Source organism: Flavobacterium sp. CAU 1735 (assembly GCF_039888695.1).
Classification (GTDB): Bacteria; Bacteroidota; Bacteroidia; order Flavobacteriales; family Flavobacteriaceae; genus Flavobacterium.
The window spans coordinates 57,672-115,342 of sequence record NZ_JBDQQQ010000009.1; the positions used below are offsets into that span (position 1 = coordinate 57,672).

The window sequence follows — 57,671 nt, forward strand, 5'->3', positions numbered from 1 at the left end:
AATGACCGGAGTAGTAAATTATTCTGCTTTCGCCGGAGCCGATGGAATTGCACCGGTGGCTATTGCGATTGATCATATGGGAGTAGCCGATGCATCGGGTATGATTACGCCGGCTTATCCGTGGTTGAATAAAGCGATTATTCTTGCGATTTTAGCAGGATATGCTTCGGTAATTTTAGTAATGTTAATGGGACAAAGTCGTGTATTCTTCTCGATGAGTAAAGATGGTTTGATGCCAAAAGTATTCTCGGAAGTACACCCAAAATATAGAACACCGGCTAAAAACAACTTGTTATTCATGTTAATCGTGAGCTTGTTTGCTGCATTTGTTCCGGCTCGAGTAGTTGGAGAAATGACCAGTATCGGAACCTTGTTTGCCTTTATTCTGGTATGTCTTGGTGTAATTGTAATGCGAAAAACAATGCCGGATGCACCAAGAGCGTTTAAAACACCATTGGTGCCGTTGGTACCGATGTTAGGTGTTGGAGTATGTTTGTTTATGATGGTGTTCCTGCCGTTGGATACATGGATCCGTTTGATCGTTTGGATGATGATCGGTTTCGACTTGTATATTTTCTACGGAATGAAACACAGTATCCTAAACGGAGGTACGTTCGATGGGAAAAGCTACCGAATTGTGAGCTTATCCGGATTAGCAATGGTAGTAGCTCTGGTTGTAGTAGCTTTTGTACACCATTCGAACCCTGAAATCGACGATACGTTCCTGTATTATTTCTCACTGATTTTTGCAGCAATTCACGCTGTAGTCTATGCATTGAGTTATAAAAAGAACAAATAAGAAAAAAATAGTTTTAAATTCCCAAAAAAATGACGATATCGCTTTTTTTGGGAATTTTTATTTTAAAGAAATGTGATAAAATCCCGATATTTGTATGATCATGAGTTTACATTGGGAAGGCTTATTAGGACTGCTAAAATACCTCATTAAGAGAAATCCGGAATGAGCGGATTGTTTATGTTAAAATATTTCAACAGCACTGCGAGTAATCCGGGTTGTACATTTTAAATTTTTAAAATTAAAAAATATGCCATTTTATCATAAATTAGGACAGATTCCACCAAAAAGACATACCATCTTTCGTAAGCCAAACGGTGATTTGTATTACGAACAGCTTTTTGGTACCGTTGGATTCGACGGAATGTCGACCAATATGTATCACGAACACCGACCAACGCAGGTTAAGGAAATCCGCAAGCAATATAGCGTAGCGCCTAAAATCGCGAAGGGAAACAATATCCAGTCGTATCGGTTAAGAGGTTTTCAGGTAACACCGGAAAACGATTATCTGGAAAGCCGAAAAGCCGTATTAACAAATAGCGACTGTACGATTATTCTGGCAGCACCAAAAGAATCCACACGTGATTATTTTTACAAAAACACCGATGCGGATGAAATGATCTTTATCCACAGAGGAACCGGTAAATTAAGAACCATGTTGGGTAATCTGGATTTTAAATACGGTGACTACCTGATCGTACCGAGAGGGATGATCTATAAAATCGATTTTGATACCGATGACAATCGTTTGTTTATTGTAGAATCCAGACGACCAATTTATACGCCAAAACGGTACCGAAACTGGTTCGGTCAACTTTTGGAGCATTCGCCTTTCTGCGAACGCGATATCCGTCGTCCGGAAGAACTGGAAACTAATAATGAAAAAGGAGATTTCGTAATTAAAGTAAAGAAAAAAGACGAAATTTTCGAAATGGTATATGCAACACACCCGTTCGACGTAGTGGGTTACGACGGATTCAATTATCCGTATGCCTTGTCGATTCACGACTTTGAACCGATAACCGGACGTATTCACCAACCGCCACCGGTACACCAGACGTTCGAAACGGATGCCTTTGTAGTGTGTTCGTTTGTTCCGAGACTTTATGACTATCATCCGCAGGCTATTCCGGCACCGTATAACCATAGTAACATCGACAGTGATGAGGTGTTGTACTATGTAGACGGTGACTTTATGAGTCGAAATGATATCGAAGCCGGACACATTTCGTTACACCCGGCCGGAATCCCACACGGACCGCATCCCGGAGCTGTTGAGAGAAGTATCGGCAAAACGGAAACACAGGAATTGGCTGTAATGGTCGATACCTTTAAACCGTTAATGCTTACCGAAGAGGCTATGAAAATTGCCGATGAGAAATACTACCAATCCTGGTTGGAGCATTAATATCATTAGAAAAAAACAAACAATAACAAACATTGAAGCAGGACATCAGAGTATGTTTCCGGCTGACTAAAATAATACTACAATGAGTAAAGAAGTAAAATCAGTTGAATACGGATTAGAAAAAATATTTGAAGGCGCGCAGGATTTCCTTCCGCTTATGGGAACGGATTATGTGGAATTTTATGTAGGAAATGCAAAACAAGCGGCACATTATTATAAAACCGCTTTCGGTTACCAGTCGTTGGCGTATGCCGGATTGGAAACGGGAGTACGCGACAGAGCATCTTATGTGTTAAAACAAGATAAAATCCGTTTGGTATTGACAACACCTTTAAATGCCGATTCACCAATCAACGAGCATATCGTAAAACACGGTGATGGTGTTAAAGTAGTGGCTTTATGGGTGGAAGATGCGACAAAATCGTTCGAAGAAACGACAAAAAGAGGAGCGCGTCCGTTTATGGAACCAACTGTCGAAAAAGATGAGTTTGGTGAAGTAGTGCGTTCCGGTATTTATACCTATGGCGAAACGGTACACATTTTTGTGGAGCGTAAAAACTACAATGGGGTATTCTTACCAGGTTATAAAGAGTGGAAATCCGATTATAACCCGGAATCGGTTGGATTAAAATATATCGACCATATGGTTGGAAACGTAGGATGGAACGAAATGAATACCTGGGTAAAATGGTATGAAGATGTGATGGGATTTGTGAATTTCCTTTCTTTCGACGACAAACAGATCCATACAGAATACTCGGCTTTGATGAGTAAAGTAATGTCTAACGGTAACGGACGTATCAAATTCCCGATCAACGAACCGGCCGAAGGAGCAAAACGTTCGCAGATCGAAGAGTATTTGGATTTCTATAACGGACCAGGTGTACAGCACATCGCTATTGCTACCGATGATATCATTTCTACGGTTTCCCAGTTAAAGGCTCGTGGAGTGGAGTTTTTATCAGCGCCACCAAAAGCGTATTACGAAGCTATTCCGGAAAGATTAGGAGATCACATGGCGATGATGAAAGAAGATATTTCCGAATTGGAAAAACTGGCGATCATGATTGATGCCGATGAAGAAGGGTATTTATTACAGATCTTTACCAAGCCGGTTGAAGACCGACCAACGTTGTTTTACGAAATTATCCAACGTATGGGAGCTCGTGGATTCGGTGCTGGTAACTTTAAAGCCCTTTTCGAATCGATCGAAAGAGAGCAAGAATTGAGAGGAACTTTGTAAAAATCGATTTTTACTGACAATAGTTTAAAAACAAGGTCAAAAACAGCTTTGTTTTTGCTAATATTGTGTTAAAGTTGAAATTTCATTTGTAAATCAACAAAAAAACTAGCTACATTTGCACTCGCAAAAATGAGGTACTCATAAGCCTCATATTTGTAAAGTAAATTTTCATAATTTATAGTTTTTTGGTTGGTTAATAGCATAAAAACTCAGTCATTCTTTTGGCTGAGTTTTTTTGTTTCTTATTTTTGGAACAGAAATTGTAACTTCTTATAACAAATGTTTAAAAATTGAGACCCAATGAAAAAAACGGCCCTATTATTTTTGCTCCTGATTATAACAGTTACATCCTTTGCTCAAAAGGATTCTGCGTTTACAGCCGGTGAATGGTTTAAGTTCCGTATTCATTATGGGATTGTAAATGCGGGTTATGCTACCCTGGAAGTTCAGGAAGCAGTCAAAAACAATAAAAAAGTATTCCACATACTGGGTAACGGTTATACAACCGGTATGACCAAATTTTTCTTCAAAGTGGAAGACGATTACCAAAGCTATATCGACAAGCAAACCGGGCGTCCGTATCAGTTTGTAAGAAAAATAAACGAAGGAGGGTATAAGAAAAACCAGGAAGGGTTCTTTAATCAAACAAAAAAAACAGTTTTTGTGAAAGATTATGAAAAGAACACCGAAAACACGTTTTCCGTACCCGAAAATGTACAAGATATCGTATCTTCATTCTATTATTTGCGAAACCATCCCCACATCGACAAGTTAAAAGAAGGTGAGTCGATCGTCATCGATATGTTTTTTGATGATGAAACCTTTAAATTTAAGCTAAAGTTTCTCGGTAGAGAAGATTTAAAAACTAAATTTGGGACCATTTCCACGATGATATTCCGTCCGTATGTGCAGGCTGGTCGTGTTTTTAAAGAACAGGAGAGTCTAACGGTTTGGATATCAGATGATGAGAATAGATTGCCGATACGTATAAAGGCAAGTTTGGCGGTAGGTTCGTTGAAAGCCGATTTGGATGAATTCAAGGGACTGAAGAACTCTTTCAAAATTAAAGTGAAACCATAATGAAAATTACCTCAGAGATTCAGAGTAAGATTGATGAAATAGATGCAAAATATAAAGCGATAAATCAAAAGACGGAAACCCATTTGGAAGGGTTGCTTTGGGCAAAGCCCATAACGTATTGGGATTATATACAGACGGATCCGCTTTTGAGTCTCCAGGTACAACGAACAACACTTCCGGATGAGATGGTGTTTATTATGTACCATCAGGTAAACGAATTGCTTTTTAAAATGATATTGTGGGAAATCAATCAGCTAGCCCACTGTAACGAATTGTCGACATCGTTTTTTACGGAAAAACTGATGCGTATCAGTCGTTATTTCGATATGCTAACCACTTCTTTTGATATTATGAAAGAAGGAATGGCGGTCGATCAGTATCTGAAATTCCGAAATACATTAACACCAGCCAGTGGCTTTCAAAGTGCGCAATACCGTTTGATCGAGTTTGCATCTACCGATTTGATCAATCTGATAGATCACCGTTTCCGGGCAACTATCGACAGAAATACACCGTACGAACACGCTTTCGAACACCTGTATTGGCAGGCGGCCGGAAAAGATTACAGAACCGGCGAAAAGTCGTATCTTATCAAAGAATTTGAAAAGAAATATAAAAAATCCTTCCTGGCGCATATGGAAGAATTTAATACCATAAACCTTTGGCGTAAGTTCAAGCAACTGCCGGAAGACGATCAGAAAAACGAAGCCCTGATTCAAGCCATGCGCCATTACGACAAAACCGTAAACATTACCTGGGTTATGGGGCATTATAATGCGGCGGTTAAATATATCGAAAGTGTACCGGGAACACAGGAAGCAACCGGAGGAAGTGATTGGAAAAAATATATGTTACCCAAATACCAGCGAAGAATTTTCTTCCCGGAACTATGGTCGGATGAAGAATTGGAAAAATGGGGAGAATAAAAGAATAACCACTAAACCTACTTGAATTGAAATATATTGCCATCATATTAGTATTAACAACATTATTTGCCTGTAATAAAAAAGAAGAAAAGGAAGTTAAAGCACCCGCGGTAAAAAAAGAAAAAATCCTGGTGGAATACGGATTTACTCTTAACGATTTTAAAGTGGTTAACGATACCGTGAAATCAGGCGATAGCTTCGGGAAGATTCTTGGGTCGCAAAACTTTGACGCTGCCCGGATTCATGAAATTAACGAAAAAATAAAAGACAGCTTTAATGTTCGCGATATCAGGATTGGCAAACCCTATACCTTGTTGCAAAATAAAACCGCACCACATGATCTGAAGGTTTTTATCTACCAGCCGGATCGGATGACGTATTATGTAGTCGATCTTAGAGATTCGATCGTAGTACATAAAAAACAACGTCCCGTTACGATTAAACGACGTACGATTGCTGCGGCTATCGACGGATCGGTGTCGGAAACCTTAAAAAATGCAGGAGTATCTGCTGCATTGGCTCCGGAATTATCCCGTATTTATGCCTGGTCGATTGACTTCTTTAAAATCCAGAAAGGCGATAAATTTGCGGTAACGATCAACGAAAAATACATTAGTGATACGATTTACGCCGGAATTGAAAGTATTGATGCTTCCTATTTCGAATACAAAGGCAAAAAAGTGTATGCCTTTCCGTTTAAACAGGATCCGAACTCCAAAAGAGTCGATTATTTTGACGAAGAAGGAAAAGTGCTGAAAAACATGTTTTTAAAAGCGCCGCTTAAATTCGTAAACATCACCTCCCGATTTACCAAAAGCCGTTTTCATCCGGTTCAGTTAAAATGGAAAGCCCATAACGGAACGGATTATGCTGCACCAACCGGAACTCCAATCATGACAACTGCGTCCGGAGTGGTAGAGCGCACCGGATATACCGCAGGAAATGGTAACTTTGTAAAAGTAAAACATAGCGGTGCCTATGCTACGCAATACCTGCATATGTCCAAAATACTTGTTCGTCAGGGACAACGTGTACAACAGGGCGATGTTATCGGAAGAGTAGGAAGTACCGGACTGGCAACAGGACCTCACGTATGTTACCGTTTCTGGAAAAATGGTATTCAGGTGGATCCGTTACGTCAAAAGCTTCCGAATTCGGAGCCTATGAATGCAAAATACAAAGCGCGTTATATGGAATATATCAAACCGCTTAAAAAAGAATTAGACAGTGTTTCAATTGCAAAGTTTGGAGAATAGATGTTAGAGAATACAAATCCTACAGGAACCGTAGCCTGGCAAAAGTTACGTGCGCATTTTAACGAAATGCAGTATGTAAAAATGCAGGATCTTTTTGCAGCCGATACACAACGGACAGAAAAGCTACACCTGCTTTGGAACGACTTTTTGCTGGATTATTCCAAAAATCGCATTGAAAAAAAAACGCTGGACCTTTTTGTCGAATTGGCCAAAGAGGTTGATCTTACAGCAGCAATCGAAAACTATTTCTCAGGAGATAAAATCAATCATACCGAAGACCGAAGTGTCCTTCATACGGCCTTGCGGTCAGAAGAAGCTGCAATATGGGTTGATGGTACTAATATAATTCAGGAAATCCAATCCGTTAAAGCGCATATCCGATCGTTTTCGGAGGCAGTGATTAGCGGAGCTAAAAAAGGCTATACCGGAAAAGATTTTACCGATATCGTAAATATCGGTATTGGTGGCTCGGATCTTGGGCCAAATATGGTCGTGGAAGCTTTGCAATTTTACAGTAACCATCTGAATGCACATTTTATTTCAAATATCGATGGCGATCATGTGACTGAAAAATTAAAGCACCTCAATCCGGAAACCACACTGTTTATTATTGTTTCCAAAACCTTTACGACTCAGGAAACCCTTACCAATGCCGAAACGATTAAAAAATGGTTTCTAAAAACAGCGCCTCAGGAAGCGGTTGCGGATCATTTTGTTGCCGTTTCGACAAATTTGGAAAAGGTAGCCGAATTTGGAATTTCCGAAGACAATGTTTTCCCGATGTGGGATTGGGTTGGCGGACGATTTTCGCTGTGGAGTGCTGTCGGACTTTCGATTAGTCTGGCCATTGGGAATGCAAATTTCGAATCCCTTTTAAAAGGAGCCAATGAAATGGATACGCATTTCAGAACCGCGGCTTTCGATCGTAATATGCCGGCTATTCTGGCGTTTATCAGCATCTGGTACAATAACTTTTTTGAAGCCGAAACCGAAGCCATTATCCCGTATTCCCATTACCTTAAAAAACTCGTTCCGTATTTGCAACAGGCTTTTATGGAAAGTAACGGTAAACAAGTGAACCGTGACGGTTATCCGGTCAATTATCAGACCGGAACAATTGTTTGGGGCGAACCGGGAAGTAATTCACAACATGCTTTTTTTCAATTGATTCATCAGGGAACCAAATTGATTCCAGCCGATTTTATCGGATTTAAGGAATCTTTGCACGGGAATACGGAGCATCACGATAAGTTGATGTCGAATTTCTTTGCGCAAACCGAAGCTTTGCTTAAAGGTAAAACCGAAGCGGAAGTCATTAGGGAAACAAATGAAAATAGCGATCTGGTTCCTTTTAAATTGTTCGACGGTAACCGACCTACAAATACGTTGCTTATTACGAAACTAACCCCGGAAACATTAGGAAGTCTGATTGCGATGTACGAACACAAAATTTTTGTACAAGGTATCATCTGGAATATCTTTAGTTATGATCAGTTTGGTGTGGAGTACGGTAAATCACTTGCCAATACGATTTTAAAAGAAATTAATGATCATCAAGTCGGATCGCATGACAGTTCCACGGCATTCCTTTTGCGGAATTATTTAAAATAAGACACTTTAAAAAATAAAAATAAGATTCTGCTACGGCAGAATTTTTTTTGCTTAAATTTAAGTGTTAGACTACTGGTGTTTTATATTTTGTGTGATCACTAAAACAATATTACTCCTCTTTGTTGTTTTCTTTTCCTCCTGTTGATGTTATTTTGTTTGTAAATCAAAAGATAGTATGGGGGCTTTTTTTAATTTTAAAATCCTAAAAAGAATATACCACTTTCACAACACATTGAGTAAAACAGGGTTGTTTGTAACAGCTTTTTTTGTTCTGTATTCACTAACGATGGTGCTTTCCATTATAGGGAATTGTTTACAGGAGGATGCTTTGACTGTAAAATTTTTGGAAGGGAAAGACCCTCTTTGGGTTTTTGTGCTGACCGTTATTCTGGCGCCTGTCGTTGAAACCCTTATTTTTCAGTATGGTATTATAGCGCTTAGTCTGCGTATTCGATCTAAGTATAACAAAGAAATTGCGATCATTTTGTCGGCATTAATATTTGGGATGGAGCATGGGTACAATACGATTTATATGGTTCTTGCTACCATTATGGGTGCAGCTCTGGCCTTTTATTACCTGCTTTTTAAAAAATACACTACAGGATTTGCGGTAGCTGCGATTATGGTACTACACGCATTATTAAACTTTATTAGTTTTTTACTAAATCATTTTTTCGATGCCGAAATATAAAAAATAATAGTCTTATAGTTTGTCTTTTAGTGTTTTATGATTGTTCAGTCAGTAAAAAAATACAAGAAAAGATCATTTTGCTTCTTTTTTCGTTATTCTAAAAATAACAATTGTTGTTTTTACAAGGTTAAATTTTTGAATTATTTATTCTTTAAGTTAAATAATGGTTAAAAAATAAATATTTCTCTTTCAGGAGATAAAAATGTGATAATTATTCAAATTATTAACGTTTGTTAACTTTAAATTAACGCGGTGTGAAAATAAATGACCAAACTTTGCGGTAAAATTTTAAAACACAACTGCAAGATGAAAAATTTGAAAAATTGGTTGTTGTTAATGCTATTTTCCTTAGTGTCAACAGTAGCTTTTTCACAAACTAAGATTACAGGAACCGTTACCGATGGCGAACTGAAAGGATCGCTTCCGGGTGCCAGTGTTATTGTTAAAGGAACCAGCGAAGGTACTACAACCGATTTCGATGGGAAATTTACACTAACAACCAATGCTAAATCGGGCGAATTAGTTATCTCTTTTGTCGGATATATTTCAAAGACTGTTTCTTTTAAAGGAGAAGCCGGTAAAACGATTACCATTGGAAATGTCATCCTTCAATCCGATTCGAATACATTAGAAGATGTAGTCGTAAAAGTAGGGGTGGCCGATATCGCGAAAGATAGAAAAACACCAGTAGCGGTTTCGACTATTAAAGCCGCTGAAATTCAGGAAAAACTTGGAAACAGAGAATTCCCGGAAATGCTAAATAACACACCATCCGTTTATGCAACAAAATCTGGAGGTGGATTTGGTGACTCTAGAATTACGATCCGTGGATTTGATCAAAAAAATATCGCGGTAATGGTTAACGGTACGCCGATTAACGATATGGAGAATAGTGCTGTTTATTGGTCAAACTGGGCCGGTATTGCCGATGTAACCTCAACGATGCAGGTGCAAAGAGGTTTGGGTTCTTCCAAACTGGCGATCTCTTCCGTAGGAGGTACGATTAATATTCTTACCAGACCATCGGATATGAAAGAAGGTGGTTCCGTTTCAACAATGGTTGGAAACAACAATAACCTGAAATTAATGGCATCGTATTCGACTGGGAAAATGAAAAACGGATTTTCATCTTCCGTATTATTCAGTAGAAATACAGGAAATGGTTATGTAGATGGAACGAAATACGAAGGGTATAACTATTTTATCGGTTTCGGATACGAACTAAACGATAAACACGATTTCCAGTTTACGTTTACAGGTGCGCCACAATGGCACGACCAACGTAGTACGGCTCCAACAGTTGCCGAATATATTCAGTATGGCGCTGACGGTGAACCAAACGTGAAATACAATTCCGATTGGGGGTATTTAAACGGAAAACAATATTCATTTAGAACAAACTACTACCACAAACCGGTAGCGATGTTAAACTGGGATTGGAAAATTTCAGATAAAATGAAATTATCATCTGTATTCTACGGTTCTTGGGGACGTGGAGGTGGATCAACAACAGTTGGATCTATTCAGGGTGTTAACTATAACGATGCCCGATTACGTAATGCCGATGGATCGATCGACGTAAATAGAATTTATGCTTACAACTCCGGTCAGACGATTTATATGAACGGTTCTACAACACCATATACAAGAGCGATGGCTAATGGTCGATACGAAAATACTTCGGCTACAGGTAACGTGGCGAGTAATGGTATTTCGAAAATTTCTTCGATTAACTCTCACAACTGGTACGGAAGTATCATTAAATTGAATACAAAGTTTACCGAGACTTTATCTGTAGATTTTGGAGTGGATTTAAGAACATACAAAGGAATTCACTATCAGGTGTTAAACGATCTACTTGGAGGTACTGTTTTTAACAACAGAACAAGTGATGTAAACAACCCGAATGCCATCGTAACCAGCTTGTACAATACAAAACCAAACGGAAATCCATTCCTGGATACAAGCTACCAGAATACAATTAACTATAACAATGACGGTGACGTAAACTGGTATGGTGCTTTTGCTCAGGTAGAATATAACGTAGATAATTTCTCTGCTTTCGTTCAGGGAGCAATCTCAAACCAGGGATTCAAAAGAGTGGATTACTTTAAATATTTAAGTTCTGATCCACTTTCTGCAACACCATATGAAAACATTTTAGGAGGTAACGTTAAAGCTGGAGCAAATTATAACATCAACGAAAACCACAATGTATTCGTAAACGCAGGATATTACTCAAAACAGCCGTTCTTTAACGCTGTATATCCAAACAATGCCAGCATTGTAAATCCACTTTTGACGAATGAAAAAATCACTGGTTTCGAAGCCGGTTACGGTTTCCGTTCGTCAATTGTAAATGCTAACGTAAACGTATACCATACAACATGGAAAGATCGTTTCCAAAGAGCAAATGATGCTAATCCAAGCAATCCGGGTGGTTACCTTGATTATTCCGGTATGACAGAAGTACACATGGGAGCTGAATTGGATGTGGTAGTAAAAGCAACCGACAGACTACGTTTTAACGGTATGTTCTCTTACGGTGACTGGTTCTACAAAGGAAATGTTACCAGCAACAACTATGATTCCAGTAACAATCCGGTAGGAACGAGCAATCAGACACTTTATCTGGATAAAGTAAAAGTGGGTGATGCGGCACAATTAACCGCTAGTGCAGGTGCTACTTTCGAAGTAGTAGAACGATTAAAATTAGATGGAAACTTCCGTTATGTTGACAAATTATATGCGGCTATCGATCCGGTAGTTTTCAAAGACGAAAACAACAAAGGTTCCTTACAATTGCCATCTTATAACTTAGTTGATGTTGGTATGTCTTACAAAATGTTAGTAGGTAAAAATAAATCCAATGCGGTTAATTTCCGTGTTAACGTAGACAACTTATTGGATAGAACCTATATCGCTGAATCCAGAACCAATATCCATGCTACCGATAAAACCGGTACAGCGGCAACTGCGCCAACGTATTTAGATGCTGGAAGAACATACAAAGGTATTGCTGATGCAAACCGTGTATACTTCGGATTTGGAAGAACCTGGAACGTATCCATTCGTTACGACTTTTAATTAATTATCCGTTATAATAAGAAAACCTCCCAATCGATTTGAAAGGGAGGTTTTTTTATGCGGTTTTGTTTGTGTTTGCAATTACGATTCGGACGATTGATTCATTTCCTGAAAAACGCCGTTTAAGGTCGCTAAAAAATGATCAACAGGTTGAGCGCCCTTAACAGCATATTTGTTGTTTAAAACGAAGAAAGGAACCGAATTAATGCCATATTGATACGCCAGTTGCTGATCGGCTTTTACTTCTTCGGCAAATAAATCGTTTTCGTATACCTCGCGGATGTCGGCTGCCAATAATCCACAGCTTTCTCCAATTGCAATTAGTGTTGAAATGTCATCAATATTTTTGCCTTCGGTAAAGTAGGCGCGGAATAAAGCATCTTCAATTTCATTCTGTACGCCTTTGGTTTTGGCAAGTGCCGATAACTGATGTGCTTTCATGCTATTTGCCGGAACGGCTTTTTCAAAGTGGAAATCCAAACCGACCTCGCTGGCGATTTCGGTTGCATTTGCATGCATTTCTTCCGATTCTTCCAGACTAATGCCTTTGCGGTTGGCCATGCTTTGTGCGGCCGATATCGTAGTGTCGGTCACCGCTTCCGGATCCAACTGAAACGCACGCCAGCTTATTTCCACCTGATCGCGGTGTTCAAATTGTGCTAAAGCTTTTTCGAATTTGGTTTTTCCGATATAACAAAACGGACAACGAATGTCACTCCATATTTCTATTTTCATATCTCTTTTAATTTTGATTCATCATTTCCATTAACTCCAAAGCCCGTTTAATCGATTTTACATTCTCGAAAGTCAGTAACAGACGAAGGCCATTTTTGGTTTCTTTTTCTTTTATCTTACATAAATTACCCTGTTGTTGTACAAAACGGAGTACTTTATGGAAGCGGTTCGATTGGTAAAAATCCGATTGCTGATCGGCTACAAAATAACCCACCATCTTACCTTGTTTTAAAACCAGTTTTTCAATACCCATACTGGTTGCGATCCACTTAATACGGATGCTGTTCAATAACGCGACGGCTTGTCTCGGTAAAGGTCCGAAACGGTCAATCAGTTTTTGTTCGTAGGTTTGTAAATCGGCATCGGTTTTAATAATACTCAGCTCGTTATACAAATTCAGACGTTCCGAAATATTGTTGATGTACTCGTCCGGGAATAAAAGCTCAAAATCGGTATCGATCTGAATGTCTTTTACGTATTCTTTGGTTTCGATATCGTTGTCTTCCGGATATAAATCCTTGAATTCGTTTTCTTTTAATTCCTCGATGGCCTCGTTCATGATCTTCTGATAGGTGTCAAAACCAATTTCGTTGATAAAACCACTTTGTTCACCACCTAATAAATCGCCGGCACCACGGATTTCAAGGTCTTTCATCGCAATGTTAAAACCACTTCCCAATTCACTAAACTGTTCCAGTGCCTGAATACGTTTGCGGGCTTCTTCCGTCATAGCCGAATACGGCGGACAGATAAAGTAGCAAAACGCTTTTTTGTTGCTTCGTCCTACGCGGCCACGCATCTGGTGTAAATCCGATAGTCCGAAATTATTGGCATTATTGATAAAAATCGTATTCGCATTCGGAACGTCCAATCCGCTTTCGATAATGGTGGTAGCGACCAATACGTCAAATTCACCATCCATAAAAGCAAGCATCAGTTCTTCGAGTTTTTTTCCGTCCATCTGACCGTGGCCTACGCCAACTTTGGCACCGGGCACGAGTCGCTGAATCATTCCGGCTACTTCCTTGATATTTTCGATTCGGTTGTTGATAAAATAAACCTGACCGCCACGTTCGATTTCATAGGAAACCGCATCGCGGATCACTTCTTCGTTAAAGCCAACCACATGGGTTTCGATCGGATAACGATTGGGAGGTGGCGTGGTAATAACCGATAAGTCTCGTGCGGCCATTAACGAAAACTGTAAGGTTCGCGGAATGGGTGTTGCGGTTAACGTAAGCGTATCGACATTCTGCGCGATCGTCTTTAGTTTGTCTTTTACCGCTACTCCGAATTTTTGTTCTTCGTCGATAATCAATAAACCAAGGTTTTTAAACACCACATTTTTATTCACCAACTGATGGGTTCCGATAATAATGTCCAGTTTACCGCCTTCGAGTTCTTTCAGGATCTCGGTTTTTTGCTTGGCGGTACGGAATCGGTTGATATAGTTCACATTCACCGGCATGTCTTTTAACCGGTCGCGGAAGGTTTTATAATGTTGAAAGGCCAAAATGGTAGTCGGTACCAGAATCGCAACCTGTTTACCGTTGTCTACGGCTTTAAAGGCCGCGCGGATGGCAACTTCCGTTTTTCCAAAACCTACGTCACCACAAACCAGACGATCCATCGGACGGTCGTTTTCCATATCGGCCTTTACATCCTGAGTGGCTTTTAACTGATCCGGGGTGTCTTCATAAATAAAAGAACTCTCCAGTTCGGCCTGTAAGTAGCTGTCGGGCGCAAAGGCAAAACCTTTATCCAGTCGGCGTTTGGCATATAACTGAATCAGGTTAAACGCAATGTGCTTAACCCGGGCTTTGGTTTTTTGTTTTAAGGTTTTCCAGGCACTCGATCCTAATTTGTATATTTTGGGTGGCGCACCGTCTTTTCCGTTGTATTTGGATATTTTATGTAAGGAATGAATGCTCACATAAACGATGTCGTTGTCGGCATAGACCAGTTTGATGGCTTCCTGAGTTTTGCCTTCAACCTGAATTTTTTGTAAACCGCCAAATTTACCAATACCGTGGTCAATATGGGTAACATAATCGCCAACGGATAGGGTAGTCAGTTCTTTTAAGGTGATGGTCTGTTTTTTCGAATAACCGTTTTTCAGGTTAAACTTATGATACCGTTCAAATATCTGGTGATCAGTATAACAGGCAATCCGGTTTTCGTCGTCGATAAATCCCTGATATAAAGGAGAGACGATCGTTTTATATTGTTTGCGGATGTCTTCGTGGTTCGTTTCGTCCAACGATTCGAAAATGTCGTGAAAACGTTTCGCCTGACCTTCGTTGGAACAGAACAGGTAATTTTTAAAACCATTGAAATGGTTGTCGTTCAGGTTGTTTAATAATAAGTCAAACTGTTTGTTAAACGACGGTTGCGGTTGTGTATGAAATTCGACTGTTTTCTGGGTTCGGTAGATCGGCTTGGAAGCCAGTTCCACCACAGTAAAATCCAACGATCTTTTTACAAAGGATTGTTGGTTTAGGAACATGTTTTCGGGCGATACATGCTGAATTTCGGATGATAATTTCTGAAAGGCTTCGTTGGCTTTTTCGAATAATTTGTCCAGTCGGCTTAACAATAAATCGGTGTTCTGGATAAAAATTACCGTTTGCGGACTTATATAATCCAGAAAACTTTCGCGGTTTTCTTTTAGAAATTTATTCTCGACATTCGGAATAATCGTAATCTTTTTTTGTTTTTCGACCGATAACTGGGTTTCCACATCAAACGTACGGATACTGTCTACTTCATTTCCAAAAAACTCGATCCGGTATGGATTGTCATTGGAAAAGGAGAAAACGTCAACAATACCACCACGAACCGAAAATTCGCCCGGTTCCGATACGAAATCCACCCGCTTGAAATTGTATTCAAAAAGCACCTCGTTGATAAAATCGATCGAGATATTATCACCGGTAGCGACTTTTAGCGTGTTTTTGTCCAGCTCCTTACGGGTAACCACTTTTTCGAAAATCGCATCGGCATACGAAACAATAATCGATGGCTTTTTACGCGAGTTGATACGGTTTAGTACTTCGGCGCGAAGCAAAACATTGGCGTTGTCGGTTTCTTCAATTTGATACGGACGACGGTAAGAACCCGGATAAAATAAAACATCCTGATCGTTGATTAGATTTTCAAGATCATTCAGATAATAGGCCGCTTCTTCCTTGTCCTGAAAAAGCAGTAAAAACGGTAAATCGCTCTTCTGAAAAAGCGATTGAACGACAAACGAAAGGGACGAACCGATCAATCCTTTTAAATGGATCTTTTCTTCCCTTTTTTGAAACTGTTCCGCCAAAAGGGTTACTTTAGGCGATTTCTCGTATATGGATAAAATATCGTTTTTCAATGAATGTTACTTTTGATTAATGGAAACTACGGTTTCGGTTCTGTAAAACCGGCTCGCGCACGACGAACCGTATCCAAAGCCTGAAGCATTTCGGTTTCGCCAACCTCTTTTGGAATCTCCATTTTATAAATGATTTCGGTCATTTGATCCTGTATGGAAATTGTCTCTTCCGAAACTTCATGTATCAGTGTGATCACTTTTTGTGTCTGAATGTAATCCAGCGAGATAAAAGTTTCCAGCGATTTTATTTTCGTGTTTAGGGTCGAAAGACGGCTTCTAACGGCAGGTGTGTCAAAAATAAACGGAATATTATTGGTTAGGGAATCGGATTTTTTAACCAGATTCATCGTTTTTAATTTGAATGCGTTAAGGGTGCTTTTGGGTTTTTGTCCCAATTCCTGTTTAAACAGACGCCATTCCTGCCAATTCTGAATTTTGCTTTGTACTTTCGGATTTACAGCCGGAATATCGAACTTCCAGTTGGCGTTGATTACGGCAAAAACGGAATCCCGTCGTTGTAAGGATTTTATATATTCTGTTTCGCGTTCATCTTTGTTGTTACATGAAAAAAGAAAAAGGGATAAAACCGCTAAAACAGGTACGATATATTTCATTTTTAATAAAGTCGTTAGTATGAATCAACAAATTTACAAATGTTATTGAAAACTTCTTTTTTTATGGGAATTAGTTAACTAAAATTAATCGTACGTCCTATAATAATCACAAGTTAAAGTAAGTTGTAAATAGCTTCGAATCGCTATCTTTGTCAAAAATATAGCTACTACTAAAAATATGAATACAACAATTTTAATTATTGGTGCTTGTGGTCAGATTGGCTCTGAACTGACCGTGAAGTTGCGCCAGATCTACGGAAATGACAACGTGATTGCTTCCGATATCAGAAAAGGAACTCAGGAATTTGTATCAACAGGTCCTTTCGAAGTGGTCAATGCAATGGATTTTAACCAGATTGAAGAAGTTGTTGAAAAATATAAGGTAGACGAAGTGTATCTTATGGCGGCATTGCTTTCGGCTACCGCTGAAAAAAATCCGGCTTTTGCCTGGGATCTGAATATGAATTCGTTATTCCACGTGTTAAATCTGGCAAAAGCTGAAAAAATTAAAAAAGTATTCTGGCCTTCCAGTATCGCTGTTTTCGGACCAACAACACCACGAATCGATACGCCACAATATACCGTAATGGAACCGTCTACTGTTTATGGAATTTCCAAACAAACCGGCGAAAGATGGTGTGAATATTACCACCAGAAATATGGTGTGGATGTGAGAAGTATCCGTTATCCGGGGCTTATTTCATGGACAACACCTCCTGGCGGCGGAACAACCGATTATGCTGTGGATATTTATTATAAAGCATTGGAGAATAAAGAATATACCTGTTTCCTTTCGGAAGAAACGGCTTTGCCAATGATGTATATGGATGATGCGATTAAAGCGACGATTAGTATCATGAAGGCGCCAGCCGAGGACGTAAAAATTCGTTCCTCCTATAATCTTTCGGCGATGAGTTTTACGCCAAAAGAAATAGCAGCATCTATTAAAAAACAGATTCCGGAATTTACTATTGGTTACGAACCGGATTTCCGTCAGGCCATTGCAGATAGCTGGCCGGCAAGTATCGACGACAGTTATGCGAGAAACGATTGGGGTTGGAAACACGATTTCGATCTGGAAAAGATGACCGCAGTAATGCTGGAAAATCTTTCTAAAAAATAATAACAAAAGGGACTGTTTTTAAGCAGTCCCTTTTTGTTGCATGCAGGTTAAATAAAGTGGAGTTATTGCTGTACAACCTGCGGTCGCAGGGATTCCAATATTGTGCCGACTTCTCCGATCAGCTCGTTTGGTACATTGTTCTTTTGTGCGCCAATTACCACATCGCCGATAAACTTGTCCATGTCGGCATTGTTGGCTTTCATCGCCATTCGGGGATTCGTTGCCGGATTATGAGCATCCACCATATTTAAACCGGAATAGGTGAAGTTTTTCGCTCCGGTACCCACACAAAAGAAGTCGGTTAAATTTTTACTTAGTATGGCCAGATTGGTTGTGTTTCCGGAACCTACTTCCGAAAGCAAGGTCGAAAAATAAGGTTGTAACTGCGGATCGGCTGCAATTACAAAAATAGTACTGTCTACAACGGAGCGTAATCCCAAACGTCCTTTTTCGATCATTTGCGACGGATTGTTCGGATCGGCAACCATAGTTGTGCCACCTAACTTCTGATAAAGCGTAGGTGGTGTTACGACCACCGGAGTATCGTCGTTGTCATTGCTACAGGAATAAAAAAGGGCTGCTCCGACCAGTAAAAGTCCTGCGAAAGTAATTTTTAAACTGCTTTTCATAATAATTTGGTTTTATAGTTAATTAAATAGTTTGTGTATTCCGTTTGAAAAACGATAGGAAAACGAATTCCGATCCATGATCGGGCATCCGGTGTTTTTCATCGCATCGGTTACCACAAAGCGTTCGGCTTTATAGTTTCCTTTTTGCAGAAGCGTTTCAAATGCCTGTTCGGCATCAACTTTATTTAAGTCGTGTGAATAGACTAAAGTGCCGTCTTTGATGTTGAAAAAAGTGTTTTTTACGCCATCTATACTTCGCAGTTGCGCGTTGATGCGTTTTGCTTTGGCAGAATCGATAGGTTCTTTAAAATCGATACGGCTGAGTTGTAGGCTGTTGTTGTCATAGTTTTTAGGTGTTACTAGGAGGATGTGAACAACGAGAACTACAAAAAGAAGCACCGTTATGCCTAAAATAGAACCTGCAATCCATTTGATTTTTTTGTTGATTTTCATGGCATAGTTTGGTTTTAAATGTTTGTTAGGTTTATTTACGGTGAAAAAGCAGGTTTGGTTTTGAAATAATGAAATAAAAAAAACCGGATACAATGATCCGGTTTTTAAAAATGAGCAAAATGCTGTAAAAGCTATGGTGTCTGTTTTTTTAACTCGCTTGTCAGTTTGTTTTCAATATCGTTTTTTGTTTTTACCACATCGTTTATTTTATCGTTTGGAATGGTCATCGAAAGGACATAATGTTTGATTTTCCATTCGCCATCTTTTTTGATCACAACACCCGAACCACGACAGATTTTCATTTGCGTGTCCAAAAGCTCGTCAAACCAAGCCATCGAAAGGTCTTCGTTAAAATAAATGTTTCGCTGTAAGGGTTTGAAACTCCAGGCTTGTCCTTTGTCGAAATACGGTTTGGCAAATTCGCCAAAAGCTTTTTTATTCCAGTTTTCGGTGGCATCGGTACCAATATAAGTAGCGTCGTCGGTTAGATCATTAAAATAATCCTCATAATCGGCTTCTGCGGCAGCCTGATGCCATTCGTCCAGCATCATGTTGATTTCCTGTTTTTCTTCTTTAATGGCTTCTTCGCTGGGTTTCATGCAGGAAGCAAAAAGCGAGGCTGTTGCCAAAAGTAATACTGTTTTTTGCATATTAGTGTTGTATTAGTACCGTTTTTATGTTTACAAATTCGTGAATGCCTTCTTCGGATAATTCCCGTCCGTATCCTGATTTTTTAATACCGCCAAAAGGTAATCGCGGATCGGATTTAACCATTTCGTTGATAAAAACGGCGCCTTCTTCAAAGTCGGAGATTCGTGTTTTGATTCCTTCAATGTTTTGTGTGAAAACCGAAACGCCCAGTCCGAAACGGGAGTTGTTGCTAATAGCGATGGCTTCGTCCAGGTTTTTAAAAGCGACTAACGCGGCTACCGGGCCAAAGACTTCTTCGTTAAAAACAGGCATCTCTTTTGTGACGTTGGTAATGATGGTCGGATCGAAGTAGGCCTCGTTGCGCTTTCCGCCAAAAGCGATAGTGGCGCCCATGGCAACGGATTGTTGTACCTGATTTTCCACTTCCTGAGCCAGATCCACCCGAGCCATCGGGCCGATTTGTGTCGTAGGATCCATTGGATCACCCATTTTTAACTGACCTAAAGCGGTTTTGTATTTTTCCAGAAACGAATCGAAAATACTTTCCTGGATCAGGAATCGTTTTCCGGCAATACAACTCTGACCGGCATTTTGCATCCGGGCATTTACGGCAGTACTCACGGCTTTTTCCAGATTGGCATCTTCACAAACGATAAAGGCATTGCTGCCGCCGAGTTCCAAAACGGATTTTTTCAGGTGTTTTGCGGCTTCGGTGGCTACGGCAATACCGGCATTTTCACTTCCGGTTAGCGATACGGCTTTTATGTGCGGATTGGCAATAACATCGGCTACTGCTTTGCTTGAAATAGGAAGGTTTTGGTAGATTCCTTCCGGTAAACCACTGTCGCGGCAAAGTGTTTCGATGATCTGTGCCGTTTCCGGAACATTGCTGGCGTGTTTTACCACAACGGTATTTCCGGCTACAATCGATGGAATTGCAAAACGGAATACCTGCCAAAACGGAAAATTCCAAGGCATAACACCCAAAAGAACACCAATCGGTTCGTAGGTAACGTAGCTTTCTGTGGCTTCGGTTGTAATGGTTCGACCTTGTAAAAAAGCCGGTGCATTATGGATATAATAGTCACATAAAAGTCCGCATTTTTCTACTTCGGCTATGGATTGTGTAATTGGCTTACCCATTTCCTTGCTGATCAATTCGGCATATTCCTGTTTATTTTCTAAAAGTTTTACTTTCAGATTTTCAATATGCCGAATTCTTTCCGTTAGAGCTGTTTTTTCCCAGATTTGAAAAGCAACTGCAGCCGTGTTTATTTTTTCGGGAATGTTGTTTGTAGCCATCATCAACTTTTTTCTATGCTAGTAAAGATACTTATTTTCAGAAAAACAGTTTGTTAAAATAAGATGTCATTGCGGATAACGGCGACGAAGGTGTTTATTTTAGTCGCCTTATCCTCGTGTTGTATTTAAAAAAGGAATATACCGGGCAGAAATTAAAAAGACCGGTAAGTAATAATAAGGCACCGATGATCAATAGGACATAACCCATTGTTCCGGTGATAATTTCCGTAGATACCAATAGTGACAAGATGATGGCAATGGTAATTCGGATGATTTTGTCGATACTACCCATATTTTTTCTCATAGTACAACTGATAAAGATTAATTTTTATGCGCACGAATGATAGTGATTAATTCCTCTTTGGAGATCAACCCGGAATGCCTCCAGAGTTGTTGGCCGTCTTTAAACAGCATCATGGTAGGAACGCTTCGGATTTGGTAGGTTGCGGCAAGAGATTGGTTTTTGTCTACGTCGATTTTAATGATGTGAACCGCTTCGCCCAACGTGTCTTTTACATCTTTTAAAACGGGAGCTAATACGGTACAAGGCTAACACCAGGTAGCGAAAAAATCGACCAGAACGGGTTCTTTTTTTTGAATGATTTCGGAAAAAGTACTCATAATTGTTATTGTGTAATTTTGGGATTTATTTATCGTCTGGTTTTATTAGGAATGGAACATTGGTTATTGTTGCATCCGAAATTAAAAATGGCCTGAAGCAGGAAAAATAATCCGAATACGCCAAATAGCCATTCCCGGTTTTCATAGGCGGTATAAAACATAAATAAGGCGATGGCCAAACGGAAATACCGCATAAAATGCCAGTTTGAAAATAGGGTTTTCATTATTGGAAGAATTCTGTTTCTTATAAATTTACGAAAAATAATGGAGTTTGGATGTAACTAATGTTACTTAATGTAGGAGAGGTAATGTTTGAAAGTGTATAAAAACAAAAAAGCCATTCGATAGAATGCCCCCTCTTGGACTCGAACCAATCCCGATGGCTATCGGGACTCTGATTGAAAGTCAGCTGCGTCTTTGTATTTTTCGAGTAATTTGAATTTCATTTCCGGATATTGAAGTAAATTCCGGAGATATATTTTACTCTTCATTGATTTAATATGTTTTTTAATGGACAAAGCTTGATTTTTTGATTCACACTCAATTGTAAAAATCAACTCCTCATTGGTCTTATAAGTGAATTTTCTTGATTGAGTATCGTTTAAATGAAATTCTACTCTTTGGGTAAGATTTTCTGTAAAGCCAATATAATGTCTGTCTAGCTTTTTTGAGTAGAGAGTGTAAACGGAATTGTCCATTTTGCAAAAATAAAAAAATCCTAACCATTTCTGATTAGGATTTTTTTTGCTCCCCCTCTTGGGCTCGAACCAAGGACCCTCTGATTAACAGTCAGATGCTCTAACCAACTGAGCTAAGGAGGAAACTGTAATTTTTTGTCAAAAAAAGAACTTATTGTTAGATATAAAAAGCCAGCGTTGAACTGGCTTTTATTTTGCTCCCCCTCTTGGGCTCGAACCAAGGACCCTCTGATTAACAGTCAGATGCTCTAACCAACTGAGCTAAGGAGGAAGGTGTGTTACCTTTATTGCGGTGCAAATATAAGTCGAAATTTTAATCTCGCAAATAAAATGCTTAAAAAAATTAGAAAAATTTGTCGGCAATCAGCTGGTAGATGTCCTTCCCGAAGGTTAAGGCCATTAGTGTCAGTAAGATAATCATTCCGAAAGTCTGTACATGACCCATCGCTTTTTCGCTTAATTTTCTCCCGGTTATCATTTCAGCGATCGTAAATAGTGCGTGACCACCGTCTAATCCTGGGATTGGCAGTAAATTCATAAACGCCAAACCGATCGAAAATAAAGCCGTAAAGTTCCAGATAAACTCCCAGTTCCACTGATTCGGTAAAGCACGTGCAATTCCAACCGGGCTTTTTACATGCTTATAGGCTTCCGTTTTTGGACGTAAAATCAGTTTAAATTGTTTTACGTTGTAAACCAATAAGGCATAGGATTCTTTAACCGCTTCCGGGACTGCCTGGAAAAGAGATAATTTGTTTACTACCTCGAAGTCCATTTTGTCTTTAAACGTTGGTAAAAAGCCAATTTTTCCGTCTTTGTCTACTAAAGTTTTTAAGTTGACTCTTTCGTTGTTACGGATTACGGTAATGTTTACCGAATCGTTTTTATGGGCGTTAAGGTTATCGCGCAATTCGTCAAAGAATTTAAACTCTTTGTTGTCGATTGCTACCAAATGATCTCCTTTTTTAAATCCGGCTTTAAAAGCTTCCGATTTCGGCGTAACCGAATCGACTACCACGCTCGAAAGACGCGGCTGAATAAAATCACGACCTTCTTTTCCGATGATTTCCGCTTTTTGTGGATCGGTTAAGATAATCGTTTTCTTTTCGCCGTTACGCTCGATGTCTATTTTGTCTCCTAAAAGGATGTCTAACGTCATACGGTTAAAACGATCCTGATATTTACCGTCTACCGCTAAAATCTTATCGCCGTTTTTAAAACCTACATTTAAACCGGTTTCACCAAAAGCCAGTCCATTTTTCTGAATGGCTTCCGTAGCAATATATTTCTGGCCGTAGGTTACATATACCATCGTATAGATAAACCAGGCCAAAAGAATGTTTACAATAATACCACCCAACATAATGATAAGACGTTGCCAGGCCGGTTTCGAACGGAATTCCCACGGCTGTGGTTCCTGTTTCATCTGTTCCATGTCCATGCTTTCGTCAACCATCCCGGCTAGTTTTACATAACCGCCAATTGGCAACCATCCGATTCCCCATTCTGTTTCCCCGATCTTCTTTTTTAATAATGAGAATCCCGCATCCATAAAAAGGTAGAATTTTTCTACGCGGACTTTAAACATTCTGGCCGTGATATAATGCCCGAATTCGTGGAGGATAACTAATACAGAAAGTATGAAAAGGATTTGCCCTAATTGTATCATTTTTAAAACACTTTTTTTATTGTAAACGACAAAAGTAAGGTTTTCACCTTACTTTTTATCATGGAATTACAGATTGCCTATTTTTTTATAAAATTTTTATGAAAGACGCCTTCGGAAGTATTGATTTTTATGAAATGGATTCCGTTGGATAAAGCACTTACCGAAAATTCTGACTTGGTTTGTGTACTGACTAACTGTCCCAAAGCATTGTAAATTTCGATATTTTCCAATTCGATATGGGTCGGTAACTGGATGGTAACACGGTCGCTGGACGGGTTTGGATACAATAGAATGGTGTCGGAAATATCAAACGAACGGGAGTCTAAAGATGTAGTATTGTTTTTGGAAATAATATCTTTTTCCGGATCAAACTCGAAACTGGTAACAGTAAAAGGAACCGAAACAATAAATTCCTGTCCGTTTACGGTATTGTCTACAACAACATCCTGGGTTTGGGTACCGTTTTTCAAACGAATCGGAAGTGGCATTTCAAAATAACTTACCGATGCATGCGATTGGGTCTGAGTTACTTTTATTTTGGCTTGTCCGGCACCAAGATTCTGAACCGTGATGTTGTAGGATGGGTAGCCCTGATTGTAGATCCAGTCATTAAAAAACTCGGTAAGATTCATTCCGGATACGGTTTCAAGATGCGCTTGTAGTTGTGGCGTAATGGCATAACCGTAGGCCAGTGCCGGGTCGTTCAGGTAATTGCGAAGCGCCTGAAAAAAGTTGGTGTCGCCCATTTTAAACCGTAGCATATTGGTTACCATAGAGCCTTTATCATAGGTGATACGACTACTGAAAATTCGGCCAACATTGGATAGTTGTGCATCGGTTAAATACAAATTGCCATCCGGTTGGGAGGTAATGTTGTTTATTTTTGAGTCTTTCCAGCTGATAAAAGAGGCATTGCTGGTTAGGTTTTTAACAACCATTCCCGACATAAATTCGGTGATACCTTCGTTAAGCCAGATGTCTTTCCAACTACCACAGGTTACTTTGTCGCCAAACCATTGATGTGCCATTTCGTGGGCAATAAGACTTCTGCTAAATCCACCCATAAAGGAAACAGTTGTGTGCTCCATTCCGCCACCGAATCCGCATTGTGCATGACCGTATTTTTCATTGCGGAACGGATACGGGCCAATGAGTGTTTCGTATAGGTTGATGATAGATGGTGTAGGCGCTAAACTGGTTTGACTTGTAAAAGCGCTTTCCGGATACAAATAATTAACTATCGGAAAAGTGTTGGGAGCCACACCGCCAACCTGATTGTAAATCTGGTAATTGGTTACAGCTATAGCGATTAGATAGGCTGGGATTGGGTAGCTGTGGTGAAAATGTGTCGTTTTCGTTCCGTTGCTATTGGTAGTACTGCTAACTTGTAGTCCGTTGGCAACACTCACATATTGTGACGGTGCCGTAATGTAAACGTCAATACTGTTGACTTTGTCATTAAGGTCTTGTTTACACGGCCACCAATCTTTGGCGCCATAAGGCTCGGAAAGTGTCCAGATAATCGGATTCCCGGAATGATAGCTTGCTGTAAAAGCGTTATTCGCGGTAGCAGGTGCGCCCGAATAGGTTATAACAACCGAACTCGAAGCACCGGATGTTAGGGTTGTGGGAAGGGTAATCACCAATTCGTCGTTTGCATTTTGAGTAAACATAAGACTGGTGGTTCCCTGTTTAACACTGCTCACCGTTAGCGCATTTGTTAGATCAAAGGTGATGGTGTTCGTGTTTTGTTTGGCCGTAAAATTGGTTGTTACGACACCTGAAATAAAATAACTGGCCGGATCTACCGTGAATTCGAGTTTGTGGTAGGTGATGTCGTAATTCTGGGTATTGGCATTGGCAGTAAATTGCATCATGCCGGAAGCGGCCTTCATTTCGGCCTCGACCATTCTGGAAAAATCAGCTTCTTCGGTTTGGGCGAACGAAAAAGCGGTTGCCAGTAATGCAAAAATTAAGAAATAGTTTTTCATAAATTTTAGTAAAGTTTGCCAAATTTAGGGAATAATACAAAATATGGGCTTAAAATATTGGAATAATATGGTTTTGATCCTAAGTGGCCATATTCTGTCCTAGCTTTGTAAAATTGCCCGCCCTATTATATAAAACAATTCCTTAAATTTGCTGACCATAAAATCATTATACTATGTTACAGATAGCATTTATTAGAGAAAACCAGGAAAAAGTAATCCAAGCTTTGGCAAAACGAAATTTTGACGCTAAAGCAATGGTTGAAGAAGTGGTGGCTTTAGATGAAAAGCGCCGCGCAACGCAAGTGGAATTGGACAATATTTTGGCGGAATCGAACAAGCTATCGAAAGACATCGGTGAGTTGATGAAAAGTGGTGAAAAAGCCAAAGCAGAAATCCTAAAGGAAAAAACAACCTCTTTAAAAGAGAAAAGTAAAGAACTGACGGAAGTTTTAAATACCGTTTCGGATCAGATGATTCACGAGTTGTATAAATTACCGAACATGCCGGCCGATGTGGTTCCGGAAGGTAAATCAGCCGATGATAACGAAACCGTTTTTGAAGAAGGGACTATCCCGGTATTACACGAAGGTGCGATACCACATTGGGAACTGGCTAAAAAATACGACATTATCGATTTCGAACTGGGAACCAAAATTTCCGGTGCCGGTTTTCCGGTTTATAAAGGAAAAGGAGCGCGTTTGCAACGAGCGTTGATCTCGTATTTCCTGGATAAAAATACCGATGCCGGTTATAAAGAATTTCAGGTGCCACACTTAATCAACGAAGCGTCTGGTTACGGAACCGGACAGTTGCCGGATAAAGAAGGACAAATGTACCATGTGGGTATCGACGATTTGTACTTGATCCCAACTGCCGAAGTGCCGGTAACGAATATGTACCGTGATGTTATTTTACAGGAAAGCGAATTGCCGGTAATGTGTACCGGATATACGCCGTGTTTCCGTCGTGAAGCGGGTTCTTACGGAGCACACGTTCGCGGATTAAACCGTTTGCACCAGTTTGATAAAGTGGAAATCGTACGAATTGAACATCCGGAAAAATCATACGAAGCGTTGGAAGGAATGGTCGAGCATGTAAAAACCTTATTGCAAGAGTTGAAATTGCCTTACCGTATCCTGCGTTTGTGCGGTGGCGATATGGGATTCACATCGGCGTTAACCTACGATTTTGAAGTGTTTTCAACGGCACAGGATCGTTGGTTGGAAATCAGTTCTGTGTCGAATTTCGAAACCTATCAGGCCAACCGTCTGAAGTTGCGTTTTAGAGATAAAGACGGGAAAAACCATTTGGCACACACGCTTAACGGAAGCTCATTGGCATTGCCAAGAGTACTGGCCGGAATTCTGGAAAACTATCAGACTCCGGAAGGAATCGTGATTCCGGAAGTGTTGCGTCCATACACCGGATTTGATATCATTAATTAATAAAATCTTATACTACAACAATGTACTAATTAGCTGAAAAATGGCTACATTAGTACATTGTTTTTTTAGGATAACCATATCATGAAAAACTTTTTTTCCTATATCGCTTTGTTATGCTCGGTGTTTGTTTTTGCACAAAACGAACAGCTGGCGCAAAACTATTTCGATAGGGGAGAGTTTGAAAAAGCGATGGTGATCTACGAAGATTTGCTGAAATCGCAACCGAATAATTACCAGTATTTTCAAAAACAGGTTGCCTGCTACCAACAGCTAAAGCAATATGCCAAAGCGGAAGAAATGATCCGAACCCGGATCGACCGTTTTAAACAAAATAACCTTTATGTGGAACTGGGCTACAATTACCAGTTGCAAAAGGACATGGATAAAGCCAATAAAGCCTATCAGAAAGCATTGGATGTTATCAAAGAAAATCCGAATAATGTCTACGGTGTTGCAAGCCTTTTCGAACAGAAAGTATTATTGGAGCAAGCCTTAAAAGCCTACGATCTGGGCGTTGCCGGAAATCCAAGCTTTAATTTCGATTATCAGATTGCCTTGTTACAGGGGCAACTGGGAAATCTGGAATTAATGGTGGATAAATTGCTCGATTATGCCTATCGCAATCCGCAAAACGCTCCATTGGTACAAAGTCAGTTGGCGCGTTTTATGATGGAAGATACACAGGAATCGTTCAATACCAATCTTCGAAAAGCATTATTGATTCGTACCCAAAAAACACAGGATATTTTCTGGAACCAGTTTCTAAGCTGGTTTTTTGTACAACAAAAAGAATACGGAAAAGCCTTTGTTCAGGAAAAAGCCATTTTTAAACGAAATCCGGATAATTTTTTTACGATTATTAACCTGGCAAAACTAGCCGTTCAGGAACAGGAAAACGATACGGCAAAAGAAATTCTGGATTTTATACTGCTCAATACACAGGATCTGGATTTACAAATGGAAGCGCATTATCAGTTGTTGACGATGGATATCGAAAAAGCAACGCCAAAAGAATATCCTTTAATCCGGGAAAAAGTAAACCTGTTGCTAAAACAATACGGTATTTCGCCCTACTCACTGCGACTTCAGGTTTTAAAAGCGCATTTTGAAGCCTTCTATTTAAAACAGTTTGAAACGGCGCGCCAGATACTTACGAATGCATTGGAATTGCCGCTCAATAATTATCAGAAAGCAGAAGTAAAAATGGAACTTGCTGATGTGTTGTTGCTGGATGAAAAATTCAATCAGGCGATTATCTATTATGCGCAGATTGAAGACGATTTAAAAAACGATGAAGTCGGACACGAAGCCAGTCTGAAAATGGCAAAAGCCAGCTACTTTAAAGGCGATTTCGATTGGGCACAACAACAATTCAAAGTGCTAAAAGCCTCTTCGTCTCAGTTGATTGCCAACGACGCCTTGGAATTATTCCTTTTGATCAATGATCATACAACACAGGACAGTACGCGGGTGGCGTTAAAGAAATTTGCCAAAGCCGATTTCCTGTTGTATCAAAATAAAACAGACGAAGCTTTAAATGGATTTCGTACGCTTTTAAAAGAGCACAAAGGACAAAGTGTAGAAGATGAAACGCTATTGAAAATCGGACGTATTCTGGAAGAGAAAAAAGAATATGCCGAAGCGTTAAAAGTCTATCAGGAGATTATCGAGAAACATGCCGAAGGGATTTATGTAGACGAAGCCCTGTTTTTTTCGGCCGAAATTTATCGAAAGGATTTACCTGATATCGAAAAAGCCAAAGCCCTTTATGAAAAGGTTATTTTTAACCATCAGGATAGTATTTACTACGTAGACGCCCGGAATAATTACAGAAAATTACGAGGGGATAACAATTTATAAAACCCAGACCGACAGTTGTTCGGAGGGTAATAACTTAAGTTTTAAAAGATGATTATTTACAATGTGACGATCAATATACACGAGAGTGTACATGACCAGTGGATGAAATGGATGCAGGAGAAGCATATAGCAGATGTAATGGCTACCGGAAAGTTTACAACTGCGCGAATGGTAAAAGTGCTGGTGGAGGAAGAAATGGGCGGTGTAACCTATTCCATTCAGTATACAACCGACAGTAAGGAAACGTTGCAACGGTATTACGACGAAGATGCGCCACGCCTGAGAGCAGAAGGGTTTGCGCTTTTCGGAGATAAAATGTTGGCGTTCCGTACGGAATTAGAATTGATCAGCGATCATTAATAGCTTTAAAAACGAAGTATGGATAAGGTAAGAGCTAAAAAACATTTGGGACAACACTTCCTGAATGATGAAAATATTGCCCAAAAAATTGCCGATACACTAACCTTAAGCGGGTATCAGAAAGTGTTGGAAATCGGTCCGGGTATGGGAGTGCTAACCAAGTATCTTTTGGAAAAACCAATCGAAACCTATGTGATTGAAATCGATACCGAATCGGTGGAATATCTGCAGACGCATTATCTGAAGTTGTCCAATCGTATCATCTCGAAAGATTTTTTACGTTACAACCTTTCGGAAACGTTTGGTGACGATCCGTTGGCGATTATCGGGAATTTCCCGTATAATATTTCGACGCAAATCGTTTTCCGCGTACTGGAAATGCGGGATCGTATTCCGGAGTTTTCGGGAATGTTCCAAAAAGAAGTAGCCGAACGGATTTGTGAGAAAAAGGGAAGTAAAGCCTATGGTATATTATCGGTTCTGGCACAGGCTTTTTACGATACGGAATACCTGTTTACCGTGTCGGAACACGTATTTACACCACCGCCAAAAGTGAAGTCGGGTGTGATGCGGATGCGTCGAAAAGAAAACTACAAATTGCCATGCGAAGAAAAAATGTTTTTCAATGTGGTAAAAACCGCATTTAACCAGCGTAGAAAAACATTAAGAAATAGTTTAAAAACATTCCAGTTGTCGGATAATTTAAGAGAAGATAGTATCTTTGACCTCCGTCCGGAACAATTATCCGTAGAACAATTTATCGAACTCACTCAAAAAATAGCCGCCGATGGAGTTTAAAATCAGCAGAGACTTTATTGCTCAGATTGAGCAACTAATCAGTGAAAACAAAGGGAACGAACTTGAAAATTTGCTCCAGGAGATTCACTATGCTGATATTGCCGAAATCATGGAAGAACTCGATGATTATGAGGCAAGCTATCTTTTTAAAATACTCGACAGTGAAAAAACAGCGGAAATCCTCCTCGAATTGGATGAGGAAGTCCGTGAAAAAATCTTAAGAAACCTTTCGGCAAAAGAGATCGCCGAAGAGCTGGATGAGTTGAATACGGACGACGCGGCCGATATTATCGCGGAATTACCACAATCGAAAAAAGAAGAAGTTATTTCCGAGCTGGAAGACGTCGAACACGCCAAGGATATTGTCGACTTGTTGCGTTATGACGAAGATACGGCCGGAGGTTTAATGGCGAAAGAGCTGGTAAAAGTTAACGAAAACTGGAACGTGCTCACTTGTGTAAAGGAAATGCGTTTGCAAGCCGAAAATGTTTCCCGAGTGCATTCGATTTATGTGGTGGATGATGAAGAAAGACTAAAAGGACGGTTGTCGTTAAAAGACTTGTTGACGACATCAACCAAAACGCCGATTAGCGAAGTATATATTAAAAAAGTCGACTATGTAAAAGTCGATACCAAAGACGTGGAAGTTGCCCGGATCATGCAAAAGTATGACTTGGAGGCGATTCCGGTGATCGACGAATTGGGACGACTGGTAGGACGCATTACGATCGATGATATCGTAGACGTGATCAAAGAAGAAGCCGACAAGGATTACCAGTTGGCGGCCGGTATCTCACAAGACGTTGAGGCGGATGACAGTATTCTGGAACTAACCCGTGCGCGTTTACCGTGGTTGGTATTGGCGTTGTTGGGTGGTTTTATCAGTGTACGCGTATTAGGTCTTTTCGACGGCGCGATGGATAAACATCCGGAGTTGTTCTTTTTTACACCGCTAATCGCCGCAATGGCCGGAAATGTCGGTGTACAATCATCGGCAATTATTGTTCAGGGTCTTGCGAATAATACATTAAGCGGTTCGTTATGGAACCGATTGCTAAAAGAGATTTCGCTAAGTTTGTTAAACGGATTAATCTTAGGTGTTATCCTCTTAATTGGCAGCCATTTTCTTTTAAATGTAAACTTTATGCTGGGAATTACCGTTACGGTAGCCCTGCTTTCCGTGATTGTCACGGCGTCTGTACTGGGAACCTTTATTCCCATGACGTTAAACCGGTATGGTATTGACCCCGCATTGGCCACCGGGCCTTTTATTACAACCAGTAATGATATCTGCGGAATTTTGATTTACTTTTCCATAGCCAAAATGATCTTAGGCTTCTAATTATATAAAACGGTTCTTATGAAAATTGTAGTTATAGGTGGTGGTAATTTAGGTACCGCCATCGCTTTGGGTATTGTCCGTTTTACAACGGGGAATCAGGTGATCGTGACCAGAAGAAATCCGGAAGCGATCCGTTTTTTGGAATCGGATGGGATTTTACTTTCTTCCGATAATAAAAATGCCGTTCAAATGGCTGATGTGGTAGTGTTGACGGTTAAACCCTATCAGGTCGCTGCAATTATTTCCGAATTAAAACCGTTTTTAAAAGGAAAAATAGTCGCCTCGGCAGTGAGCGGTCTTTCTATGGAAATGCTACAGGAACAGTTGGAAGAAACCGCACTGGCCATCCGGATTATGCCTAATATTGCCATTCAGTTCGGATCGTCCGCAACCTGTGTAACGGTTCGGGAGGAAGATCAGACTACGGTGAAGCCTTTTTTAAATGTGTTGGAAAAATTGGGATCGGTAGTAGTTATCGACGAAAAAATGATGGATGCGGCTACGGTTCTCGGCGCTTGCGGAACAGCCTATGCTTTGCGCTATATCCGAGCGGCGATGCAGGCCGGTATCGAAATTGGTTTCGATGCACAAACCGCACTGGCCATTGCATCACAAACGGTAAAAGGCGCGGCCGAAATGGCTTTGCGGGAAAAAGTGCACCCGGAACAGTTAATCGATCGTGTAACGACGCCTAAAGGCTGTACTATCGCAGGATTGAATGAAATGGAGCATCAGGGATTCAGCTCGTCGCTGATCAAAGGAATTAAAACATCGTTAAACAATATTAAAGGGATATGAAACAGCCTGTAAAAATTCTGCATATCGACAGTAATCACCCGGTTTTATGGGACAGATTGGTGGCGGCCGGTTTCGAAAATTATGAGGATTTTAAATCGTCTAAAGAAGCCGTTGAAGCCAAAATCCACGAATACCATGGAATTGTGATTAGAAGTCGGTTTAAAATCGATAAAACCTTTCTGGATAAAGCGACAAACTTAAAGTTTATCGCCAGAGTGGGCGCAGGTCTGGAAAGTATCGACTGTGATTATGCCATTGAAAAAGGAGTGCATTTGATTGCCGCTCCGGAAGGAAATCGAAACGCCGTTGGAGAACATACCTTGGGAATGCTTTTGTCACTATTGAATAAATTGAATAAAGCCGATCGTGAAGTGCGTAGCGGTCATTGGAACCGTGAAGCCAATCGCGGCTATGAACTCGATGGAAAGACCGTTGGTATTATAGGTTATGGGAATATGGGGAAATCGTTTGCGAAAAAACTACGCGGTTTTGAGGTCGAGGTGCTGTGTTATGATATTCTCGATCATGTGGGTGATGCCAATGCCCGACAAGTATCGTTGCTGGAATTGCAGAAAAAAGCCGATGTACTAAGTTTGCATACGCCTTGGACACCGGAAACAGATAAAATGATCAATACAGCTTTTGTCGAAGCGTTTTCCAAACCGTTTTGGTTTATCAATACGGCACGGGGAAATAGCGTGGTTACGACCGATCTGGTTACCGCGCTGATTCAGGGGAAAGTATTGGGTGCCGGATTGGATGTGCTGGAATATGAAAAGCTTTCTTTTGAAAATTTATTTACAGACGATAAAACGCCGGAAGCATTACAATATTTATTGCAGGCCGAGAATGTGCTATTAACACCGCATATCGCGGGGTGGACTTTTGAAAGTAAGGAAAAATTGGCGCAGGTAATCGTAGACAAAATTATTGCGTGCTGTAATAACTAACCAAAAACAAACTTAAATTATGGACAAAAAAGAAAGTAAAAGAGTAACCGGAATTGGCGGTTTTTTCTTTAAATGTGACGATCCGAATACGGTAAAACAATGGTATCGAGAACGCCTTGGAATTCCGGTTGGCGATTATGGATGGTCGTTTACCTGGAAAGATGAAGAAGGAAACGACGGACTGACACAATGGTCGCCATTTGCGGCAAATACTCGTTATTTTGAGCCGAGTGAAAAGCAGTTTATGATGAATTTCAGAGTGGAAAATCTGGTGGAATTGCTTGAGACGCTTAAAGCAGAAGGCGTTACAGTTGTGGGTGAAATGGAAGAGTACGATTATGGTAAGTTTGGCTGGGTTTTGGATCCAGAGGGAAATAAAATTGAACTTTGGGAGCCAAAATAATATTGCTTTAATATAAAAAGTACTATATTCGCTACATAATCTATCTAATCAAAAACAAAAAATGGAAGTAAAAAGCACAAATTCAGAGGATTGGAATAGTCCTCAGATCCCGGTATTTAAAGTGGATCCGATCATGGTTTTGGTGTTCGGAATTATTACCTGTGGATTGTATCTTATTTATTGGAATATTAAAGTAGCAGATGTTTTAAACGCTGTTGCCGAAAGACAAATTATTTCACAACCGGTAGCCATCTTTTCGGGATGTTGTTTACCTGTTAATTTGTATTTCTACTATATTGCAGGTAAAGATGGTTTACCTAAAGTATATCAAAAAATTGGAGAGCCGAACAAAGATCAGTCGGTTTTATTATTGGTTTTAGGGTTTTTCTTCCCTATGGTAGCTGCAATGATTGTTCAGAGTGATATCAACAAGCTTTACAAATAAAAATAGAAAACAACTCAAAATTTATGGGATTATCGGGGCATTATTAACCCTGATAATCCCTTTTTTGCTTACGTTTCAAAACGAACACAATCATCTCGATGAAGCGCAGTCGCTGTGTCCGTTCAAGATGCTCACCGGATTTCCCTGTCCGGGTTGCGGCATTACAAAATCATTAGTCTATATCTACGAAGGTGATCTGCTAAGAAGTCTTCATTTTCATTTATTCGGGCCGTTTGTCTTTGCCTTGTGTATTGCTGCTATTGTTGTTTTATCGGTTGAATTGATCACCGGCAAAAGCTATTTCCGATCGCTTTTTTATAGTAAAAAAGTAGCCTATTTTCTGGCGACGATATTGGTGGTCTATCATGTGATACGGCTGTTTTATTTTGTGTCGGATAACACCTTCGACGATATCTTGCGACAGTCCATCTGGAAATAAAAAAAGACCTGAAATTTTCCAGGCCTTTTCGTTTATTGCGATATGTTTTTCTTATTCTTTTTCGTTTAGTTTTCGTTCCAGTTCTGCCTGAAATTCTTCCATTACGGGCTTTACGGTACTTTCCGGTAAATCGGCAATGCGGATATACATTAAACCATCTACGGCATTGTTAAATAGCGGATCGACGTTAAAAGCAACAACACGCGCATTTTGTTTGATATACTTTTTGATCAAAACCGGTAAACGCAGACTTCCCGGTTCTACCTCATCGATAATTTTATCGAATTTGTTCAGATCGGCTTCCGTTTCGTTAAATACAAAATCCTTATCGGCATCTTTTAGTTTTACCTTATATTCCTTTTTAGGGTGAATGTATTGTGCAATATACGGATCGTAATAATGCGACTTCATAAATTCGATCATTAGCGATTTGGAGAAGTCGGAAAACTGGTTACTGATACTGACACCGCCAATCAGGTAACGATGCTCCGGATGGCGTAGGGTTGTGTGTACAATTCCTTTCCATAACAGGAACAACGGCATTGGTTTTTGTTGGTATTCTTTGATGATAAAAGCACGACCCATTTCAATGGATTTCGACATCATATCATACAATTCCGGTTCAAAGCGGAATAATTCGTGCAGGTAAAATCCGTTAATGCCGAATTTTTTATAAATATCCGAGCCCAATCCCATACGGTAGGCACCGGCGATCTGTTTGTTTTCTTCATCCCACAAAAACATGTGGTGGTAATATTTGTCGTATTGGTCTAAATCCAGCGATTCGTTGGTTCCTTCGCCTACTTCGCGGAAGGTAATCTCGCGTAAACGCCCGATCTCGTGCAATACATTTGGAATCTTATCGGCAGTAACCAGAAAAACCTCGTAGTTTTTACTTTGAAGCAAACGGTAATCGCCTTTACGTAATTCGGTTACTTCCTGTAGGATTTTTTCGTAATTCGCAGGATGTGCAATTTGCTTCGGACTGCTTTTTGGTAGTGGTAATTTTAAACTTGGTGCTGATAATAACTTACTTTCGGTACTTTCGAATGAGTTGGACAGCATATAAGTTTTGCGACGCAAAAACTCCGAATAGGCTTCGGTGGTTTCGTATTCGTTTTGTTCGCTCACCGAAATCGGTTTTCCGATCCGTACCTTGATCACGCGTTTTTTCTGTGTCAATAACTCAGACGGTAATTTTGCGGTACGTAACGTTGGACTTATTTTAGAAAGCAGGTAAAATAATCGGCTGTTTTTTGCGTGAAAATAAATCGGAACGACAGGAACCTGAGCTTTTTTAATCAGCTTTATAGCGCCTTCTTCCCAGGGTTTGTCAACAACCAGTTCGTCGTCTTTGTAGGTCGATACTTCTCCGGCCGGAAAGATTCCTAATGGTTTTCCTTCGCTAAGGTGACGTAACGTTTCTTTAATTCCGGCAACGCTCGATTTGGCATCTTTGTGATTCTCAAACGGATTCACCGGCATTACATACGGTTTTAAAGGCTCAATACGGTGTAACAGGAAGTTGGCGATAATTTTAAAGTTAGGCTCGCGCTCCAACATTAGTTTTAAAAGTAAAATACCATCAATTCCGCCTAGCGGATGGTTGGAAACAGTAATGTAAGCACCATCTTTTGGCAAGCGTTTTAAATCTTCTTCCGGAATTTCAAACTTAATCTGGAATTCATCCAGAATTGCGTTTAAAAAAGGAACATCGTTAAGATGTTTGTTTCTGTTATATACAGCATTAAGCGTAGAAATCTTCAGCACCTTCATCAGTAACCAGCCTGAAAAAGTTCCTAAGAAACCGTATTTGTCAGTGTTTATTGCTTTTGCAACTTCTTTAGCGGTAACTAAACCCATTTAATTTCGTTTTGAGCGAAAAACAAAGATACTAATTCTCTCGAAACGCTAAAAGGCTTTATCTTATTATTACATAATTTTTAATAGCATTAGAATTTAGGTATTTGATTGTGAAGGTTTTGTTTCTATTTCTGTATTTCTGTTTTAATTCTATAGGTTTTTGTCTATTTTTGGGGAAAATGTAACTGCAACAATGAAAATTATTTCTTATAACGTAAACGGAATCCGGGCCGCTATTACCAAAGGTTTTCTGGATTGGTTGAAAAGTGCCGATCCGGATGTGATTTGCCTTCAGGAAATTAAAGCGACTCAGGAACAAATCCCGTTGCTGGATATAGAACTGGCTGGATATCCGTATCATTACTGGTTTCCGGCTGAAAAGAAAGGCTACAGCGGCGTGGCAATTTTGTCGAAAGTAAAACCGAACAATGTGGTTTTCGGAACCGGTATTCCGCATATGGACAAAGAAGGTCGTAACCTGCGGGTGGATTTTGATACGTTTTCGGTAATGAGTCTGTATTTGCCGTCCGGGACAAATATCGACCGACTGGATCATAAGTTTATGTATATGGCCGATTTTCAGAATTACATCAACAACCTGAAAAAGGAAATTCCAAACCTGATTATCTGTGGCGATTACAACATCTGTCACGAAGCAATCGACATTCACGATCCGATCCGAAATGCAAAAGTATCGGGATTCCTGCCGGAAGAACGCGCCTGGCTGGACGGTTTTATGAAAAGTGGGTTTGTGGATAGCTTCCGCCATTTTAACAAAGAACCGCACCACTACAGTTGGTGGAGTTACCGCGCTAATGCCAGAGCGAATAACAAAGGGTGGCGTATCGATTATAACCTGGTGAGCGAACCGTTGCGCGATCGGATGAAACGGGCTGTGATTCTACCGGAAGCGAAACATTCCGACCATTGTCCGATTTTAGTTGAAATTGAATAAACTCGAAAACTCGAAAAAACTGATATAGCAAATGATTAAAAAAATGTCCATTGGAGTGTTGGCACTTGCGTTGTCCACTTCATGCGTTTCTAAAAAACTGTATACCGATTTAGAAACAAAATACGCCGATTTAAAAAAAGAAAACCGTCAGTTGGCAGATGAAAATACATCACTGACTAAAGATAAAAACCAGTTGGATTTGCTTTCTAAAGATTTGCAGTCGCAGTTGGATAAGCTAAAAGCCGAACGCGATAAACTGGCATCCGATTATGCTGCAGCAAAAAACAGTTTGAAAACCCTGCAGTCGTCCTATAACGCACTCGAGAAAAACAGTGATGATGTGTTAAAGAGCAACATGGACAAAAACCGGGAGCTGCTGGCGCAGTTAGAAGCTAAAGAAAAAGCGCTTGCGGCCGAAAGAGACCGTCTGGAAAAACTGAAAAACGATTTGAAAGACCGTTCGGATCGTGTGAACGAACTGGAAAATATGATCGCCGAAAAAGAAGCTTCCATGAAGCGTCTGAAAGAAACCCTTTCCAAAGCGTTAAATGCTTTTGAAGGAAAAGGATTAACGGTAGAACACAAAAACGGAAAAGTATACGTTTCGATGGAAAACAAACTATTGTTTGGAACCGGAAGTTGGGCTGTCGGAACCGAAGGTAGAAAAGCCGTTGTAGCGGTTGGAAAAGTATTGGGCGATAATCCGGACATTACGGTACTGATCGAAGGACATACTGATAATGATAGATATGCCGGTGCTGTAGGCGCTATCGAAAACAACTGGGATTTGTCGACAAAAAGAGCGACAGCTATTGTAAATATTCTGGGTGAAAACAAAGCAATCGACAAAAAGAATCTGACCGCAGCCGGTAGAGGAGAGTTTGCGCCAATTGCTTCAAACGATACTGCAGAAGGAAAAGCAAAAAACAGAAGAATCGAAATTATTCTGACCCCTAAATTGGATGAAATCTCGAAAATGCTTAATGATATTAACTAATAAACAGTTATATAATGAAAAAGGTTCAGCCCATACGGCTGAACCTTTTGTTTTTAGTATTTTTGAAACCTTATAATTGGAGCATAAAATTAGCATGAAATACACAATACTACCGGGAACGGACATCAAAATAAGTACGATATGTCTCGGAACCATGACGTTTGGAGAACAGAATACCGAAGCGGAAGCACACAGTCAGTTGGACTTTGCATTGGACAAAGGCGTTAATTTTATCGATACCGCCGAAATGTATCCGGTTGCGGCGCGCGAAGAAACTTCCGGGCGAACGGAACGCTATATTGGAAGTTGGTTGCATAAAACCGGAAACCGCGATAAAGTAGTACTGGCGACTAAAATTGCCGGTCCTAACCGCGGAATGGAATATTTGCGAGACGATTTGCATTATACCGATAAAACGATTCGCGAATCGGTCGATAAAAGCTTACAACAGTTGCAAACGGATTATATCGATTTGTATCAGTTGCACTGGCCGGAACGAAAATCGAATATGTTCGGACAACGCGGTTTTACCGTTCAGGACGATGCCTGGGAAGATAATTTTAAAACCGTATTGGAAACCTTTGACGCGTTGATCAAAGAAGGAAAAATCCGTCATATCGGAGTGTCGAATGAAACACCATGGGGCGTGATGCGTTTTCTGGAAGAAAGCAAAAAGCACCATCTGCCGCGCATTGCGACCATTCAAAATCCGTATTCGCTGTTAAACCGGACTTTTGAAGTGGGTTTGTCCGAAACCTGCTACCGCGAAAAAGTAGGCTTATTGGCCTATTCGCCATTAGGATTCGGAACACTTACCGGAAAGTTCCTTACCGGCGAACCGTTGCCAAAAGCGCGAATTAACCTGTTTCCGCGTTTTTCACGTTATTCCGGCGAGCAATCCCAAAAAGCGGTGAAATTGTATCAGGAATTGGCGACTTCATTTGGACTGACGTTAACCGAAATGGCTTTGGCATTTGTACAACAACAAGCCTTTGTTGCTGCAACAATCATTGGAGCGACGAATTTGGAACAGCTAGAGGAAAATATTAAAACCCATTCGGTGGTTTTAACAGAGGAGATGATTCGTGAAATCAATCGTATCCAGGAGCATATTCCAAATCCGGCACCTTAATTTTATTCTACAGATAACTTGTGAGTAGCAGTGCTACCCTCGCTGTCGGTAATATGAAGAATATATAAACCTGTAGCTAAATGCGACGTTTTAATGTTGACTAGCTCCAGGTTTTTTGTTTTCTGAATATGAACCTGTTTGCCGTTCGTATCGAAAATAGCAACGGCATCCGGATAGCTGTTGCCATTGGCCTTGATGTTGATTTCGGTTTTAGCCGGATTCGGGTAGATGGTAAACGTATTTCGGTTAAAATCGGCAGTACCCAGTGAACTGTCTTTTATCTTATAGATGGTTCCGTTGTTAATCGCACCGATATACAATTCGCCATTCATATCTTCTCCAAAAGTCACAAAACTGTTACCGCTAAAGTTCGTCGAGTAGGTTATGGCTCCGGTGTTGTCAACCATACCGATTCGGGGCGAGCAATAATCCGTAAAGAAATATTTGTTCTGGAAATTAGGATAAAGCGATCCGGTATAAACATAACCACCGGTTATCGAACAATTTCCGGCACTATGAGCGGTAACCGCCAAAGGAAAAGTCATCGTCGATTGTGCAGGACATCCGGTACTGGTATTGTACGTATTGTTTCCTTCATAACAACGCCAGCCATAGTTGAGTCCTGCCTGAGTGGAAGCAACTTTATTAATCTCTTCGAAGGCATCTTGTCCTACATCAGCGATCCATAAGTCACCATTGTTTCGGTTAAAGGAAAATTTCCACGGATTACGCAATCCGATCGCCCAGATTTCATCGGCACCAGCCACACCTAAATATGGGTTATTGGCCGGAATGCCATAAGGTGCTCCGGAATTAACATCAATTCGTAGCATTTTACCCAATAACTCGTTGATATTCTGTGCTCTGTTCCCTGGGTCACCACCGCTACCGCCATCGCCCATACCGATGTACAGATAGCCATCCGGGCCAAATTTTACAGATCCGCCATTGTGATTGGAAAAAGGTTGGGTGATAGTAAGTAAAACAGAAGCACTTCCGGCATCGGCAAGGTTCGGATTGCTGCTATTCACACTGTAACGCGCAATTACCGTATTTCCTGCTGTATTGGTATAGTTCACATAAAAGTAGCCATTGCTTTGATAATTCGGATGAAAAGCAAGACCTAACAGACCGCGTTCTCCTCCGGAACTAATTAGGCTGGTTACCGTTAGAAATGGTGTTGGATTAACGGTTCCGTTGGTATTAACTATTTTAATGTTTCCGCCGCGTTCCACTACAAATAAACGGGAGTCGCCGGCATTTGCTATTTCGACCGGATTGGAAAATCCGGTGGCAAAACTTTCCAAAGCAATGGTCTGCGAAAAGCCAATGCTGCTTGTTATAAAAGCCAGGGCAAGTAGTATTTTTTTCATAGGATAGTTGGTGTTGGTTTGTAGTAAAAATAGTAAAAAAATATTTAGTACAGTTGTAACGGTTTAATTTTTAGTGCAATATGAATCTTTGAAAGGACAATTTAGGCAGTTGTTCCAATGGTTAAAGTCTATATCGGTATCTTTCTAAGCTTTGTTTATGCCCTAAAAATCGAAACACTTCCTTTGTTGAGAAGTTATAACGGAATAGTAGTAAATTATAATTTTAATAGGAGCCATGAAACTGTTTTTTAAGAGAATTGGAGTGCTGTTTTTTAAGCGAGAAGTTATTGGAAAACACGAAGAAGTAAAAGAAGTAAAACCTGAAAAAAAGAATAAGGCTGCTTGTAATTGCAAAATGTATGTGAAAAAGGCTTCACTAAGAGAGCTGAAAAACAAGGAAACTGTAAAGGAAACACTCAATAGTAATATAACCGGGCCAAATGGGGAAAAAATTAGAATTAACCGGAGTCGGGTTGTTTATATTGAATCCGAAAAAGAGCACTCCTATACTTTTTCGATTGCAGGTAAAAAGCAGGACGCGCAACTGAGAAATCTGGTTTTATTATCAAATGGTGATCAGGCATACCGTGTCTATTTGCTACAGTATAATCTTAGTTGTATGGCTATCGAAAAGCTAAAAACAGCTATGGAACTATCGGGGAAACTCACGGTAAATATATTGGATGGAAAGGAAGAAATAGCGCCATCTAATCCTGAGATTTATCGTTATGTCGTTAAAACACCGGTGCTTTTATCGGGTTATTTTAATAAAAAAGGAAGCTGGATAAAAGAAGGTAAGGAATTAACAATAGACAATCCTGATTTAAATGTAGACAATCTCAATCCAGAAGATAACATGGATGACCCGTTTTATGAAATAGAGAAAGAATCTGTGAAAGAAGAACTAATGCCTGCTGAAGGAGCGTTAGTAGAAGAAACCGTTATCATTACCACGCCTGTGATTACCTATTAATGTTTCATAACCGTAAAAAAAGCTCTTTTTACCGCTATTTGTGTTCGTTGTTTAGACAGAATTGTTGACTTTGTTGAGATTGCAGAAGATTTGCCCCAGTAAAAATGGAGTGAAATTAATTTCTCTGGAAATGAAGAAAATGCTACAAAATTCGATAATTGTGTTCAGTCTGTTTTGTATCACATTTTTTAAAAAATGTGGTCAGGACTACAATACAAAACAGCAGGTTGTAAAAAATGAAAAAATAACCGTAAAAAGGTTATCCTGTGAAGAACTGCGCAAAAAAAACAATGTCACAAAAAAACTAAATGAAATAGTGTTGACGTTGGCTGCCGATCCATATAATACGAAAAACCATTTGTTGATAAACAGAGAAGAAGCTGTTTGTATAACGGAAAAGGGAATCACATCCTATACTTTTCCCGTTACAAGGCAATATCCTGTTAACAAAATCGAAAACCTGGTACTGCATTATACCAAAGACGGTTCCTGTAATGTGTTTTTTACTACGTATGCTTTGACCCGAAAGCAGGTATTAGAAATACATCGTATCGGAAGTCTGGAAAATAAAATGACTGTTGCGATCCAAAAAGAAGGGAATTGCGATTCCGGTGAAAAAAAACAGTTCTATAAATATAATACATTGGCAAAAGTCCCGATTACGTGGACAAATAAAGGTGAAGCTGTAACGGTTTTAGAATGGTTGCAAAAACAAGAGTGCGATGAACAAGATCTAAACGGTAAGTCGGCTCCGGTTTTGCAAATTATGACAACACCGGTTGTAGGCATGGCATTTACCTCGTTTTTAGAGAAGTTTAAACAGGAGATTACCGTTGTTGCGCCAAATAGCCTTTGGTGGAAAACCACTTCGAGCGATGCTGTTGTTCTGTATTTAAAAGAATATTTTGATCCGAAAACCGGATTGGGAAATACCGAAATAAACGAATTTGCGACCTGGGCTGTTGGTTATTTGTGTAAACACCCGGAAGTTAGCTGGGAGCATTTGGTAAATTGGTTTTTAACACCAGTTGAAATGGATGACGGATATTGTGACAGTTGGTTTTGGGGAAACATAGAACAGAAATATCCGTTAAAAAAATTGCCTCCTTATGTCGATTTCTCCAATGCCTTTCCTAAAATGGAAGAAGACGGAATTATATACCATATGCCGAGTGATACGGTTTATAAAAGGGTTGGAGGAGCTATCCTTGCCAAGCATCAGGAAGAAAATTCAAAGTGCCGAAATGCATGTGCGGTTCGAGCTTCTCTGGCATTTAATTACTCCGGAATACCCATAGATGTGGGACTGAACGGTTCTGAAAAAGTGGATCAGGGTGCCGATGGTAACTATTATATTGTTTCGGCGAAGGCTTTTAATATTTGGATGAAAAAAACATTTGGAAGGCCGACGTTTCGCTTAACAGGAACAAAAGCCAACTGCCGCGAAACTATTGCCGCATTCTTAAAAGATAAAACCGGTGTTTATACCGTTGTGAATAAAAACAGCCGGCGCGCCGGATTCTCCGGACACGTAGATCTGATTTCAAACGGCGAATGCCTTTCCGGTGCCAGTTTATATCCCAAAGGAGGGATAAAGTATATCGAAATATGGCAATTGAAATAAATCAGATGTTACATAGTATGGTTCTTAAAAACAAAGCGCCTCTCCATTGGAGAGGCGCACTTTTCTAAAGATTTCCGATTATCTTATCTTTAGGGTATTTAACGGTATAGCTAATGCGAATTTTCTTTGTTTCATTTGGTTTTAAATTAAGTTCCCAGCTTAATAAACCGGTTTCAGAATTAACCTTGGCACCATCTTTTTGTTTTAATTCGATTTCAATTTCCTTATCGCTACTTAGCGGATACTGATCTTCCAGTTTTAATAGTATCGACTCTTTTTTGTTGTTGCGAACTGTAATGTCATACGTAAAAGTCTGTTCTTTTTTAGTCGATAGGAATTTAACGCCGGATTTATCGACAACTTTTTCACGGGTGATCACAACTTTTTTGTCGCGTCCCATACTAAGATTCAACGTGTCGGATGTTTGTCCCGGATTGACAAGCGTTTTGCCGACATACATTCCCTCGAAAATGATATTGGCTTCGCCTTTTAACAGATTGTATTTGCCATAATCACTGATTTCGGCCAATAAAAAGGATTCTTTATCCAGTTTAGGAGCAGCATAATATTTATAGGTAGCCGGCAATTTGATTTCTTTTAACGAAACACTATGCGTTTTACCATTCGATAGGATGTCATACGGAATATCAATGTCAAACGAAACATTTAATTGGTTTTCGTTGATCATAGTGTAATCCGAAACCGTACTTCTTGCTTGCAATCCGGAAGCTTTTCCTCGAATCGCGACTGCTGAGGTTACCACTTCTTCCATTCGGTCATAGTTAGCCTTGGCTTGCGGTACGGCGGCATATGTCGGTTGGTAAGCTAAAAACCAAGGATTGACTATTGGCGCTTGATTATTCTGGTTCGGGATTCCGCTGGAAAGGGTTAGTTTTACTTTTCTCCAGTCGACTCCGGTGTTTTGAACCACTTGCGCTTTATACAACATGTTTATCGGTGAGGCAATATTATCGGCACGAAGCTCATAAAACGGCGACCAACGCGCATTGTTTGTCAGATAAGAAACATCCAGTGTTACGGCTCCGGCTGTTTGGTTCATCACCTGTAATACCAGTTTTCCGGTAGCATTTTTTTCCTCTTTAGTACTGTTGATTTCCAGTTTGGTGTTTAGTTTGGTTAAAAGATCGGAAAGTTTCTTTTCGCGTTCGTTTAAAACGTCTATTGTATTACTGATCTCGGTGCGTTTCGTTTTGTAATACTCCACCATTTTCATCAGTTCCGTTACACTCAAACCGGTATTTGCCCCATATACCTGTTGATTTCGATCCAAAATTTCGATGGTTTTCATTTCTGAAGTTCGGGTGTTTTTTAAACGATCCAGTTCTTTTTGTACAATTTTGATACTATCCCGTACTTTTTTAATAGCCGGTGAACTTTCGTCAATGTCGTATTCACTGATATAATCGTTCGTGAATTGCGAGGAAAGTACTGTAAGGCTCGAAGGTGCACCAATCTGAACCGTGTTTTCATTCAGGTAATTCGCCACATTTTTGATAACGATTTCGTGTGTTCCGGCCGGAAGATTCAAATAAGCCGTTTGTGTTATTTCTGCGGCGTTAAAATAAACGGTAACCGCATTGACTTTGGCCGTCGTAAAAACAGGCTTTTGGGCGAATACCATTCCGGATAGGGCGAATAGGAGTATTGTGATAAACTTTTTCATGTTTTTTAGTAAATATAATGTTTTACAAATTGTTTAAGGACCGTTTTGTTTTAGGTTCTTTTACGACCGGTAGCGTTGGCAAAGGCGACGATACCGATAAAAAATACGGTAAGGATAAAGACTGTTGGCATTTCGTTTTATTTTTGGAAAGAGTGGATGTCATTTTCAATGGTCAGGATTAACAAACAGGTAGCGGTGCAAAAAACCGGACTGGTAATGCAATGGTGACCGTTCCAGCTACCATTGTTGTTTTGGATGTTGATCAGCTTTCCGCTAACGTTGTCGTACCAGTTTTTCCAGTCATTGTCTTTTTTAACCAACATGGATTCGCCTGTCTGAAGAAAGCTCATGAATTCTTCACCGCCATTATTTCCAAAACCATTCATCACACCATTGTCCATTGCCTGTACTTTTGCAGCTTTATACACTTTTGATGCAACATCGTAGGACGCGGCTTTTTCTTTCGAAATACCAATCTTTTGCAGGTTGTCGCGGTTGAGTTCGGCTGTTTTACCGATTTTACCTTCTGCTTTGGCTTTGGTAAACAGCTCTTCGGCCTCTTTGGCTTCCGAGGCACTTCCACGAACCGAACTACTCACGGCATAAAGCATAATACCGGCACCATCCTCGGTTTTGGCGGTATTGCTTTCGGTATTGTAATTGCTTTTCTGATAATTACGGGCAGCGGTGATTTTGTCTTCGTTTACGGTAATGTTTTTGTTTTTCTTAGCCTGTTCCAATCCCGAACTGGCAAAAGACGATTGCAATACACCGGCCCATCCGGCACCGTTTACTTTTCCGTTGGTGTCGTAGGATTTCTCAATTTTGTTAACGCAGATTTGTATCGCTCTTTCCACCCGTTGCGATGGATTTTTTTCGGCTACCTGATTTAAAAATTGAAGCGTTAGTGCGGCATCAATATTTTCGCCCAGTTTGCGTTGTATCTGTGTGCCGCGAACCTGCGTGATATAATCACTGTTTTTATTGGCTTCGATCTGTTGTAACAGATAGTCCAACGCATTGGAAAGTTGTTTCTGATAAGGCCCTTTGGTTGTGGTATACCCCATACGGTATAAGGCCATCGCAGCCATCGCAGTTGTAGCCGGATCGGATTGTACGGCATGCGGGTTCATTTCGCCCTGATTGCTGTGCGAACCGGCGCCCCAGCCTCCGTCGTTGTTTTGTGCGGAAACCAACCATTTTTCACCTTTTTGCACAACGCTTTTTAGGGAAGCATCATTTTTATATTGGGCATATTCCGCAACAGGTTGTTCGCCCATAACCGACATGAAAACACAAGGTTGTTCTTCCGGTGCTTTTTGGGTGTGTAGTACGGTTGTTTCAGTCGATTCCGGTTTTCCGGTTTTGATCATTACTCCGGTCAACACTACCGAAGTTGTTAAAGCTAGTAAAAGATTCTCGGTTTTCATGATTTTCGGTTTTTTAAAGATTACAGTTCAAAAGTAGTCGTATCGTAAATGCGGTTTTGGTAGAATGGGTGAAAGCGGGTTTCAACTTGGTGAAAGGATTGTAGTAACTTATTTGGTCGTACTCAGTTGTATGGATTTCAGATCACCGGATGGTGTTATCAGTATATATTCCTTTTCATTTTTTGGCGCTGGCTTTTTGGTGCGAGTGATGGCAATTTTAACCTCATATTGCACTTGAATCACCGGTTCGAGTATGGTTGGATTAACCACAAAATCAAAATCCTTGTTTACAATCGGTTGGTAATACAGTGTTGTTGATTTGGTAGCCTGGTTGACATTGGCGAATTTTTTAAGCGAAAGCGATGAACTGCTATAGGCTTCATACGATTTATACATTTCAACCGGAAGTGTAATACTGTAACCGTCCGCTATTTTTTTCTCGGCATTCGTAAACGTTTCACCCAACAGTATTTCGTAATTTTTGGCTTTTTCCAAAACCAGAAGTCGGGCTTTGTTCATCAGGTCTTTTTTAACCGTTTCCAAAGTATTCGAAAAGTAATCTACCCGTACGAGGTCGTAAATTTCATTGGCGGATAGGATCTTAATAAAATCGTCCAACAGATTCGGATCGGTATATTTAATATGAATGTTCTTTTTTAATTCAAAACCAACCGGGATTTCATTATAGGTTTTCCGACTAAATAGTTTTCGTTCGACGGTATAGTCATACATCGGAACAAAAGTGATCATATCTACAAAGGTTTCCACACCTTTTTTTAATCGGATTTCTTTTAACGACTGACCAATGCGCTTGTCGATGATCTCATTGACTTCTTCCGTAGTGGCACCGGTTTGTGACACCTGGAAAATAGCGACATAGGCATCGGCTTTAACATTGGCCAGACCTTTTACACTGGCGATGATATCGGCATTGGAAGGGAAATTCACGTTGATCGAATTGTCGGTAAATACAACCTGGTTTTTATAGTTGATATTCCCGGAAACTTGTGCAATAGCAAAATGTACTGTCAATAAGCTTGCAAAGAGTAGTATTTTTTTCATGTCGGAGGTTTTAAGGTTCGGAGCAAATGTATTAATCGAAAAAACGTACTTTTGGAAGAACGGGTGAAACGGGAATCCGACTTGGTGAATGCTATAGGAAAGGATTTTGGATTTAACGTACTTTACATTCAGAAAAACAAGTAAAACAGCATGCGGTATATAACGTATATCTTGATCGGATTGGGTATCGGACTTTTGACTCCGCAGCAGGCGATTGCCCAACAAATCAATGCCGAAAAAGCGAGTAAAAGTGTCAGTGGGAAACTGAGTAAAGCAGCAGAGGAACTGGCCAAATCCTTAGATGCGAACGATGAGGTAAAGATCGCGGTGAGTTACGAAAAACTGGCACAGGAGTTTATCGATGCCGACGATCCGGTGAAAGGAGAAGAATATCTTAAAAAAGCACTGGAAAGTTTTACCCGACTAAAACGGAAAGAGGATATTGCCCGGGTAACGCGAAATCTGGCGCGAACACAGGAGAGTCAGAATAAATATAAAGCGGCGATAAGTAATTATCAGACCGCGAGTGCCATTACGGTCGATAAAAGCGCGATTGAAGTCAATCAGAATGATGCCAAGCGTTTGCAAAGTCCCCAAAATCCGGCGGCACAGTATGATTATGTCAATTCCAATATCAAATTGCTGGAAAAGGAAAATCGAAGCGAAGAAGTAGCCGATGCTTATGTGCAAAAAGCGGAAATGAGTCTGAAGAAGAGGAATAAAGCCGAAGCCATTGAAAGCTATAACCAGGCGATTACGTTTGTTAAAGACAAGCCAGAAGCGGTGATCAAACTAAAAAATGAAATCGCAAAAGTCTATACCGCCGACAATCAGTTTGACGAAGCAATCGGGATTTCCGAAAAACTATTGGCCGATGCCAAAGCACGTCAGGATTTTGATACCGAAATAGCGCAATTGCAATCGCTGGCAACCATCTATTTTAAAAAGAAAGAGCCGGAAAAAGCCACACACGCCTTAAAAGTAGCCTATAAACTGGCAACCGAAAATGGGAAAGCCGAAGCCGTTAAAAACAACCTCGAAAGATTGCTTAACTATTACCGACAAACCGGAAATTATAAGGAGAGCACACAGTTATACGAACAATTCTTTAAAAACTACGAACAGTTAACCCGAAAAGACAGTGCGCAAGCCGACCAGTTAACCTTTCAGGTAACGGAAGAAAAGATTCGCCAGCTGGAAAAGGAAAAGGTTTTAAAAGACGAATTGATCGCTAAGAAAAACACCTTTAACTATTTCCTGATCGGTTCTATGATTGTACTGTTATTGCTTTTCGGATTGATCATAAAAGCACTGTATTCGATCAAAACAAAGAATAAAGAGATTGCCTTACAGTCGTTACGCCGGGAAATGAACCCGCATTTTATTTTTAACAGTCTGAATAGCGTCAATCAGTTTATATCGCAAAACCGCGAACTGGAAGCGAACAAATACCTAACGTCCTATTCGAAGCTGATGCGGAATATGATGGAAAATTCCAATAAGGATTTTATCGCCTTGGGAAGTGAAATCGAACAATTGCGGAAATACCTCGACCTCGAACATATGCGCTTCGAAGATCAGTTTGAATATACCATTGCAGTAGATGAAAAACTCGATACGGAAACCATTCAGATTCCAAATATGATCATTCAGCCACAACTGGAAAATGCCATCTGGCACGGACTTCGGTATAAGGAAGGCAAAGGTTTGTTGCAATTGCGCTTTCTCCTTGAAAAAGAAAACGTTTTGGTTGTGATCGAAGACAATGGAATCGGATTAACCAAAAGTCGGGAACTGAAAACCAAAAATCAGAAAGTACACCAGTCGAGAGGACTTACCAATACCAAAGAGCGGATTGGTTTGTTAAACGAATTGTATAAAAAAGAGATCGCCTTACAGATTGTTGAAAAAACAGAACCGGAAACCGGGACTATTGTAACCCTGCGTTTTTCCCGGATTGAAAAATAGAATACCATGCAAAAAATAAGAAGTGTAATCGTAGAAGATGAATTGGCGGCAAGAGAAGTGCTTAAAAACTACCTCTCTAAATATTGTCCGCAGGTTGAGGTAATTGGCGAAGCGCAACATATAAAAGAAGCCGTGCCTTTGTTGCATGAACTGGAACCTCAACTGGTTTTTCTCGATGTGGAAATGCCTTTTGGAAATGCTTTCGATGTATTGGAAGCCTGTAAGGATTTGCAGTTTGAAACCATCTTTGTAACGGCTTTTTCGGAATATTCGCTAAAAGCCTTAAATCAGAGCGCGGCTTATTATTTGCTAAAACCAATCAGTATCGAAGAACTGATTTTGGCGGTCAATAAAGTACAATTGCAGTTGTTAAATCAGGATATTTTTAACCGGAACCGGATCATAGTGGAAAACTTCCGGGAAACCAATCCGGAGCGTCAAAAAGTTATTTTGCCAACACTCGAAGGCTTTGAAGTGGCCAAAATGGAAGAAATCGTTCGTCTTCGCGGAAATGGTAATTTTACGGATATCTATTTACAGGATGGCAGTAAAAAAATGGTATGTCGTTTTTTAAAGCATTTTTCGGAAATCCTTCCGTTTCCATTTTTACGGGTTCATAAATCCCATATTATCAATGTGAATTTTGTGAAATCCTATCATAAAGGAGCCGGTGGTTATGTAACGCTTTTCGATGGCTCGGAAGTGGAAATTTCACCAACCTATAAAGAAGAATTTTTAAAGAATTTTAAATAAATCGGATAGAAAATAAAAGCGCCTTAGTAATTTACTAAGGCGCCTTTATTTTTTTGAGACTGACCAGATTGCTATCCTACCTATAAGGCTGACCAGATTTTTATCCTGTCTCATTATATAATACAAATATACGGTAAATTTATTAGATTGTGTTTTTTTAAAGATAGTATTAATTGATTGATATATGGTTTTTTATGATGATCGCATCTTAGCCCGAGTATTGATCTATTGTTATGAGTGTGTTTGTGTTTTTTCGGTAAAGGAAAAGCGTTGATGTATTGTTTTGAATAGCTATTGCAAATTGACCATCACTTAGTCCAAAATGACTATGTGTCATCGCCGTTTTTATGGTTACTTCGACGCATACTAAAGAAATAAAATGATATTCGACAACTACATTTAATGTGGCTTTATCGGGATATTTTTGCATTAGTACCATTCTTAGGTTTCGTGATTTTGGAGGAGGATAATTTAGAAAAACAAAGTCTTTATGTTTTAAAGCATAATAAACCAGATGTTTGAATGAATTTTCAATTAACTCTTGTACTAATGCTAATGCAATCCCTTCTCTTTGTCCATTGTCATCACCAAATTGAACCCGGAGCATATAGTGCTTATCTACCCATAATTCGACAACAGTTTTGTGCGTGTGAGTGACAATCTGTTTAGCGAACTTAGAACAACTGTTTTCTATATATGCCTCTATATCGTTAATCTTTCCTTTTTCAATTCTTAGTCTTTTCCTCTTCATTGCAACGCTCATTTTAAATTACAATGGTAATAAAATAAACCTGATATCACAATTTCGGATATAGTGTAGTATTATTGGTTTCAGATGTTTTTATATTGAACAAAAAGAAATGTAGTAAGTCGCAGATAATTTAGTTTTGAAATAAATTAATACACCATTTCTTTTATAAAAATAGAATCGACGGCAATGCTATCCGGCATGGCTTTTAGTTTTAGTAAGGATCGTGAACGACCGGTAATTGTAAACGGTAATTTGTAGCCAATCGTATCCTCCGGAGTTAAAACACCTCTGCGTAACATTAGCTTTGTCAGGAAGTTTTGTTGCTCGTTGGCATAGCCTTTTAAGCTTCCGGTGCTATCGAACTGCCACATGAATTTTTTGGGTTTCGGTACAATAGTCGCTAAGAAAAGACATTCTTTTAACGTCAGATCGGCGGGTTTTTTCTGGAAATAAAACTGTGCGGCTTCTCCGATTCCGTATACATTTGGTCCCCATTCGATTACGTTAAAGTAAACTTCAAGCATTCGTTGCTTACTGGCGATACGGTTGTTTTCGAGTATATATACCAATAGGATTTCTTCCAGCTTGCGGGACAATGTTTTTTCCCGGGTCAGAAATACATTTTTTACCAATTGCATACTGATCGTACTGGCGCCACGGGCAAATTTTTTGGTTCGGATGTTTTTAACGATCGACTGTTTAAACGCTTCGTTGATAAAACCACGGTGCGACATAAACGACGGATCTTCCGACGTTAAAACGCTTTTTTGCAAATAGGGCGCTATCTGATCCAATGGTGTGAAATTCGGATTGGATGGACCCACGACAATCGGGCGCTGTGGTACTCCGTTTTCGATTGCACGATAGGTAAACGCAGTGTTTAATTTGTCCAGATCAGCTTCTCCGTATTTAAGAATTTTAAGGCCTTCTTTTTGGAGCTTACTGTCAAAAACAAGGGCATTCGGGTTGTTTTTGTTAAATTGAAAGTCGAGTTTGTAGTTAAAACTACCTTCGGCTTCCATACCTTCGAAATGGGTGAACAAACCTTTCGGAAGGGACGTTATAAAGTCCTGTGCTTTCATTTTCGGAAGCGCAACACGTAAGGTATACAAAGTGTCTTTTTCCGTATTGTATTCGGCAAAGGGCTGTATTTTTATAGCGTTGAGCTGTGCTCGGGAACTACTGTCTATAGCGACAAAATGTTCACCAAAAAGAAAGCGGTAATCAAAACGGGCTTTCTCGATGATCACATCTTTTTTAGCAATCCTCGGATGATTAATCGTGAAGTTACTGATAGAGGTATAGCCGTCGACATGCAATTCGTTACCTTCCATTTTTATTTTGGCTACGTTCACATGAATACTGTCAAAACTGGACAAAAGATGAAAACGTTCGTCGATATACGGAACTTTGATTTTGGAAGTATCGCTATTAAAAAAACGAAGATCGGCTGTTTTGTTCCTCGGATCGGCCATCCCTCGGATTTTCCAGTTTTGGGTAAAGGTATTGGTGCGGACGTTTATCGTGGTTTGTAGCTGTTTTCCTTTCAGATCGAGTTCATTTAGATGCATGGTAACCTTTCGTCCCATATCGTCCATCCGGAGCGATAGGTTTTGAAGAGTCATATTGGTTGGCACCAGATTTAAAGCCTTGGTCAGTAGGCGATAGGCCAGTTTGGCGTAATTCTTTTTCTCGTTTTCGGGATTGTCTTCTTTTTCCCGTTTTAGGAAAGCGTCGAAATTACGTCCTTTTTCGTTTTTTACGAATTGGATAAAGCCGTTTTGCATTTCCAGTTCCTGTAATTGAATATCACCGGTAAATAACTGAAAAAGGTTAACCGTCGTTTTAATTTTGGCAACGGCCAACAAGGTATCGGCTTGTTTGGGAACTAAAACAATATTGTGTAAGGTGACACCATTCAGTCCGTCAAATTGCGCTTTTTTGATCGAAAGGGTACAATTGTAATCGACGTCAAAACGGTTTTCGGCTTTAGTAATCACTTTTTGAAGTAGGGAATCCCGGAAAATAAAAAGACCGATAAACGCAAGCGCAAAAAGGACTAGCAGCGCTATCGAAAAGCGGATGATTTTTTGCTTTCTGGTTCTCATACTTCTTCTGGTTTGTACAAAAATAGGGTATTATCCCTAAAAATAAAGTAGAAGAATATGTTAATATGCAAGGTTTTTGCCGGTACAAAAAGCATTTTACGGTTGTGATGTTTCGATTCGTATTTTTTTAGTGGAAAAAACAAAAGTGCGAATCGTTTTTGATTAGGATTGGAAGCGTCCGAAAAAATCATTTCTGTATTGAAACGGGAATTTGTAAAATTCAGAAGGGTAGCGCGTAGTCGTAGCTTTGACTTCGAATTCGCCTTCCAGTTTTTCGATGCCTTCCTTAAATGGATTTTTACTGAGCTTGGCGGTAAGTTGATCTACAGTGAAAGACTCTTTTGAGCCGTCCTGAGCATCGGTCCAATGACTATAGTTAGCGGTAACAATGGTTAGTGTCGAATCAATGGTAAATGTGATACTTTGTCCGGTATAGCCGTCGTTGGATACGTTTTTAATTTGAATACAATTGGGATTTATTTTTTTAAGGATCAGTATGTTTCCAAAATCACGGAAGTCGTTATCGACGCTTTCCGGTATGGTGAATAGCGGACTGGTTTTAGCCACTTCAAAATGGGAAGTGTCCGTAACCCGGATTTTTCCATAGGTTGTTTGATGCTTTTCGTTCTGACAGCCGATAAGCACAAACAGACAGCTGATAAGCCCGTAATAATAGTTTTTACCCGAACAACTCGCTAACCACATCTTCAATTTTAGACACCATTTTAACGTTGATTGCGGTATTTTTAACCGCTACTTTATTATACTTGGATATGAATATGGTTCCGAAACCTAGTTTTTCGGCTTCCTGTATCCGTTGTTCCACACGGTTTACCGGGCGGATTTCTCCGGAAAGACCTACTTCTCCCGCGAAACAATAATCTTTCCCTACCGGAATATCTTCGTTTGACGAAAGTATAGCCGCTACAACGGCCAGATCAATTGCCGGATCGTCTACCGAAATACCACCGGTTACATTCAGGAAAACGTCTTTGGCACCCAATCGGAATCCGGCGCGTTTCTCCAATACGGCTAAAATCATATTTAATCGCTTGGCGTTATAACCAGTCGTGCTGCGTTGTGGTGTTCCGTATACGGCTGTGCTGACTAATGCCTGAATTTCTATCATCAACGGACGCATTCCCTCGAGTGTGGTGGCAATAGCAGTTCCGGATAATTCTTCTTCCTTATGCGAAATCAGGATTTCCGACGGATTGGCAACTTCACGTAGTCCGCTGCCTTGCATTTCGTAAATGCCCAATTCGGCCGTAGAACCAAAACGGTTTTTTAGCGAACGCAGAATACGATATACGTGATTCCGATCGCCTTCAAATTGTAAAACGGTGTCGACCATGTGTTCCAATATCTTCGGACCGGCAATGTTTCCGTCTTTGGTGATATGCCCGATAAGGATTACCGGGACATTGGTTTCTTTTGCATATTTGATCAATTCGGCGGTGCATTCCCGGATCTGAGAAATGCTTCCGGCCGATGATTCGATATAGTCGGTATGAAGCGTTTGAATGGAATCGATGATCACAATTTCGGGTTCGATGGTTTCGATTTGCCTGAAAATGTTTTGCGTTTTAGTCTCCGTCAGGATATAACAATTATCGCTGTTGGTTGTGATTCGTTCGGCACGCATTTTAATCTGCTTCTGACTTTCTTCTCCGGAAACGTATAAGGTTTTATAGGGAAGTTTTAGGGAAATTTGCAGCAATAGCGTACTCTTTCCGATACCGGGTTCACCACCTAAAAGGGTAAGCGAACCGGGAACCAGTCCGCCGCCCAATACACGGTTGAGTTCGCCGTCGGTAGTGTCCATTCGGATTTCCTCGGCAGAATCAATTTCATTTATTTTTAACGGCTTAGCCGCTTTTTTAACTTCTGTAGAACTGGCTTTCCAGGCAACCTTTTCTTCTTTCTGGATGACTTCTTCGACTATGGTATTCCATTCTTTACAGGCATTACATTGGCCTTGCCATTTAGAATATTGTGTGCCACAGCTTTGACAGAAGAAGGTTGTTTTTAATTTGATCGCCATTTCGGATGTATTCTCTTTTTGTAATTGTTATCTGGATTTTACGGCATCGGCTCTTTCCAGCATACCGTCTTTGGTCAGGTCGCCAATAGGTTCCAGGTTAAAGGCACTCATATAGGCTTTGTAGGCTTTTTTGTTATCGTTGGTATTTTCGTAATACAAGCCTTTTTCGTATTCGCTGATCATGCTTTTCGGATAGTTCTTTTTGGCTACGTCCGAAAGCGTTAACAGCTCTTCGTAATTTTTGTTTTTAAGGATAGCGGCTTCAATCGCTTTAAAGTCGTTTAAACGGATGGTAGGTTTATATCCTAATTTCTTTTCCAGGTTGGTGTATTTGTCAATCAAATACTGCGTATGACCGGTTGGTAATTTGGCAATTTTCTCCTGAAATTCAACTGTTGAAATCGGTTGGTAGCCATCGAAAATATGATAAGCAGCATTCGGAATGGCAAAAGTTACCAGCGAATAGTGCGATAGTCCTTTAAATTCATCAAAACGGTATTTTAGATTGCTGTTTGTAACGGCTTTTGCTTTTTCGTCCAATGCTTTCATCTTGGTCTGGATTTTTTTCAGATCACCATCGGAAGTCGCCTGATAGTAGAAAATTGGTTTTTGAATAGCAGCCAGTCGTTCCGGAATTCTGTTTTCCATTTCCGGAGCAAATTCTGGACTTAATGAAATATAAGCATTGAAAATCGGGTTGTCTTTATATAAGAAAAAGTTTAAAAAACCAGCTGTGGTATCCAATCCGGCAATCATACGGAATGGCGCTACACGGTATTTTTTTTCAACATATGGCAATAATTCCGCACCGATAAATTCGAAAAATTTAGCCCCTTTTTCATTCGGTAATCCACCTTCGTCATAAGAAGTATCGTATTCTCTTTCGTTGTTTTTATTCTGATTGATGGCAACGATGATTACTTCCGGAAGATCGTCCCAATAAGCACCATAGGAAAAAACACCATAAAAAGGATTGGTTAGGTATTCGCCGTCAAGGACGAGTAGTAAGGGGTATTTTTTGTCTTTATTGCTCTCGTAATTGTCGGGGGTAATAATGGTAATTTCCCGGATTTCCTTCAGTTTTTCGGAATTAAAAGCCTCGACTGTCTTTTGGGAAAAGAGAGCGTGACTCAGTAGAAATGTTACCAGGAGTAGTAGCGTTTGTTTCATGTTTGTTAGTAGTTTCTCGTAGTTTTGGAATAGAGAAGCAAGATAACAAAAATTATTTATTTCGATGTAAAAGCGGCAATAACAAAAAGGAAAGTAGTCCCATCAAAATGATTAGTCCGGTTTGCGATGTCCAAAGGATCCAGCCAAAAGTAGTACCGGCTGTTTCGGGTACCGAATACAGGACTAAAATCTCGGAAATCAATAATGGAAAAGCACCAAAACCGCCATTGGTAAAACTGATAGCAAGGCTTCCGACCACAAATGCGGTAACCACTACGCCAAAACTGATGGTGCTGGTTTCTTTAATGGCAAAAATGGCAAAGTAAAAGGTGAGTACATAACCGATCCAGATCACGGCTGTATAAAATAGAAAAGCCCATTTGTGCGGCATTCGGAATACGCTTAGAACACCTTCGATTAATCCGGATATTTTCTGTTTGATGATGACAACTGGACGCCATTTGGAATACAAAAATACCAGCGTTACAGCGATAAGTATTCCAACACCGCTCACGCCAAGCAGGATTAATTTATGAACCGGGATTTTCTGTTCCAAAAAGGTTTTTAGATTGTCAAATTGTAATAAAAGTGCCGTGAACATTAAGGCTAACAGTATAACCAGGTCGATCACCCGTTCGGCAATAATGGACCCGAAGGCTTTGTCGAAAGGAACATCTTTGTATTTTTTAACAATCAGTGCGCGGGAAACTTCTCCGGATCTCGGAATGGTAAGGTTCATCAGATAACCGATGCAAACCGCGGCCAGATTGGTTTTAAAGGGAGAGAAATAACCCATGTGCTCCAAACTGAAACGCCAGCGATACCCTCTTGCTACAAGGCTCACCAGTGAGAAAAATGTCGAAATCAGAATGTAGTTGTAATTCGCATTCCGGAAATAGCTTTTCATTTCGTCCAGCTGTTCGGGTGTGAATTTATGGTAGGCGTAATACACTAAAAAAACTCCCAACAAGAGTGGGAGTATGATGC

The 57,671-nt window shown here is 40.1% G+C and carries 50 protein-coding genes, 2 tRNA genes and 1 pseudogene (2 of these 53 cut by a window edge); 27 read left to right on the forward strand and 26 right to left on the reverse strand.

The features are described from left to right. The 9 genes from AAFN64_RS16435 to AAFN64_RS16475 form a co-directional block, all read left to right on the forward strand. Positions 1–799 carry the final stretch of an amino acid permease gene (locus AAFN64_RS16435; RefSeq protein ID WP_347761335.1) on the forward strand. 839 nt of this gene lie to the left of the window's left edge, so 799 of the gene's 1,638 nt are visible here — the last part of the coding sequence; its start codon lies beyond the left edge, outside the window; the stop codon is at positions 797–799. Positions 800–1,046: 247 nt separating this feature from the next. Beyond that, positions 1,047–2,207, forward strand: coding sequence for a homogentisate 1,2-dioxygenase (locus tag AAFN64_RS16440; protein ID WP_300490323.1), 1,161 nt, complete (start codon positions 1,047–1,049; stop codon positions 2,205–2,207). Between the two features lie 82 nt (positions 2,208–2,289). After that, positions 2,290–3,450 carry a 4-hydroxyphenylpyruvate dioxygenase gene (hppD, locus tag AAFN64_RS16445; protein WP_347761336.1) on the forward strand — a complete coding sequence of 387 codons (1,161 nt, stop codon included), beginning with the start codon at positions 2,290–2,292 and terminating at the stop codon, positions 3,448–3,450. 300 nt (positions 3,451–3,750) lie between these two features. After that, positions 3,751–4,530: a DUF3108 domain-containing protein gene (locus AAFN64_RS16450; RefSeq protein ID WP_347761337.1), complete on the forward strand. Its 780-nt coding sequence runs from the start codon at positions 3,751–3,753 to the stop codon at positions 4,528–4,530. Then, the gene (locus tag AAFN64_RS16455; RefSeq protein WP_300490279.1) at positions 4,530–5,456 is read left to right on the forward strand and encodes a tryptophan 2,3-dioxygenase family protein; all 927 of its coding nucleotides are present in this window, start codon (positions 4,530–4,532) and stop codon (positions 5,454–5,456) included. The genes AAFN64_RS16450 and AAFN64_RS16455 overlap by 1 nt, the downstream gene beginning before the upstream one ends. Before the next feature lie 26 nt (positions 5,457–5,482). Next, positions 5,483–6,712: a peptidoglycan DD-metalloendopeptidase family protein gene (locus AAFN64_RS16460; RefSeq protein ID WP_300490281.1), complete on the forward strand. Its 1,230-nt coding sequence runs from the start codon at positions 5,483–5,485 to the stop codon at positions 6,710–6,712. Beyond that, complete coding sequence (gene pgi, locus AAFN64_RS16465) at positions 6,713–8,323, forward strand: glucose-6-phosphate isomerase (RefSeq protein ID WP_347761338.1); 1,611 nt, start codon at positions 6,713–6,715, stop codon at positions 8,321–8,323. Between the two features lie 175 nt (positions 8,324–8,498). After that, positions 8,499–9,014: a CPBP family intramembrane glutamic endopeptidase gene (locus AAFN64_RS16470; RefSeq protein ID WP_347761339.1), complete on the forward strand. Its 516-nt coding sequence runs from the start codon at positions 8,499–8,501 to the stop codon at positions 9,012–9,014. A 306-nt stretch (positions 9,015–9,320) separates the two neighbouring features. After that, the gene (locus tag AAFN64_RS16475) at positions 9,321–12,101 is read left to right on the forward strand and encodes a TonB-dependent receptor (RefSeq protein ID WP_347761340.1); all 2,781 of its coding nucleotides are present in this window, start codon (positions 9,321–9,323) and stop codon (positions 12,099–12,101) included. 81 nt (positions 12,102–12,182) lie between these two features. Here the strand turns inward: AAFN64_RS16475 and AAFN64_RS16480 are convergent, their stop codons facing one another. From AAFN64_RS16480 to AAFN64_RS16490, 3 genes are all read right to left on the reverse strand, one after another. Then, entirely contained in the window at positions 12,183–12,836 is a 654-nt protein-coding gene (locus AAFN64_RS16480; RefSeq protein ID WP_347761341.1) for a DsbA family oxidoreductase, read from the reverse strand. Positions 12,837–12,843: 7 nt separating this feature from the next. Then, positions 12,844–16,155, reverse strand: coding sequence for a transcription-repair coupling factor (mfd, locus tag AAFN64_RS16485; RefSeq protein ID WP_347761377.1), 3,312 nt, complete (start codon positions 16,153–16,155; stop codon positions 12,844–12,846). Positions 16,156–16,232: 77 nt separating this feature from the next. Continuing rightward, positions 16,233–16,820: a hypothetical protein gene (locus tag AAFN64_RS16490; protein WP_300490295.1), complete on the reverse strand. Its 588-nt coding sequence runs from the start codon at positions 16,818–16,820 to the stop codon at positions 16,233–16,235. 178 nt (positions 16,821–16,998) lie between these two features. Between AAFN64_RS16490 and AAFN64_RS16495 the strand changes: the two genes are divergently transcribed. Next, on the forward strand, positions 16,999–17,943 hold the full coding sequence (locus AAFN64_RS16495; RefSeq protein ID WP_347761342.1) for an L-threonine 3-dehydrogenase: 945 nt from the start codon (positions 16,999–17,001) through the stop codon (positions 17,941–17,943). 62 nt (positions 17,944–18,005) lie between these two features. Here the strand turns inward: AAFN64_RS16495 and AAFN64_RS16500 are convergent, their stop codons facing one another. The 12 genes and pseudogenes from AAFN64_RS16500 to AAFN64_RS16555 form a co-directional block, all read right to left on the reverse strand. Then, the gene (locus AAFN64_RS16500) at positions 18,006–18,572 is read right to left on the reverse strand and encodes a group 1 truncated hemoglobin (protein ID WP_347761343.1); all 567 of its coding nucleotides are present in this window, start codon (positions 18,570–18,572) and stop codon (positions 18,006–18,008) included. Positions 18,573–18,590: 18 nt separating this feature from the next. Further along, entirely contained in the window at positions 18,591–19,025 is a 435-nt protein-coding gene (locus tag AAFN64_RS16505) for a hypothetical protein (protein ID WP_300490303.1), read from the reverse strand. 131 nt (positions 19,026–19,156) lie between these two features. After that, entirely contained in the window at positions 19,157–19,675 is a 519-nt protein-coding gene (locus AAFN64_RS16510; RefSeq protein ID WP_347761344.1) for a nuclear transport factor 2 family protein, read from the reverse strand. Between the two features lies 1 nt (position 19,676). Beyond that, positions 19,677–20,981: an NAD-dependent succinate-semialdehyde dehydrogenase gene (locus AAFN64_RS16515; protein ID WP_347761345.1), complete on the reverse strand. Its 1,305-nt coding sequence runs from the start codon at positions 20,979–20,981 to the stop codon at positions 19,677–19,679. Positions 20,982–21,072: 91 nt separating this feature from the next. Continuing rightward, on the reverse strand, positions 21,073–21,282 hold the full coding sequence (locus AAFN64_RS16520) for a DUF2892 domain-containing protein (RefSeq protein WP_347761346.1): 210 nt from the start codon (positions 21,280–21,282) through the stop codon (positions 21,073–21,075). Positions 21,283–21,299: 17 nt separating this feature from the next. Continuing rightward, a pseudogene (gene trxA, locus AAFN64_RS16525) lies at positions 21,300–21,599 on the reverse strand (thioredoxin). Between the two features lie 29 nt (positions 21,600–21,628). Beyond that, complete coding sequence (locus AAFN64_RS16530) at positions 21,629–21,823, reverse strand: hypothetical protein (protein WP_300490318.1); 195 nt, start codon at positions 21,821–21,823, stop codon at positions 21,629–21,631. A gap of 159 nt (positions 21,824–21,982) precedes the next feature. Beyond that, a complete protein-coding gene (locus AAFN64_RS16535; RefSeq protein ID WP_347761347.1) occupies positions 21,983–22,297 on the reverse strand; it encodes a GIY-YIG nuclease family protein in 315 nt (104 codons plus the stop codon). Between the two features lie 49 nt (positions 22,298–22,346). Continuing rightward, positions 22,347–22,420 (reverse strand) — tRNA-Asn (locus AAFN64_RS16540). A gap of 74 nt (positions 22,421–22,494) precedes the next feature. After that, positions 22,495–22,568 (reverse strand) — tRNA-Asn (locus tag AAFN64_RS16545). Positions 22,569–22,640: 72 nt separating this feature from the next. Continuing rightward, complete coding sequence (rseP, locus tag AAFN64_RS16550) at positions 22,641–23,966, reverse strand: RIP metalloprotease RseP (protein ID WP_300488660.1); 1,326 nt, start codon at positions 23,964–23,966, stop codon at positions 22,641–22,643. Between the two features lie 77 nt (positions 23,967–24,043). Then, positions 24,044–25,957 carry a M1 family aminopeptidase gene (locus tag AAFN64_RS16555; RefSeq protein WP_300488657.1) on the reverse strand — a complete coding sequence of 638 codons (1,914 nt, stop codon included), beginning with the start codon at positions 25,955–25,957 and terminating at the stop codon, positions 24,044–24,046. A gap of 173 nt (positions 25,958–26,130) precedes the next feature. Between AAFN64_RS16555 and serS the strand changes: the two genes are divergently transcribed. The 10 genes from serS (at position 26,131) to AAFN64_RS16605 (ending at position 34,797) form a co-directional block, all read left to right on the forward strand. Next, complete coding sequence (gene serS / locus AAFN64_RS16560; RefSeq protein ID WP_300488654.1) at positions 26,131–27,402, forward strand: serine--tRNA ligase; 1,272 nt, start codon at positions 26,131–26,133, stop codon at positions 27,400–27,402. Between the two features lie 81 nt (positions 27,403–27,483). Further along, on the forward strand, positions 27,484–29,262 hold the full coding sequence (locus AAFN64_RS16565) for a tetratricopeptide repeat protein (RefSeq protein WP_347761348.1): 1,779 nt from the start codon (positions 27,484–27,486) through the stop codon (positions 29,260–29,262). A 48-nt stretch (positions 29,263–29,310) separates the two neighbouring features. Further along, a complete protein-coding gene (locus AAFN64_RS16570) occupies positions 29,311–29,622 on the forward strand; it encodes a DUF4286 family protein (RefSeq protein ID WP_300488649.1) in 312 nt (103 codons plus the stop codon). A gap of 18 nt (positions 29,623–29,640) precedes the next feature. Then, complete coding sequence (rsmA, locus tag AAFN64_RS16575; protein WP_300488647.1) at positions 29,641–30,420, forward strand: 16S rRNA (adenine(1518)-N(6)/adenine(1519)-N(6))-dimethyltransferase RsmA; 780 nt, start codon at positions 29,641–29,643, stop codon at positions 30,418–30,420. Next, positions 30,410–31,762, forward strand: coding sequence for a magnesium transporter (mgtE, locus tag AAFN64_RS16580; protein WP_300488644.1), 1,353 nt, complete (start codon positions 30,410–30,412; stop codon positions 31,760–31,762). The genes rsmA and mgtE overlap by 11 nt, the downstream gene beginning before the upstream one ends. Positions 31,763–31,780: 18 nt before the next feature. After that, positions 31,781–32,560 carry a pyrroline-5-carboxylate reductase gene (gene proC, locus AAFN64_RS16585; protein WP_347761349.1) on the forward strand — a complete coding sequence of 260 codons (780 nt, stop codon included), beginning with the start codon at positions 31,781–31,783 and terminating at the stop codon, positions 32,558–32,560. Next, complete coding sequence (locus tag AAFN64_RS16590) at positions 32,557–33,510, forward strand: 2-hydroxyacid dehydrogenase (protein ID WP_347761350.1); 954 nt, start codon at positions 32,557–32,559, stop codon at positions 33,508–33,510. Before proC ends, AAFN64_RS16590 begins: the two co-directional genes overlap by 4 nt. Positions 33,511–33,529: 19 nt before the next feature. Further along, positions 33,530–33,913, forward strand: a complete 384-nt coding sequence (locus AAFN64_RS16595; RefSeq protein ID WP_300488635.1) for a VOC family protein — start codon at positions 33,530–33,532, stop codon at positions 33,911–33,913. 61 nt (positions 33,914–33,974) lie between these two features. Then, positions 33,975–34,358, forward strand: coding sequence for a DUF4234 domain-containing protein (locus AAFN64_RS16600; RefSeq protein ID WP_300488632.1), 384 nt, complete (start codon positions 33,975–33,977; stop codon positions 34,356–34,358). A gap of 64 nt (positions 34,359–34,422) precedes the next feature. Further along, a complete protein-coding gene (locus AAFN64_RS16605; RefSeq protein ID WP_300488630.1) occupies positions 34,423–34,797 on the forward strand; it encodes a DUF2752 domain-containing protein in 375 nt (124 codons plus the stop codon). A 51-nt stretch (positions 34,798–34,848) separates the two neighbouring features. On the opposite strand, the gene AAFN64_RS16610 is transcribed toward AAFN64_RS16605, so the two are convergent. Beyond that, positions 34,849–36,660, reverse strand: a complete 1,812-nt coding sequence (locus tag AAFN64_RS16610; RefSeq protein ID WP_300488625.1) for a GNAT family N-acyltransferase — start codon at positions 36,658–36,660, stop codon at positions 34,849–34,851. A gap of 193 nt (positions 36,661–36,853) precedes the next feature. Between AAFN64_RS16610 and AAFN64_RS16615 the strand changes: the two genes are divergently transcribed. The 3 genes from AAFN64_RS16615 (at position 36,854) to AAFN64_RS16625 (ending at position 39,744) form a co-directional block, all read left to right on the forward strand. Continuing rightward, positions 36,854–37,615: an exodeoxyribonuclease III gene (locus AAFN64_RS16615; protein ID WP_136404108.1), complete on the forward strand. Its 762-nt coding sequence runs from the start codon at positions 36,854–36,856 to the stop codon at positions 37,613–37,615. A gap of 31 nt (positions 37,616–37,646) precedes the next feature. Then, a complete protein-coding gene (locus AAFN64_RS16620) occupies positions 37,647–38,612 on the forward strand; it encodes an OmpA family protein (RefSeq protein ID WP_347761351.1) in 966 nt (321 codons plus the stop codon). A gap of 94 nt (positions 38,613–38,706) precedes the next feature. Next, positions 38,707–39,744, forward strand: a complete 1,038-nt coding sequence (locus tag AAFN64_RS16625; protein WP_347761352.1) for an NADP(H)-dependent aldo-keto reductase — start codon at positions 38,707–38,709, stop codon at positions 39,742–39,744. A gap of 2 nt (positions 39,745–39,746) precedes the next feature. Here the strand turns inward: AAFN64_RS16625 and AAFN64_RS16630 are convergent, their stop codons facing one another. Beyond that, positions 39,747–41,117, reverse strand: a complete 1,371-nt coding sequence (locus tag AAFN64_RS16630; RefSeq protein WP_347761353.1) for a PQQ-dependent sugar dehydrogenase — start codon at positions 41,115–41,117, stop codon at positions 39,747–39,749. 235 nt (positions 41,118–41,352) lie between these two features. Between AAFN64_RS16630 and AAFN64_RS16635 the strand changes: the two genes are divergently transcribed. Further along, positions 41,353–42,090, forward strand: a complete 738-nt coding sequence (locus AAFN64_RS16635; RefSeq protein ID WP_347761354.1) for a hypothetical protein — start codon at positions 41,353–41,355, stop codon at positions 42,088–42,090. A gap of 109 nt (positions 42,091–42,199) precedes the next feature. Continuing rightward, positions 42,200–43,714 carry a T6SS effector amidase Tae4 family protein gene (locus AAFN64_RS16640; RefSeq protein WP_347761355.1) on the forward strand — a complete coding sequence of 505 codons (1,515 nt, stop codon included), beginning with the start codon at positions 42,200–42,202 and terminating at the stop codon, positions 43,712–43,714. 64 nt (positions 43,715–43,778) lie between these two features. On the opposite strand, the gene AAFN64_RS16645 is transcribed toward AAFN64_RS16640, so the two are convergent. The 3 genes from AAFN64_RS16645 to AAFN64_RS16655 form a co-directional block, all read right to left on the reverse strand. Next, a complete protein-coding gene (locus AAFN64_RS16645; RefSeq protein ID WP_347761356.1) occupies positions 43,779–45,398 on the reverse strand; it encodes a DUF4139 domain-containing protein in 1,620 nt (539 codons plus the stop codon). A gap of 137 nt (positions 45,399–45,535) precedes the next feature. Next, positions 45,536–46,828 (reverse strand): hypothetical protein, encoded by a 1,293-nt coding sequence (locus tag AAFN64_RS16650; RefSeq protein ID WP_347761357.1) that lies wholly within the window; start codon positions 46,826–46,828, stop codon positions 45,536–45,538. Between the two features lie 108 nt (positions 46,829–46,936). Next, positions 46,937–47,890, reverse strand: a complete 954-nt coding sequence (locus AAFN64_RS16655) for an SIMPL domain-containing protein (protein WP_300488601.1) — start codon at positions 47,888–47,890, stop codon at positions 46,937–46,939. 150 nt (positions 47,891–48,040) lie between these two features. On the opposite strand from AAFN64_RS16655, the gene AAFN64_RS16660 reads away from it, so the two are divergent. Both AAFN64_RS16660 and AAFN64_RS16665 read left to right on the forward strand, forming a co-directional pair. Beyond that, on the forward strand, positions 48,041–49,858 hold the full coding sequence (locus tag AAFN64_RS16660; RefSeq protein ID WP_347761358.1) for a histidine kinase: 1,818 nt from the start codon (positions 48,041–48,043) through the stop codon (positions 49,856–49,858). A gap of 6 nt (positions 49,859–49,864) precedes the next feature. Continuing rightward, positions 49,865–50,611 (forward strand): LytTR family DNA-binding domain-containing protein, encoded by a 747-nt coding sequence (locus tag AAFN64_RS16665; RefSeq protein ID WP_300488597.1) that lies wholly within the window; start codon positions 49,865–49,867, stop codon positions 50,609–50,611. Between the two features lie 208 nt (positions 50,612–50,819). On the opposite strand, the gene AAFN64_RS16670 is transcribed toward AAFN64_RS16665, so the two are convergent. The 6 genes from AAFN64_RS16670 to AAFN64_RS16695 form a co-directional block, all read right to left on the reverse strand. Further along, complete coding sequence (locus tag AAFN64_RS16670; RefSeq protein ID WP_347761359.1) at positions 50,820–51,362, reverse strand: hypothetical protein; 543 nt, start codon at positions 51,360–51,362, stop codon at positions 50,820–50,822. A gap of 146 nt (positions 51,363–51,508) precedes the next feature. Then, positions 51,509–53,470: a transglycosylase domain-containing protein gene (locus AAFN64_RS16675; protein WP_347761360.1), complete on the reverse strand. Its 1,962-nt coding sequence runs from the start codon at positions 53,468–53,470 to the stop codon at positions 51,509–51,511. A 162-nt stretch (positions 53,471–53,632) separates the two neighbouring features. Further along, complete coding sequence (locus tag AAFN64_RS16680; protein WP_347761361.1) at positions 53,633–54,175, reverse strand: hypothetical protein; 543 nt, start codon at positions 54,173–54,175, stop codon at positions 53,633–53,635. Next, positions 54,150–55,514, reverse strand: coding sequence for a DNA repair protein RadA (gene radA, locus AAFN64_RS16685; RefSeq protein WP_300488588.1), 1,365 nt, complete (start codon positions 55,512–55,514; stop codon positions 54,150–54,152). The genes AAFN64_RS16680 and radA overlap by 26 nt, the downstream gene beginning before the upstream one ends. 27 nt (positions 55,515–55,541) lie before the next feature. Continuing rightward, positions 55,542–56,684 (reverse strand): alpha/beta hydrolase-fold protein, encoded by a 1,143-nt coding sequence (locus AAFN64_RS16690; RefSeq protein WP_347761362.1) that lies wholly within the window; start codon positions 56,682–56,684, stop codon positions 55,542–55,544. A 52-nt stretch (positions 56,685–56,736) separates the two neighbouring features. Beyond that, on the reverse strand, positions 56,737–57,671 hold the 3' portion of the coding sequence (locus tag AAFN64_RS16695; protein ID WP_347761363.1) for a lysylphosphatidylglycerol synthase transmembrane domain-containing protein. The gene runs 28 nt beyond the window's last position; 935 of the gene's 963 nt are visible here — the last part of the coding sequence; the start codon falls outside the window, past its right edge; its stop codon occupies positions 56,737–56,739.

Excerpts from the sequence above, each read along its gene's own strand:
- AAFN64_RS16645 (WP_347761356.1), bottom strand. The coding sequence starts at position 45,398 with ATGAAAAAGTTTATCACAATACTCCTATTCGCCCTATCCGGAATGGTA.
- AAFN64_RS16590 (WP_347761350.1), top strand. The coding sequence starts at position 32,557 with ATGAAACAGCCTGTAAAAATTCTGCATATCGACAGTAATCACCCGGTT.
- radA (WP_300488588.1), bottom strand. The coding sequence starts at position 55,514 with ATGGCGATCAAATTAAAAACAACCTTCTTCTGTCAAAGCTGTGGCACA.
- AAFN64_RS16620 (WP_347761351.1), top strand. The coding sequence starts at position 37,647 with ATGATTAAAAAAATGTCCATTGGAGTGTTGGCACTTGCGTTGTCCACT.
- AAFN64_RS16500 (WP_347761343.1), bottom strand. The coding sequence starts at position 18,572 with ATGAAAAGCAGTTTAAAAATTACTTTCGCAGGACTTTTACTGGTCGGA.
- AAFN64_RS16475 (WP_347761340.1), top strand. The coding sequence starts at position 9,321 with ATGAAAAATTTGAAAAATTGGTTGTTGTTAATGCTATTTTCCTTAGTG.
- AAFN64_RS16505 (WP_300490303.1), bottom strand. The coding sequence starts at position 19,025 with ATGAAAATCAACAAAAAAATCAAATGGATTGCAGGTTCTATTTTAGGC.
- AAFN64_RS16600 (WP_300488632.1), top strand. The coding sequence starts at position 33,975 with ATGGAAGTAAAAAGCACAAATTCAGAGGATTGGAATAGTCCTCAGATC.
- AAFN64_RS16635 (WP_347761354.1), top strand. The coding sequence starts at position 41,353 with ATGAAACTGTTTTTTAAGAGAATTGGAGTGCTGTTTTTTAAGCGAGAA.
- serS (WP_300488654.1), top strand. The coding sequence starts at position 26,131 with ATGTTACAGATAGCATTTATTAGAGAAAACCAGGAAAAAGTAATCCAA.
- AAFN64_RS16680 (WP_347761361.1), bottom strand. The coding sequence starts at position 54,175 with ATGTGGTTAGCGAGTTGTTCGGGTAAAAACTATTATTACGGGCTTATC.
- rsmA (WP_300488647.1), top strand. The coding sequence starts at position 29,641 with ATGGATAAGGTAAGAGCTAAAAAACATTTGGGACAACACTTCCTGAAT.
- AAFN64_RS16490 (WP_300490295.1), bottom strand. The coding sequence starts at position 16,820 with ATGAAATATATCGTACCTGTTTTAGCGGTTTTATCCCTTTTTCTTTTT.
- pgi (WP_347761338.1), top strand. The coding sequence starts at position 6,713 with ATGTTAGAGAATACAAATCCTACAGGAACCGTAGCCTGGCAAAAGTTA.
- AAFN64_RS16555 (WP_300488657.1), bottom strand. The coding sequence starts at position 25,957 with ATGAAAAACTATTTCTTAATTTTTGCATTACTGGCAACCGCTTTTTCG.
- AAFN64_RS16670 (WP_347761359.1), bottom strand. The coding sequence starts at position 51,362 with ATGAAGAGGAAAAGACTAAGAATTGAAAAAGGAAAGATTAACGATATA.
- AAFN64_RS16480 (WP_347761341.1), bottom strand. The coding sequence starts at position 12,836 with ATGAAAATAGAAATATGGAGTGACATTCGTTGTCCGTTTTGTTATATC.
- AAFN64_RS16615 (WP_136404108.1), top strand. The coding sequence starts at position 36,854 with ATGAAAATTATTTCTTATAACGTAAACGGAATCCGGGCCGCTATTACC.
- AAFN64_RS16520 (WP_347761346.1), bottom strand. The coding sequence starts at position 21,282 with ATGAGAAAAAATATGGGTAGTATCGACAAAATCATCCGAATTACCATT.
- AAFN64_RS16625 (WP_347761352.1), top strand. The coding sequence starts at position 38,707 with ATGAAATACACAATACTACCGGGAACGGACATCAAAATAAGTACGATA.
- AAFN64_RS16455 (WP_300490279.1), top strand. The coding sequence starts at position 4,530 with ATGAAAATTACCTCAGAGATTCAGAGTAAGATTGATGAAATAGATGCA.
- AAFN64_RS16440 (WP_300490323.1), top strand. The coding sequence starts at position 1,047 with ATGCCATTTTATCATAAATTAGGACAGATTCCACCAAAAAGACATACC.
- AAFN64_RS16665 (WP_300488597.1), top strand. The coding sequence starts at position 49,865 with ATGCAAAAAATAAGAAGTGTAATCGTAGAAGATGAATTGGCGGCAAGA.
- proC (WP_347761349.1), top strand. The coding sequence starts at position 31,781 with ATGAAAATTGTAGTTATAGGTGGTGGTAATTTAGGTACCGCCATCGCT.
- AAFN64_RS16450 (WP_347761337.1), top strand. The coding sequence starts at position 3,751 with ATGAAAAAAACGGCCCTATTATTTTTGCTCCTGATTATAACAGTTACA.
- AAFN64_RS16565 (WP_347761348.1), top strand. The coding sequence starts at position 27,484 with ATGAAAAACTTTTTTTCCTATATCGCTTTGTTATGCTCGGTGTTTGTT.
- AAFN64_RS16610 (WP_300488625.1), bottom strand. The coding sequence starts at position 36,660 with ATGGGTTTAGTTACCGCTAAAGAAGTTGCAAAAGCAATAAACACTGAC.
- AAFN64_RS16650 (WP_347761357.1), bottom strand. The coding sequence starts at position 46,828 with ATGAAAACCGAGAATCTTTTACTAGCTTTAACAACTTCGGTAGTGTTG.
- AAFN64_RS16595 (WP_300488635.1), top strand. The coding sequence starts at position 33,530 with ATGGACAAAAAAGAAAGTAAAAGAGTAACCGGAATTGGCGGTTTTTTC.
- AAFN64_RS16675 (WP_347761360.1), bottom strand. The coding sequence starts at position 53,470 with ATGAGAACCAGAAAGCAAAAAATCATCCGCTTTTCGATAGCGCTGCTA.
- AAFN64_RS16515 (WP_347761345.1), bottom strand. The coding sequence starts at position 20,981 with ATGATGGCTACAAACAACATTCCCGAAAAAATAAACACGGCTGCAGTT.
- AAFN64_RS16535 (WP_347761347.1), bottom strand. The coding sequence starts at position 22,297 with ATGGACAATTCCGTTTACACTCTCTACTCAAAAAAGCTAGACAGACAT.
- hppD (WP_347761336.1), top strand. The coding sequence starts at position 2,290 with ATGAGTAAAGAAGTAAAATCAGTTGAATACGGATTAGAAAAAATATTT.
- AAFN64_RS16470 (WP_347761339.1), top strand. The coding sequence starts at position 8,499 with ATGGGGGCTTTTTTTAATTTTAAAATCCTAAAAAGAATATACCACTTT.
- AAFN64_RS16690 (WP_347761362.1), bottom strand. The coding sequence starts at position 56,684 with ATGAAACAAACGCTACTACTCCTGGTAACATTTCTACTGAGTCACGCT.
- rseP (WP_300488660.1), bottom strand. The coding sequence starts at position 23,966 with ATGATACAATTAGGGCAAATCCTTTTCATACTTTCTGTATTAGTTATC.
- AAFN64_RS16655 (WP_300488601.1), bottom strand. The coding sequence starts at position 47,890 with ATGAAAAAAATACTACTCTTTGCAAGCTTATTGACAGTACATTTTGCT.
- mgtE (WP_300488644.1), top strand. The coding sequence starts at position 30,410 with ATGGAGTTTAAAATCAGCAGAGACTTTATTGCTCAGATTGAGCAACTA.
- AAFN64_RS16630 (WP_347761353.1), bottom strand. The coding sequence starts at position 41,117 with ATGAAAAAAATACTACTTGCCCTGGCTTTTATAACAAGCAGCATTGGC.
- AAFN64_RS16510 (WP_347761344.1), bottom strand. The coding sequence starts at position 19,675 with ATGCAAAAAACAGTATTACTTTTGGCAACAGCCTCGCTTTTTGCTTCC.
- AAFN64_RS16495 (WP_347761342.1), top strand. The coding sequence starts at position 16,999 with ATGAATACAACAATTTTAATTATTGGTGCTTGTGGTCAGATTGGCTCT.
- AAFN64_RS16570 (WP_300488649.1), top strand. The coding sequence starts at position 29,311 with ATGATTATTTACAATGTGACGATCAATATACACGAGAGTGTACATGAC.
- AAFN64_RS16530 (WP_300490318.1), bottom strand. The coding sequence starts at position 21,823 with ATGAAAACCCTATTTTCAAACTGGCATTTTATGCGGTATTTCCGTTTG.
- AAFN64_RS16660 (WP_347761358.1), top strand. The coding sequence starts at position 48,041 with ATGCGGTATATAACGTATATCTTGATCGGATTGGGTATCGGACTTTTG.